General features: G+C 70.5%; 52 protein-coding genes and 1 pseudogene (1 of these 53 running past the window's edge). 28 read left to right on the top strand and 25 right to left on the bottom strand.

Going from position 1 to position 57671, the window contains the following annotated elements:
* The first annotated feature begins 194 nt into the window (after positions 1-194).
* The 4 genes from FHS29_RS33785 to FHS29_RS33800 all read left to right on the top strand — a co-directional run bounded on the left by FHS29_RS33785 (position 195) and on the right by FHS29_RS33800 (position 5896).
* Entirely contained in the window at positions 195-986 is a 792-nt protein-coding gene (locus tag FHS29_RS33785; protein ID WP_184698338.1) for an SGNH/GDSL hydrolase family protein, read from the top strand.
* Positions 987-1184: 198 nt separating this feature from the next.
* Positions 1185-2816: a carboxyl transferase domain-containing protein gene (locus FHS29_RS33790; protein WP_184698340.1), complete on the top strand. Its 1632-nt coding sequence runs from the start codon at positions 1185-1187 to the stop codon at positions 2814-2816.
* Positions 2817-2821: 5 nt separating this feature from the next.
* Positions 2822-4738 (top strand): acetyl/propionyl/methylcrotonyl-CoA carboxylase subunit alpha, encoded by a 1917-nt coding sequence (locus FHS29_RS33795; RefSeq protein WP_184698342.1) that lies wholly within the window; start codon positions 2822-2824, stop codon positions 4736-4738.
* Positions 4739-4741: 3 nt separating this feature from the next.
* On the top strand, positions 4742-5896 hold the full coding sequence (locus tag FHS29_RS33800; protein WP_184698344.1) for an acyl-CoA dehydrogenase family protein: 1155 nt from the start codon (positions 4742-4744) through the stop codon (positions 5894-5896).
* Between the two features lie 97 nt (positions 5897-5993).
* On the opposite strand, the gene FHS29_RS33805 is transcribed toward FHS29_RS33800, so the two are convergent.
* A complete protein-coding gene (locus FHS29_RS33805; protein ID WP_184698346.1) occupies positions 5994-7019 on the bottom strand; it encodes an NAD(P)H-dependent flavin oxidoreductase in 1026 nt (341 codons plus the stop codon).
* The gene (locus tag FHS29_RS33810; protein WP_184698348.1) at positions 7016-7183 is read right to left on the bottom strand and encodes a hypothetical protein; all 168 of its coding nucleotides are present in this window, start codon (positions 7181-7183) and stop codon (positions 7016-7018) included. Before FHS29_RS33810 ends, FHS29_RS33805 begins: the two co-directional genes overlap by 4 nt.
* 66 nt (positions 7184-7249) lie before the next feature.
* Here FHS29_RS33810 and FHS29_RS33815 point away from each other — a divergent pair, with 66 nt between their 5' ends.
* A complete protein-coding gene (locus FHS29_RS33815; protein ID WP_184698350.1) occupies positions 7250-7846 on the top strand; it encodes a TetR/AcrR family transcriptional regulator in 597 nt (198 codons plus the stop codon).
* A gap of 155 nt (positions 7847-8001) precedes the next feature.
* The gene (locus tag FHS29_RS33820) at positions 8002-8463 is read left to right on the top strand and encodes a hypothetical protein (RefSeq protein ID WP_184698352.1); all 462 of its coding nucleotides are present in this window, start codon (positions 8002-8004) and stop codon (positions 8461-8463) included.
* Between the two features lie 125 nt (positions 8464-8588).
* On the opposite strand, the gene FHS29_RS33825 is transcribed toward FHS29_RS33820, so the two are convergent.
* A complete protein-coding gene (locus tag FHS29_RS33825) occupies positions 8589-9347 on the bottom strand; it encodes a crotonase/enoyl-CoA hydratase family protein (RefSeq protein WP_184698354.1) in 759 nt (252 codons plus the stop codon).
* A 195-nt stretch (positions 9348-9542) separates the two neighbouring features.
* Here FHS29_RS33825 and FHS29_RS33830 point away from each other — a divergent pair, with 195 nt between their 5' ends.
* Positions 9543-10874, top strand: coding sequence for an FAD-binding oxidoreductase (locus FHS29_RS33830; protein ID WP_312865218.1), 1332 nt, complete (start codon positions 9543-9545; stop codon positions 10872-10874).
* A 160-nt stretch (positions 10875-11034) separates the two neighbouring features.
* Entirely contained in the window at positions 11035-12270 is a 1236-nt protein-coding gene (locus FHS29_RS33835; protein ID WP_184698356.1) for a class I SAM-dependent methyltransferase, read from the top strand.
* Here the strand turns inward: FHS29_RS33835 and FHS29_RS33840 are convergent.
* Complete coding sequence (locus FHS29_RS33840; protein ID WP_376774503.1) at positions 12263-12442, bottom strand: DUF397 domain-containing protein; 180 nt, start codon at positions 12440-12442, stop codon at positions 12263-12265. The genes FHS29_RS33835 and FHS29_RS33840 overlap by 8 nt on opposite strands.
* On the bottom strand, positions 12439-13290 hold the full coding sequence (locus tag FHS29_RS33845; protein WP_184698358.1) for a helix-turn-helix domain-containing protein: 852 nt from the start codon (positions 13288-13290) through the stop codon (positions 12439-12441). The genes FHS29_RS33840 and FHS29_RS33845 overlap by 4 nt, the downstream gene beginning before the upstream one ends.
* Before the next feature lie 115 nt (positions 13291-13405).
* Between FHS29_RS33845 and FHS29_RS33850 the strand changes: the two genes are divergently transcribed.
* Positions 13406-13618, top strand: coding sequence for a hypothetical protein (locus tag FHS29_RS33850; protein ID WP_184698360.1), 213 nt, complete (start codon positions 13406-13408; stop codon positions 13616-13618).
* Here FHS29_RS33850 and FHS29_RS33855 read toward each other — a convergent pair.
* Complete coding sequence (locus tag FHS29_RS33855) at positions 13611-14225, bottom strand: S1C family serine protease (RefSeq protein ID WP_312865219.1); 615 nt, start codon at positions 14223-14225, stop codon at positions 13611-13613. The two genes, FHS29_RS33850 and FHS29_RS33855, sit on opposite strands and share 8 nt — an antisense overlap.
* Positions 14226-14232: 7 nt before the next feature.
* Here FHS29_RS33855 and FHS29_RS38375 point away from each other — a divergent pair, with 7 nt between their 5' ends.
* Entirely contained in the window at positions 14233-14460 is a 228-nt protein-coding gene (locus FHS29_RS38375) for a hypothetical protein (protein WP_312865220.1), read from the top strand.
* Positions 14461-14595: 135 nt separating this feature from the next.
* Here the strand turns inward: FHS29_RS38375 and FHS29_RS33860 are convergent, their stop codons facing one another.
* From FHS29_RS33860 to FHS29_RS33870, 3 genes are all read right to left on the bottom strand, one after another.
* The gene (locus FHS29_RS33860; RefSeq protein ID WP_184698364.1) at positions 14596-16725 is read right to left on the bottom strand and encodes a putative bifunctional diguanylate cyclase/phosphodiesterase; all 2130 of its coding nucleotides are present in this window, start codon (positions 16723-16725) and stop codon (positions 14596-14598) included.
* A 252-nt stretch (positions 16726-16977) separates the two neighbouring features.
* Positions 16978-17997, bottom strand: a complete 1020-nt coding sequence (locus FHS29_RS33865; RefSeq protein WP_246441144.1) for an ABC transporter substrate-binding protein — start codon at positions 17995-17997, stop codon at positions 16978-16980.
* A complete protein-coding gene (locus tag FHS29_RS33870; protein WP_184698366.1) occupies positions 17994-19136 on the bottom strand; it encodes an LLM class flavin-dependent oxidoreductase in 1143 nt (380 codons plus the stop codon). The genes FHS29_RS33865 and FHS29_RS33870 overlap by 4 nt, the downstream gene beginning before the upstream one ends.
* Before the next feature lie 399 nt (positions 19137-19535).
* Between FHS29_RS33870 and FHS29_RS33875 the strand changes: the two genes are divergently transcribed.
* From FHS29_RS33875 to FHS29_RS33905, 7 genes are all read left to right on the top strand, one after another.
* The gene (locus FHS29_RS33875) at positions 19536-20369 is read left to right on the top strand and encodes an amino acid ABC transporter permease (RefSeq protein WP_184698368.1); all 834 of its coding nucleotides are present in this window, start codon (positions 19536-19538) and stop codon (positions 20367-20369) included.
* On the top strand, positions 20366-21127 hold the full coding sequence (locus FHS29_RS33880; RefSeq protein ID WP_184698370.1) for an amino acid ABC transporter ATP-binding protein: 762 nt from the start codon (positions 20366-20368) through the stop codon (positions 21125-21127). Before FHS29_RS33875 ends, FHS29_RS33880 begins: the two co-directional genes overlap by 4 nt.
* Positions 21124-23052, top strand: a complete 1929-nt coding sequence (locus tag FHS29_RS33885; RefSeq protein WP_184698372.1) for an FAD/NAD(P)-binding protein — start codon at positions 21124-21126, stop codon at positions 23050-23052. The genes FHS29_RS33880 and FHS29_RS33885 overlap by 4 nt, the downstream gene beginning before the upstream one ends.
* 13 nt (positions 23053-23065) lie before the next feature.
* The gene (locus tag FHS29_RS38555; protein ID WP_184698374.1) at positions 23066-23320 is read left to right on the top strand and encodes a hypothetical protein; all 255 of its coding nucleotides are present in this window, start codon (positions 23066-23068) and stop codon (positions 23318-23320) included.
* Positions 23321-23699: 379 nt separating this feature from the next.
* The gene (locus tag FHS29_RS33895) at positions 23700-24494 is read left to right on the top strand and encodes an SDR family NAD(P)-dependent oxidoreductase (protein ID WP_184698375.1); all 795 of its coding nucleotides are present in this window, start codon (positions 23700-23702) and stop codon (positions 24492-24494) included.
* Between the two features lie 149 nt (positions 24495-24643).
* Positions 24644-25240: a TetR/AcrR family transcriptional regulator gene (locus FHS29_RS33900; protein WP_184698377.1), complete on the top strand. Its 597-nt coding sequence runs from the start codon at positions 24644-24646 to the stop codon at positions 25238-25240.
* 187 nt (positions 25241-25427) lie between these two features.
* Positions 25428-27050 (top strand): tannase/feruloyl esterase family alpha/beta hydrolase, encoded by a 1623-nt coding sequence (locus FHS29_RS33905; protein WP_184698379.1) that lies wholly within the window; start codon positions 25428-25430, stop codon positions 27048-27050.
* 14 nt (positions 27051-27064) lie between these two features.
* Here FHS29_RS33905 and FHS29_RS33910 read toward each other — a convergent pair.
* From FHS29_RS33910 to FHS29_RS33935, 6 genes and pseudogenes are all read right to left on the bottom strand, one after another.
* A pseudogene (locus FHS29_RS33910) lies at positions 27065-27184 on the bottom strand (DNA glycosylase AlkZ-like family protein); the annotation flags it as partial.
* Positions 27185-27243: 59 nt separating this feature from the next.
* Positions 27244-27708: a flavin reductase family protein gene (locus FHS29_RS33915; RefSeq protein WP_184698381.1), complete on the bottom strand. Its 465-nt coding sequence runs from the start codon at positions 27706-27708 to the stop codon at positions 27244-27246.
* Entirely contained in the window at positions 27705-28250 is a 546-nt protein-coding gene (locus FHS29_RS33920; RefSeq protein ID WP_184698383.1) for an NADPH-dependent FMN reductase, read from the bottom strand. The genes FHS29_RS33915 and FHS29_RS33920 overlap by 4 nt, the downstream gene beginning before the upstream one ends.
* Before the next feature lie 110 nt (positions 28251-28360).
* Positions 28361-29128, bottom strand: a complete 768-nt coding sequence (locus FHS29_RS33925) for an ESX secretion-associated protein EspG (protein WP_184698385.1) — start codon at positions 29126-29128, stop codon at positions 28361-28363.
* Positions 29125-30642, bottom strand: a complete 1518-nt coding sequence (locus FHS29_RS37930) for a PPE domain-containing protein (protein ID WP_184698387.1) — start codon at positions 30640-30642, stop codon at positions 29125-29127. The genes FHS29_RS33925 and FHS29_RS37930 overlap by 4 nt, the downstream gene beginning before the upstream one ends.
* A gap of 1 nt (position 30643) precedes the next feature.
* Positions 30644-31084, bottom strand: a complete 441-nt coding sequence (locus tag FHS29_RS33935; protein ID WP_184698389.1) for a hypothetical protein — start codon at positions 31082-31084, stop codon at positions 30644-30646.
* 364 nt (positions 31085-31448) lie between these two features.
* On the opposite strand from FHS29_RS33935, the gene FHS29_RS33940 reads away from it, so the two are divergent.
* Complete coding sequence (locus FHS29_RS33940; RefSeq protein ID WP_312865221.1) at positions 31449-34163, top strand: AfsR/SARP family transcriptional regulator; 2715 nt, start codon at positions 31449-31451, stop codon at positions 34161-34163.
* Here FHS29_RS33940 and FHS29_RS33945 read toward each other — a convergent pair.
* The gene (locus FHS29_RS33945) at positions 34160-35815 is read right to left on the bottom strand and encodes an FAD-binding dehydrogenase (protein ID WP_184698393.1); all 1656 of its coding nucleotides are present in this window, start codon (positions 35813-35815) and stop codon (positions 34160-34162) included. The genes FHS29_RS33940 and FHS29_RS33945 overlap by 4 nt on opposite strands.
* Before the next feature lie 71 nt (positions 35816-35886).
* On the opposite strand from FHS29_RS33945, the gene FHS29_RS33950 reads away from it, so the two are divergent.
* Entirely contained in the window at positions 35887-36417 is a 531-nt protein-coding gene (locus FHS29_RS33950) for a cupin domain-containing protein (RefSeq protein ID WP_184698395.1), read from the top strand.
* Between the two features lie 187 nt (positions 36418-36604).
* On the opposite strand, the gene FHS29_RS33955 is transcribed toward FHS29_RS33950, so the two are convergent.
* Positions 36605-37444: a hypothetical protein gene (locus tag FHS29_RS33955; protein WP_184698396.1), complete on the bottom strand. Its 840-nt coding sequence runs from the start codon at positions 37442-37444 to the stop codon at positions 36605-36607.
* 256 nt (positions 37445-37700) lie between these two features.
* Here FHS29_RS33955 and FHS29_RS33960 point away from each other — a divergent pair, with 256 nt between their 5' ends.
* On the top strand, positions 37701-40943 hold the full coding sequence (locus FHS29_RS33960; RefSeq protein ID WP_184698398.1) for a S8 family serine peptidase: 3243 nt from the start codon (positions 37701-37703) through the stop codon (positions 40941-40943).
* A 192-nt stretch (positions 40944-41135) separates the two neighbouring features.
* Here FHS29_RS33960 and FHS29_RS33965 read toward each other — a convergent pair whose 3' ends face one another.
* From FHS29_RS33965 to FHS29_RS33975, 3 genes are all read right to left on the bottom strand, one after another.
* Positions 41136-41561: a hypothetical protein gene (locus tag FHS29_RS33965; RefSeq protein WP_184698400.1), complete on the bottom strand. Its 426-nt coding sequence runs from the start codon at positions 41559-41561 to the stop codon at positions 41136-41138.
* A 59-nt stretch (positions 41562-41620) separates the two neighbouring features.
* Positions 41621-42853 carry a mechanosensitive ion channel family protein gene (locus FHS29_RS33970; protein ID WP_184698402.1) on the bottom strand — a complete coding sequence of 411 codons (1233 nt, stop codon included), beginning with the start codon at positions 42851-42853 and terminating at the stop codon, positions 41621-41623.
* A 125-nt stretch (positions 42854-42978) separates the two neighbouring features.
* Positions 42979-43596 carry a TetR/AcrR family transcriptional regulator gene (locus FHS29_RS33975; RefSeq protein ID WP_184698404.1) on the bottom strand — a complete coding sequence of 206 codons (618 nt, stop codon included), beginning with the start codon at positions 43594-43596 and terminating at the stop codon, positions 42979-42981.
* Between the two features lie 220 nt (positions 43597-43816).
* Between FHS29_RS33975 and FHS29_RS33980 the strand changes: the two genes are divergently transcribed.
* Positions 43817-44719, top strand: coding sequence for an alpha/beta fold hydrolase (locus FHS29_RS33980; RefSeq protein WP_221457169.1), 903 nt, complete (start codon positions 43817-43819; stop codon positions 44717-44719).
* On the opposite strand, the gene FHS29_RS33985 is transcribed toward FHS29_RS33980, so the two are convergent.
* From FHS29_RS33985 to FHS29_RS33995, 3 genes are all read right to left on the bottom strand, one after another.
* Positions 44628-45959, bottom strand: a complete 1332-nt coding sequence (locus FHS29_RS33985) for a DUF4153 domain-containing protein (protein ID WP_246441147.1) — start codon at positions 45957-45959, stop codon at positions 44628-44630. The genes FHS29_RS33980 and FHS29_RS33985 overlap by 92 nt on opposite strands.
* A gap of 501 nt (positions 45960-46460) precedes the next feature.
* Complete coding sequence (locus tag FHS29_RS33990) at positions 46461-47546, bottom strand: HAMP domain-containing sensor histidine kinase (RefSeq protein WP_184698408.1); 1086 nt, start codon at positions 47544-47546, stop codon at positions 46461-46463.
* Positions 47543-48208: a response regulator transcription factor gene (locus FHS29_RS33995; RefSeq protein WP_184698410.1), complete on the bottom strand. Its 666-nt coding sequence runs from the start codon at positions 48206-48208 to the stop codon at positions 47543-47545. Before FHS29_RS33995 ends, FHS29_RS33990 begins: the two co-directional genes overlap by 4 nt.
* Before the next feature lie 91 nt (positions 48209-48299).
* On the opposite strand from FHS29_RS33995, the gene recD2 reads away from it, so the two are divergent.
* The gene (gene recD2 / locus FHS29_RS34000; protein ID WP_184698412.1) at positions 48300-50471 is read left to right on the top strand and encodes an SF1B family DNA helicase RecD2; all 2172 of its coding nucleotides are present in this window, start codon (positions 48300-48302) and stop codon (positions 50469-50471) included.
* Between the two features lies 1 nt (position 50472).
* Here the strand turns inward: recD2 and FHS29_RS34005 are convergent, their stop codons facing one another.
* Positions 50473-50727: a hypothetical protein gene (locus FHS29_RS34005; protein WP_184698414.1), complete on the bottom strand. Its 255-nt coding sequence runs from the start codon at positions 50725-50727 to the stop codon at positions 50473-50475.
* A 143-nt stretch (positions 50728-50870) separates the two neighbouring features.
* On the opposite strand from FHS29_RS34005, the gene FHS29_RS34010 reads away from it, so the two are divergent.
* Both FHS29_RS34010 and FHS29_RS34015 read left to right on the top strand, forming a co-directional pair.
* On the top strand, positions 50871-51710 hold the full coding sequence (locus tag FHS29_RS34010; protein WP_312865222.1) for a helix-turn-helix domain-containing protein: 840 nt from the start codon (positions 50871-50873) through the stop codon (positions 51708-51710).
* Between the two features lie 21 nt (positions 51711-51731).
* Positions 51732-51917, top strand: a complete 186-nt coding sequence (locus tag FHS29_RS34015; protein WP_184698418.1) for a DUF397 domain-containing protein — start codon at positions 51732-51734, stop codon at positions 51915-51917.
* 32 nt (positions 51918-51949) lie between these two features.
* Here the strand turns inward: FHS29_RS34015 and FHS29_RS34020 are convergent, their stop codons facing one another.
* On the bottom strand, positions 51950-52867 hold the full coding sequence (locus FHS29_RS34020; protein WP_184698419.1) for a MerR family transcriptional regulator: 918 nt from the start codon (positions 52865-52867) through the stop codon (positions 51950-51952).
* Positions 52868-53063: 196 nt separating this feature from the next.
* Between FHS29_RS34020 and FHS29_RS34025 the strand changes: the two genes are divergently transcribed.
* The 4 genes from FHS29_RS34025 to rfbB form a co-directional block, all read left to right on the top strand.
* Positions 53064-54824 (top strand): M14 family zinc carboxypeptidase, encoded by a 1761-nt coding sequence (locus FHS29_RS34025; protein WP_312865223.1) that lies wholly within the window; start codon positions 53064-53066, stop codon positions 54822-54824.
* A gap of 126 nt (positions 54825-54950) precedes the next feature.
* The gene (locus tag FHS29_RS34030) at positions 54951-56183 is read left to right on the top strand and encodes an AfsR/SARP family transcriptional regulator (RefSeq protein ID WP_184698421.1); all 1233 of its coding nucleotides are present in this window, start codon (positions 54951-54953) and stop codon (positions 56181-56183) included.
* Positions 56184-56245: 62 nt separating this feature from the next.
* Positions 56246-57259, top strand: a complete 1014-nt coding sequence (locus FHS29_RS37365) for a P-loop NTPase fold protein (RefSeq protein WP_512700872.1) — start codon at positions 56246-56248, stop codon at positions 57257-57259.
* 33 nt (positions 57260-57292) lie between these two features.
* A protein-coding gene (rfbB, locus tag FHS29_RS34035) for a dTDP-glucose 4,6-dehydratase (RefSeq protein ID WP_184698424.1) crosses the window boundary here: on the top strand, positions 57293-57671 show its start. Its footprint extends 629 nt past the window's final position; 379 of the gene's 1008 nt are visible here — the first part of the coding sequence; it begins with the start codon at positions 57293-57295; its stop codon lies off the right edge, out of view.

The following is a 57671-nucleotide window of genomic DNA, read 5'->3' on the forward strand; positions in this document are numbered from 1 at the left end:
ACGCCACGCCGACAACTACTGCGCCTTCGCCACCCTCGCCGCCACCCTCATCTGCTTCAAACAGCTCACCAAAACCACCACGTGAGACCAGCTCTTAACTGTTGACTCGGTCTTTTTATATAGGCCTACCAACTGGTAGCTCTTGTTGTGCTCCGCATCACAACCCTGCGCGTTTCCCTCCGGGAGGCTCCCCGATGCGCCCTGTCCGTCTCCTGCTCAGCGCCGCGCTCGCCGCAGCCGCGGCACTGCTCTCCGTGGTACCGGCCGAGGCCGAAGCCGGCGCGAACTACGTCGCGCTCGGCGACTCCTACTCCTCGGGCACGGGTACCGGCTCCTATTACAGCGACAGCGGCTCCTGCAAGCGCAGCCAGTACGCCTACCCGGCGCTCTGGGCCGCGTCCCACGCCCCGGCGAGCTTCAAGTTCGTCGCCTGCTCGGGCGCGAAGACCGGCGACGTCGTCAACAACCAGCTCAGCGCCCTGAGCGTGACCACCACCCTGGCCAGCATCTCGATCGGTGGGAACGACGCCGGCTTCACCGACGTCATCACCACCTGCACCTTCGGCTCGGACCAGACCTGCGTCAACCGGGTGAACCAGGCCAAGGCCTACGCCACCGGCACGCTGCCCGGCCTGCTGGACAACGTCTACGCGCAGATCCGCAACCGCGCCCCGTCCGCGCAGGTCGTGGTGCTGGGCTACCCGCGCCTGTACAAGGTGCCGGGCTCCTGCTCGGTGGGCATGAGCGACACCAAGCGGGCGGCGATCAACTCCGCCGCCGACACCCTGCACACCGTCATCTCCGGGCGTGCCGCGGCGAAGTCGTTCGCCTACCGCGACCTGCGCGGAGCGTTCACCGGGCACGAGATCTGCTCGTCGGACTGGTGGCTGAACAGCCTGTCCTTCCCGGTGGAGGAGTCCTACCACCCGAACCGGAACGGCCAGCGGCTCGGCTACCTTCCGCAGCTCACCGCCGTCACCGGCTGACAGCCCTGAGGGCCGGTCGCGGCGAAGCACCGTGACCGGTCGGCACCGGACGTCCGCCTGATACGCGCCGGCGGGCGCGCACACCCCCGGGGAGGGGGTCGCCGCGGCGACCCCCTCCCTTCTCGCCAAGCGGTGGACGGGTGGGTTAACAAGCGCTAACATCTCCTCAGGTTAACGACTGCTAACCGCGAGGAGCCCATGGACGCGCCCGTCCTGCGCAGCGCCGCCGACAAGTCGGGGGACGCCTTCCGGCGGTACACCGACGAGCACACCGCTCTCGTCCACGACCTGCGCGCCAAGCTCGCCGAGGCCGCGAAGGGCGGTCCGGAGAAGTCCCGCGCCCGGCACGTGGAACGCGGCAAGCTGCTGCCCCGCGACCGGGTGGACACGCTGCTCGACCCCGGCTCGCCGTTCCTGGAGCTGTCCCCGCTGGCCGCGGACGGCCTCTACGGCGGCGAGGCCCCGGCGGCGGGCGTCATCACGGGTGTCGGCCGGGTCTCCGGGCGTGAGTGCGTGATCGTCGCGAACGACGCCACCGTCAAGGGCGGCACCTACTACCCGATGACGGTGAAGAAGCACCTGCGCGCGCAGGAGGTGGCGCTGCAGAACCGCCTGCCGTGCCTCTACCTGGTGGACTCCGGCGGCGCGTTCCTGCCCCGCCAGGACGAGGTGTTCCCGGACCGCGAGCACTTCGGCCGGATCTTCTTCAACCAGGCCACCATGTCCCGCGAGGGCATCCCGCAGATCGCCGCCGTCCTCGGCTCCTGCACGGCGGGCGGCGCGTACGTCCCGGCGATGAGCGACGAGGCGGTGATCGTGCGCGGCCAGGGCACGATCTTCCTCGGCGGTCCGCCCCTGGTGAAGGCCGCCACCGGCGAGGTCGTGACGGCCGAGGAGCTGGGCGGCGGCGAGCTGCACTCGCGCACCTCCGGCGTGACCGACCACCTCGCGAACGACGACGCGCACGCGCTGCGGATCGTCCGCTCCATCGTCAGCACCCTGGGCCCGCGCGCCGAACGGCCGTGGCGGGTCGAGCCGAGCGTCGAGCCGGCCGTGAACCCGGACGAGCTGTACGGCGTCGTGCCGACGGACAGCCGCACGCCCTACGACGTGCGCGAGGTGATCGCGCGGGTCGTGGACGGCAGCCGGTTCCAGGAGTTCAAGGAGGAGTACGGCACGACCCTGGTCACCGGGTTCGCCCGGATCCACGGCCACCCGGTGGGGATCGTCGCCAACAACGGCATCCTGTTCGGCGAGTCGGCGCTGAAGGGCGCGCACTTCATCCAGCTGTGCGACCAGCGGTCGGTGCCGCTGGTGTTCCTCCAGAACATCAGCGGGTTCATGGTCGGCCGGGAGTACGAGGCGGGCGGCATCGCCAAGCACGGCGCGAAGATGGTCATGGCCGTGGCGTGCGCGCGGGTGCCGAAGTTCACCGTCGTGATCGGCGGTTCGTTCGGCGCGGGCAACTACTCGATGTGCGGCCGGGCGTACTCGCCGCGCTTCCTGTGGATGTGGCCGAACGCGCGGATCTCCGTGATGGGCGGGGAGCAGGCCGCGTCGGTGCTCGCGACCGTGCGGCGGGACCAGCTCGGCGACTCGTGGTCGGCGGAGGACGAGGAGGCGTTCAAGGCGCCGATCCGCCGGCAGTACGAGGACCAGGGCAACCCCTACTACTCGACGGCGCGGCTGTGGGACGACGGCGTGATCGACCCGAAGGACACCCGCACGGTGCTCGGGCTCGCGCTGTCCACGGCGGCCAACGCGCCGCTCGACGGCGGTACCGGCCCGGCCTCCGGCCGGGGTGTCGGCTACGGCGTTTTCCGGATGTGATGGGGATGTTCGACAGCGTTCTGGTGGCCAACCGCGGCGAGATCGCGGTCCGCGTGATCCGCGCCCTGCGGCGCTTCGGCATCAGGTCCGTCGCCGTGTACAGCGACGCCGACGCCGACGCGCTGCACGTGCGGCTGGCCGACGTCGCCGTCCGGATCGGTCCGGCCGCCGCACGGGAGAGCTACCTGTCGGCGGAGCGGATCATCGACGCGGCGAGGGAGACCGGCGCCCAGGCGGTCCACCCCGGCTACGGCTTCCTGGCCGAGAACACCGACTTCGCGCGGGCGTGCGAGAAGGCCGGGCTGGTGTTCATCGGCCCGCCCGCCGACGCGATCGACGCCATGGGCGACAAGATCCGCGCCAAGCTCACCGTCCGCGCGGCCGGCGTCCCCGTCGTGCCGGGCCGGACCGAAGCCGGGATGACCGACGACGACCTCGTCGACGCGGCCGGCGAGATCGGGTTCCCGGTGCTGCTCAAGCCGTCCGCCGGTGGTGGCGGCAAGGGGATGCGCCTGGTGCACGAGGCCGGCGCGTTGCGCGACGCGATCGAATCGGCCCGCCGGGAGGCCAGGGGCTCGTTCGGTGACGACACGCTGCTCATCGAGCGGTTCATCACCAACCCGAGGCACATCGAGATCCAGGTGCTGGCCGACGCGCACGGCAAGGTGGTGCACCTCGGCGAGCGGGAGTGCAGCCTCCAGCGGCGGCACCAGAAGATCATCGAGGAGGCGCCTTCGCCGTTGCTGACCCCGGAGGTCCGCGCGGCCATGGGCCGGGCCGCCGTGGACGCCGCGAAGTCGGTCGGCTACGTCGGCGCGGGCACCGTCGAGTTCATCGTCGACGGGTCGACCGGCGACTACTTCTTCATGGAGATGAACACCCGCCTCCAGGTCGAGCACCCGGTGACCGAGCTGGCGACCGGCGTCGACCTGGTGGAGTGGCAGCTCCGGGTGGCCTCCGGCGAGCACCTCCTGCTGGACGACGTGGAGCCGGCGAAGCACGCCGTGGAGGCACGGGTCTACGCCGAGGACCCGGCACGCGGGTTCCTGCCCACCGGTGGCACGGTGCTCAGGCTGCACGAGCCGGAGGACGTCCGCGTCGACTCGGCGTTGCAGGTCGGCCTCGTCGTCGGCAGCGACTACGACCCGATGCTGGCGAAGGTGATCGCGCGGGGCGACACCCGGGCGGAGGCCCTGCGCCGGCTCGACGCCGCGCTCGGCCGGATGGTCGTGCTCGGCGTGACGACGAACATCCCGTTCCTGCGGGCGTTGTTGCACGACGACGACGTCCGGGCCGGCAACCTGGACACCGGTCTGGTCGAACGCAAGCTGGACTCGTTGGTGCGCGACGAGGTTCCGGACGAGGTGTACGCCGCCGCCGCGCTGGAGCGGCAGGCGTCGCTGCGCGGGGAAGACCCGTGGGAGCGGCCCGGCGGCTGGCGGATCGGCGAGCACGCCTGGACGACGTGGCGCGTCGACGACGTGGACGTCCGCGTGCGCGGCGAGGAAGTCGTCGTCGGCCAGGGGGAACCGTTCAGGCTCACCGCCGAGGTGGTCGACGGGGACCTGGTGGTCGGCACCCGCCGGTACGCGATGGCCCGTTCCGGCAACGTGCTGTGGCTCGGCGCGGGCGGCCGGACGTGGGCGCTGACCGAGACCGGGCAGTCCGAGCTGTCCGCGCACCGGTCCGAGGGCAGCGCGGGCCCCGTCACCAGCCCGATGCCCGGCACCGTGCTCGTGGTGCGCGCGGCGCAGGGCGACCACGTCACGGCAGGCCAGGCGCTGTTCGTGGTCGAAGCCATGAAGATGGAGCACACCGTCACCGCGCCCACCGACGGCGTGCTCGCCGAAGTGAACGTCCAAGCCGGCCAACAGGTCGCGCTGGACCAGCCCCTAGCCGTCGTCGTGCCCCACCAGGAGTGAGCGATGTTGGACTTCCGCCTTGACGAGGAATACGAGGCCTTGCGCAAGACCGTCCAGGAGTTCGCGCGCGAGGAGGTCGCACCGGTCATCGGCGAGTTCTACGAACGGGAGGAGTTCCCGTACGAGATCGTCGCCAAGATGGGCCGGATGGGACTGTTCGGCCTGCCGTTCCCGGAGGAGTTCGGCGGCATGGGCGGCGACTACTTCGCGCTGTGCCTGGCGCTGGAGGAGTTGGCGCGCGTCGACTCGTCCGTGGCCATCACGCTGGAAGCGGGCGTGTCCCTCGGCGCCATGCCGGTCCACCGGTTCGGCACCGCCGAGCAGAAGGCCGAGTGGCTGCCTTCCCTCTGCGACGCGACGAAGCTCGGCGCGTTCGGGCTGACCGAGCCCGGCGGCGGCTCGGACGCGGGCGCCCTGCGCACCACCGCCGTGCTGGACGGCGACGAGTGGGTCCTCAACGGCACCAAGGCGTTCATCACCAACTCCGGCACCGACATCACCGGCCTGGTCACGGTCGCGGCGGTGACCGGCCGCAAGGAGAACGGCCGCGCCGAGATCTCCGCGATCATCGTGCCCGCCGGCACCCCCGGTTTCTCGGTGTCGCGCAAGTACTCCAAGGTCGGCTGGAACGCCTCGGACACCCGCGAGCTGTCCTTCCAGGACTGCCGGGTGCCCGCCGCCAACCTGCTCGGCGAGCGCGGACGCGGCTACGCGCAGTTCCTCCAGACGCTGGACGAGGGCCGGGTCGCCATCGCCGCGCTCGGCGTCGGCCTGGCCCAGGGCTGCGTCGACGAGTGCCTGAAGTACGTCCGCGAACGCGAGGCCTTCGGCCGGAAGATCGGCGAGTACCAGGCGATCCAGTTCAAGATCGCCGAGATGGAGGCCCGCACCCACACCGCGCGCCTGGCGTACTACCAGGCGGCGGCCAAGATGCTGCGCGGCGAACCGTTCAAGCGCGAGGCGGCCATCGCCAAGCTGGTGTCCTCCGAGGCCGCCATGGACAACGCCCGCGAAGCCACCCAGATCTTCGGCGGCTACGGCTTCATGAACGAGTACCCGGTCGGCCGGTTCTACCGCGACGCCAAGATCCTGGAGATCGGCGAAGGCACCAGCGAGGTGCAGAAGATGCTGATCGCCCGGGAGCTGGGCCTCGGCTGACCCGCCCGAACGATCCGACCGGCGGTGGGAACCGGCGGACCGGTGCGACGCGCGCGGCCCGGGTCCGTCCGGTGCCGCGCGCAGTCACAGTCGATCTTCACGTCCCCACCAGTTCCTTGAAGTAGTCCTTCGCGGAACGCGATGCGGTGAGCGGGGCCGCCTGGCCCGCCCAGAGGCTGACGTAGTCGGCGAGGCCCCGCTCGGCCGCCGCTCGGCGCAGTGGCTGCATCAACCCGCTCTGGACCGGGTACGGCGGCACTTCGTCCTCGTGCGCGGCGAGTTCACGGACGAGTCCGTTGTGGATCCCCCGTGCGGTGCGGCCGGAGAACAGCCGGGTGAGCACGGTGACCTTGGCGGCGTCGCTGTGCAGCATGGCCTTGTGGACGTCGCCGGCGTTGGACTCGCGGGTGGCCAGGAACCCGGTGCCGATCTGCACGCCGTCCGCACCGAGGGCGAGGGCGGCGCGCACACCCCTGCGGTCCGCGATGCCGCCTGCCGCCACGACGGGGCTGCCCACGGCGTCGACCACCTGCGGTACCAGGGAGAACGTGCCCACCAGGGACTGCTCCACGGGCCGCAGGAATGCGCCCCGGTGTCCGCCCGCGTCGCTGCCCGACGCCACCACGGCGTCCACTCCGGCCCGTTCGAGGGCGATCGCCTCGTCCACCGTGGTCGCCGTGCCGATGACCGTGATCCCCTTGTCGTGGGCGGAGTCCAGCACCCACCGCGGAGGGACGCCCATCACGAAGCTGATCACCGGCGGCGCGGCGGCGAGCAGGGCGTCGACCTGCTCGGTGAAGTCCGGGGCGACCGGCAGCGCGGGCGGTTCCACGCCCAGGCGTCGGTAGAGCGGTGCCAGCCGGGCGATGTGCGGGGTCGGGTCGATCGGGTCGCCCTCGCCGGCATGAGGTACCCAGAGGTTGACCGCGAACGGGCGAGTGGTCGCGGCGCGCAGGTCGCGCACCAGTCCGGTGATGGCGGTGGGGTGCAGGACGTGGGCGCCGAACGAACCGAGGCCGCCCGCGTTCGACACGGCGGAGGCCAGGGCCACCGACGACAGGCCGCCGCCGAACGGGCCCTGGATGATCGGGTGCTCGATGCCGAGCAGGCCGGTGAGCCTCACGCGACGGCGTCCCGGCGCGCGTCGTCCGGCACGGTCGCATTCAACGGCACGGTCGCGATCAACGGCACGGTCGCCGTGACCGGTGCGGTCGCGGTGGTCGGCACGGTCGCCGTGATTGGTGGGTTCGCGGTGGTCGGCACGTTGGCGGTGATCGGTGGGGCCATGACCGGAAGGTAGACGACCGGTCAACTATTACGCAATAGTTGACCGGTCGTCTACCTTCCAGGCCCATGGGACGGACCAGCGAGTCGCGGGAGAAGCTGATCGGCGCGGCGTGCGAGTTGATGCGCGGCCGGGGGTATGGGGCGATCGGCGTCGCCGAGATCTGCGAGCGCGCCGGGGTGCGCAAGGGCAGCTTCTACTACTTCTTCGAGTCCAAGCAGGCCCTGACCGTGGAGGCGCTGCGCGCGGCGTGGGCCGTCGAGGGCGCGGCCTGGCGCGCGATCCTGGGCACGGCCGAGGACCCGTTGCGCCGGCTGGAGCGGTTGTGCCGGTCCCAGGCCGAGGCGCAGCACCGCAGCAAGCGCGAGGCGGGATCGGTGCACGGGTGCCTGTTCGGCAACCTCGCGCTGGAGCTCGGCAACCAGGACGAGGTCGTCCGCGGGTGCCTCAAGGGGATCTTCGACGAGCAGGTCGACCTGGTGCACGAGGTGCTGCTCGACGCGCACCGCGCGGGGGACCTGCCGGCCGAGCGCGCCACCCGTGCCTACGCCCGCGCCGTGCTCGCCCAAGTCGAGGGCATGGTGCTGTTCGCCAAGCTGGACAACGAACCTGTTCTTTTGGAGGGGTTGTGGCCGCAGATCGCGGGATTGCTTCGGGGGGTTTAGGACAGTTGCGCCAATAAACTGTTGAAACCTGCATCCGAATGCATTCGTGTGTGAAACGGGATCGATCAGGGAGGCTGGTTGTACCGGCGCGAGCCGGGATTTTCGATTCGGGGAGGATCGTCTAGATGTCTCAACCGTCCACTGTCAGAAACCGGGTGCTCGCGGCTTTGGCCGCGATCGCACTGCTCGTGTTCGGCGCCGCCCAGATGGCGTCCGCCGGCCCCGTCGCTCCGCAGGGCAGCCCCACCATCGAGCAGCCGCCGCTGAGCCCGGCGGCGCAGGAGCAGGCCAAGCTGGCCGGCGCACCGACCGCCCAGCTCACTCCGCAACTGGTGTTCGCCGTGGTCGACAACGGCACGCTGACCGGCCAGAACTTCGGCGCATCCGGTGCGGCGAGGGTCGGCGTCGGCACGTACGAGGTGTTCTTCGGCGCCAGTGACATCACCGGCGGCGCGTACACCGCGTCGATCGGCATCCCCGGCAGCGTCGGCGCCTCGCCCTCGGGCGAGGTGACCGTCGTCGGCCGGGTCGGCACCACCAACGGTCTGTTCATCCAGACCTACGACTCCGCCGGCGCGCTGGCGGACCGGTCGTTCCACCTCCACGTGGCGTTCTGAATCCGCGTCGGACGTGATTGACGATTGATTTGCCGGGCGGACCTCGTGCGCAGTGACGCGCGCGAGGTCCGTCGCCTTCGCACCGGCTTATGGGTAATTGCCTCGGTAAGCCGAGTCAATTACCGTCAGCGAAATTTTCCGTGACGTCCGTCGCCCGCCAGAAAACGGGACAGGCCGGTTTCGACTTCGCGCAGCGACACCACGCCGCGGTCGCGTTCGTTGGCCAGGGCGTCCCGCTCGGACAGCCCGTCCTGCTCCAGCACCGACAGCCGGTCCTCGCGCAGGCACGTCTGCGGGAACGCCGCGATCTCCCGCGCCAACCCCTCGGCCGCCGCCCGCGCCGTCCCGGCCGGCACCACCCGGTTGGCCAACCCGATCGCCAGCGCCTCGTCCGCGAGCACCGGACGCCCGGTCAGGATCAGGTCCATCGCCCGGGACTGCCCGATCAGCCGGGGCAGCCGCACGGTCCCGCCGTCGATCAGCGGCACGCCCCACCGCCGGCAGAACACGCCGAACACCGCGTCCTCGTCCGCCACCCGCAGGTCGCACCACAGCGCCAGTTCCAGCCCGCCCGCCACCGCGTGCCCGGACACCGCCGCGATCACCGGCTTGGACAGCCGCAGCCGGGTCGGCCCCATCGGACCGGACGGCGACAGCGGGTCGTTGCCGCGGTCCGTGCCCAGCGCCTTGAGGTCCGCGCCCGAGCAGAACGTGCCGCCCTCGCCGTGCAGCACGGCCACCGACAGCGACTCGTCCTCGTCGAACTCGCGGAACACCTCGGTCAGCGTGTGCGCGGTCGGCCCGTCCACCGCGTTGCGCACGGCGGGCCGGTCCAGCAGCACCGTGCAGATCGGACCGGACCTCTGCACCCGCACCGAACTCACAGCTCCGGTCGCCCCCGTTCGGTGATCGCCGCGTCGACGGCTGCCGAACCCCGGTCCGCAACCCGTCGCCGGCCGCGGCCGGCCGCCGGTGGGAGGCACGAGGTCGTTCCCGGCCAGGGTACTACTGGACGGTAACTTCGCGGCCGGTGGAATTTGGGGGTGCTGATCATCGATCGGCGGCCTAACGTCGGACCCGTGAGCGATCACAGCCAGGCGGTGGCCGCGTTGCGCGGCCAATACTCGGCGATCCCGACGGGTGCTCCCGTCCGGCTCGCCAAGCCGACGTCGAACCTGTTCCGGTTCCGCGCCGACCAACCCGGCGGGCTCGACGTGGCCCGCTTCGACCGGGTCCTGTCCGTGGACCCGGCTGCCCGCACGGCCGAGGTGCAGGGCATGACCACCTACGAGCGCTTGGTGGACGCCACCCTGCCGCACGGCCTGATGCCGTTGGTGGTGCCGCAGCTCAAGACGATCACCGTGGGCGGCGCGGTGGCCGGGCTCGGCATCGAGTCCAGTTCGTTCCGCAATGGACTGCCGCACGAGTCGGTGCGCGAACTGGAGGTGATGACCGGCGACGGCGAGGTGGTGGTGGTGCACCCCGACGACGACCTGTTCCGCGGCTTCCCCAACTCGTACGGGACGCTGGGCTACGCGCTGCGGCTGGAGATCGAGCTGGAGCCGGTCAAGCCGTTCGTCCGGTTGCGGCACGTGCCGTTCGGGACGGCCGCCGAGTGCGCCGAGGTCATCGCGGCGGTCTGCGCGGAGCGGTCGTACCAGGGCGAGCCGGTGGACTTCATCGACGGCACGGTGTTCTCGGCGCACGAGCAGTACCTGACCCTGGCCGACTGGTCGGACACCGCGCCGCACGTGTCGGACTACACCGGCCGCGACATCTACTACCGGTCCATCCAGGCCCGCCGCACGGACTACCTGACCGTGCGGGACTACCTGTGGCGGTGGGACACCGACTGGTTCTGGTGCTCGCGGGCGTTCGGCGTGCAGCGCCCGCTGGTCCGCCGGCTGGTGCCCAAGCGCTACCTGCGTTCGGACGTGTACCGCAAGATCGTGGCGTGGGACCGGCGCCGGGGCTTCACCGCCAAGCTCAGCAAGACCGTGCAGGAGTCGGTGATGCAGGACGTCGAGATCCCGGTGTCGAAGCTCGCCGAGTTCATGGACTTCTTCCACCGCGAGATCGGCATCGAGCCGGTGTGGATGTGCCCGTTGCGGCTGCGCGACCGGAAGGGGTGGCCGCTGTACCCGATGGACCCGGAGGAGCTGTACGTCAACGTCGGCTTCTGGTCCATCGTGGACCTGGCGCCCGGCGAGGAGATGGGCAGCCGCAACAGGCTGATCGAGCGCACGGTGGCGGAGCTGGGCGGGCACAAGTCGTTGTACTCCGACTCGTACTACGAGGAGGAGGAGTTCTGGGCGAACTACAACGGCCCGACGTACCGGGACCTGAAGCGGCGCTACGACGCCGACTCCCGGCTGCCGGACCTGTACGCCAAGTGTGTTCTCCGCAGTTGATCCGGTGGCAGTTGATCCGGTGGCAGTCGAAACGGTGGCAGTCGATCCGGCGGCGGTCGATCCGGTGCGGTCGACCGGCTCCGGTTCCGGTCGAGCGTGGCAGTTGTTCCGTGGCAGGGCGATTCCGGGTAGTCGTTCTCGGTAGGTGAATGGAGGGTCCATGCGGTTGGCCGAGGTGTTCCAACGGGCGGTCGGAAGCGACTCGTCGGTGGAGTTCAGCGCGTACGACGGCAGCCACGCGGGGCCGGCCGGCGCAGGTGTGCGCATCGAGGTGCGGTCACCGCAAGCGCTGTCGTACCTGGCATCCGCCCCCGGCGAGCTGGGCTTGGCCCGCGCCTACGTCACCGGGCACCTGGAGATTATCGGGGACGTCTACGGCGCCCTGGCGCACCTGTCCGAGATGTCGCTGCGCGAAGTGCCGTGGGCGGAACGGATCGAGCTGTTGCGCACGTTGGGGCGGCAGCGGTTGAGTTCCCGGATCGAGATCCCGCCGCAGGAGCGCAGACTGCACGGCCTGCGGCACTCCAAGGCACGCGACCGGGAAGCCATCGCCCACCACTACGACGTGTCGAACACGTTCTACGAGTGGATCCTGGGGCCGTCCATGGCCTACACGTGCGCCGTCTACCCGACCGCGACGTCCACGTTGGAGGAAGCCCAGTTCGAGAAGCACGACCTGGTGGCGCGCAAGCTCGGGCTGAAGTCCGGTATGCGCCTGCTGGACGTGGGCTGCGGCTGGGGCGGCATGGTGATGCACGCGGCGCGTGAGTACGGCGTCAAGGCGCTGGGTGTCACGCTGTCGCGGAACCAGGCGGAGTGGGCGCAGAAGGCGATCGCCGAGGCCGGGTTGTCGGAGCTGGCGGAAGTCCGCTACCTGGACTACCGGGACGTGCGGGAGACCGGTTTCGACGCGGTCAGCTCCATCGGCCTGACCGAGCACATCGGCAAGGCCAAGCTGCCGGCGTACTTCCGCTTCCTGTACCGGAAGCTGAAGCCGGGCGGCCGGATGCTCAACCACTGCATCACGCGCCCCGACAACCGCCAGCGCGCCCGGACCGGCGGGTTCATCAACCGGTACGTGTTCCCCGACGGCGAGCTGGTCGGGCCGGGGCACATCGTGTCGCTGATGCACGACACCGGGTTCGAGGTGCGGCACGAGGAGAACATCCGGGAGCACTACGCCATGACGTTGGCGGCCTGGTGCGCGAACCTGGACAAGCACTGGGACGAGGCCGTGGCCGAGGTCGGGCTGGGGCGGGCGCGGGTGTGGAAGCTGTACCTGGCCGCTTCGCGGTTGGGGTTCGAGCGCAACAACATCCAGTTGCACCAGGTGTTGGGCGTGAAGCTGGACGGGACGTCGTCGCGGATGCCGTTGCGCCCGACCTGGGCTAGCTGAGGGACGACAGGAAGTCGGTCCACCGGGTGCGAGGAACCCGCAGGGCTTCGCCTTGCGGGTTCTTCGAGTCCCGGATACCGGCGTCGGTGGTGGTCAGCCGCACTTCGACGCAGTTGTCGTTGCCGCCCGTGCTGTAGCTGCTCTTGAACCATTCGGTGTCGTGCAGGGTCACGTCGCCTCCAGGGCCGCTTCGAGTCGCGAACGTGATTCTTCCTCACTGAGGGCGATTTTCCGTAGTCGCTGGAATCCCCGGTCGATGGAGTCGGTGTCCGTCGGATCGTCCAGGTACATCGATGGGCCGTATGCCACGGGCAGCAGACCGACCCTGCGCGCGCCCTCGAACTCGAGGAGGACCAACGCGCCTTGAGGGCATGGGTTCCATGGGTCGTTCGACTCGACCAGGCGAAGCGAGATGTTGGGTCGTCGCACGAGGCCGAGGAGGTGTTCGACCTGTCGGCGCATGACCTCTCGGCCGGCAACCGGTGTGGTCAGCGCGTCGTCGGTGAAGATGAACTCGAACTCCTTGTCGGGCAGCAGCTTCTGCCGTTCCAAGCGGAAGGCCACCCGCCTCGCTCGCTCCTCGTAAGAGGGCGTCGGCCACCAGACGCCATCGCAAGCCGCCACCAGACCCTCGGTGTACTCGGGGATCTGGAGTAGGCCGGGGACCACTCCCCGGTCGTAGTAGGAGATGGTGGTGGCGTCTGCTTCGAGGTCGGCGATGCGGCTGTGGGCACCGGGTAGCAGATCGACGTAGGCACGCTTGGGCTGTCGTTGCCGAGCCTCCACCCCCATGGCGAGCACCTTCTTGCGGTCCCGTGCGGTCGCGCCGTAGAAGGTGAGCAGCTGTTCCAAGTCGTTGGCCTTCAGGGTGGACCGGCCGTCTTCGACCTTGATCAGTCGGCTCCGGTCCTTGCCGATCAGCGCCCCGGACTCGTCCAACGACTTGCCCGCCGCCAGGCGCAGCCGCTTCAGCTCGCCGCCGAGCAGTCGCCTCGGCATGGTCTGCACGGCTTCACCCACGTCGGCCTCCACTGGAATACCACTCGTTCAGGGCAATGCGAAAGCTACACGTGGTCCCATAGCCTTGCTACACCAAGCAGCACTACCTGCGTTCAGCCTAGTGGAGGAGAAACCCGTGAAAACCGACTACCCGGCCGTCGCGGTGATGGCATCGGTGGCCGTCGCCAAGGAGGCCACCGTCAAGACCCGCACCGACATGGACGAGCACGACCTGTACGTGGTCTTCGACGGTGACCCGATGTCGTTCGAACTGACCCTGTCCCGCGAGGTCGCGGCCGTGTGCGTCGCCCAGTTCAGCGAAGCGCTGCGGGAACTGCCCGTCAGGTGAGCCCCTCGGCGATCTGCCGGGCCTGGTTGGACGGGATCGCGAAGCCGATGCCCACGCTGCCCGCCTGACCGCTGTCCGAAGCCGGCGAGTAGATCGCCGAGTTGATGCCGATGACCTGCCCGGCCGCGTTGATCAGCGGCCCACCCGAGTTGCCGGGGTTGATCGACGCGTCGGTCTGGATGGCCTGGTAGCTGACGGGGTTCGACCGACGGGTCGAGCCGGGTACGGTCACCTTCCGGTCCAGCGCGCTGACGATGCCGGACGTCACGGTGCCCTGCAGGCCTTCCGGCGAGCCGATCGCGACCACCTGGTCGCCGATGCGCACGTCGTCCGAGTTCGCGAACGTGGCCGCGGTCAGCCCGCCGATCCCGCTCGCCTGGAGCACCGCCAGGTCGCTCGACACGTCCGTGCCGACCACCTCGGCGTCGACCGTGCGACCGTCGTCCAGCGTCACGGTCACCTGCCGCGCGCCCGAGACGACGTGGTTGTTGGTCAGGATCCGGCCGTCCGACGAGAGGACCACCCCGGAACCGACGCCCTCACCCTGTGCCGAAGCGACGTTCACCTGGACGACGCTGGGCAGCACCTTCGCCGCGATCGCGCTCACGTCCGAAGTGGATGACGACTGCGCGGACGACGACTGCGACGAAGAGGACTGCGACGAAGAGGACTGCGACGAAGAGGACTGCGACGCCACGGGCGCGCTCGACGCGCCGACCGTGCTCCCCGGCGCGTTCAGGGCACCGACCACCCCGCCCGTGACCCCACCGAAGACGGCGGCGATCAGCGCCGCCGACGTCACCACCGTGCCGGTCCGCCGCCAGAACGGCTTCGGCTCCTGAACCTCGTGCGGAGACCCGCTCACTGCGGGGAAGTCCTGTGTCATGCACCGAGCTTCACGCGCGCGGCTGTGAACGAGCTGAGCGTCCGCACAGGACTTGCCAAGAACACAGACCCTGCCGAGAACCGCAGCGCGCTCAGGCCCTGCCCAGAACCCGGCGCACCTCGTCCGCGGTGAGCGGGCCCGCCCCGAACAGCGGCCCCTGCGCGCCGGTCACGCCGAGCTCGGCGAGCCGTCGCGCCTCGTACGCCGTGCCGACGCCCGCCGCGTACAGCGGGAGGCCCAACGTCCGCGCCCACCCCAGCAACGCGACGGCGGCGCTCTCGTCGAGCCGGTTCGAGCCCTCCGCCAGCCCGTGCACCGGGAAGCCCTGGAACGTCAGGCCGTGCAGGGGGATCCGGCGCAGCTTGTCCACCGGGATGTTGCCGCCGCCCACCTGGTCCAGCACGAACCGCACGCCGTGCCCGGCCAGGATGTCGAGCTCCTCCGCCTGGTCCTCGTTGATCAGCGCGGGCAGCTGCTCGGCGAGTTCGAACCGCAGCATCGACGCCGGCAGCGCGGCCTCCCGCAGGATCCGCCGCACCTCGGCGACCAGCTCCGGCTCCTGGCACTGCCGCGCGGTCAGGTCCATGGTCAGCACGGGCGCGCGCGGGCCGAACTCGGCGTACCACGCGCCGGCCTGCCGGCAGGCCTGCTCCATCGCCCACCGGCCCAGCCGCACCGCCATCCCGGTGCACGCGGACAGCGACGCCAGCGACTGCGGGTCCAGCAGGCCGTGCTCGGGGTGGTCCCAGCCCAGTCGGGCCTCCACCGCGATCAGCGACCGACCCGCCAGCGCGTACACCGGCTCGTAGTCGACCCGGAACTCACCCTGCTCCAGGCCGCCCGCGATGGACGCCGCCAGCACCAGCCGCTCCCGGTCGCGCTGGTCCCGTGACCGGTCGTACAGCGCCCACTGCGCCTTGCCGTCGTCCTTGGCCCACCGCAGCGTCACGTCCAGGCACCGCATCAGCTCCGCCGCGTCCCCGCCCCTGGCGGGTTGCAGGACGATGCCGACGCTGGCGGTCACCCCGATGCCGTGGTCGCCCACCCACACCGGTTCGGCGAGCAGGTCGACGGCCTCCTCGGCGAGCGCCACCACGGCCGGGATGTCCGCCGGGTCGCGGATCAGCACGCCGAACTCGTCCGGCCCGATCCGGGCGAGCTGCCCGACGCCGCCGAACACCGTCCGCAGGTGCCCGGCCACCACGGTGAGCAGCCGGTTGCCGACGTCGTGCCCGAACGCGTCGTTGACCACCCGGAACCCGTCGATGTCGAACGCCACCAGCGCCAGCGAGGCCGGACCCTTGGTGCCGACCGTGCTCTCCAGCCAGCCCAGGAACTGCGGCCGGTTCGCCAGCCCGGTGTGCACGTCGTTCAGGCTCTGCCGCACCAGCTGCGACTGGAGCGCCCGCACCTCGTCCAGGCTCTCGATCATGGTCACGTGGTACGCGGGCTCGCCCGCCTCGTCGCGCACCAGCGCCACCGCGATCAGCACGTCGAGGTAGTCGCCGTCCTTGCACAGCAGCCGCAGCTCGGCCCGCACGTGCTCACGCGCGCCGGACCGGAGCGCCTCGCGGAGCGTCGCGACCGTCGGCTGGTCGCCCGGGTGCACGATGTCCTGAGCGTTCAGGCTCGCCAGCTCCTCGGCCGAGTAGCCGAGCATGTTCAGCAGGGCGTCGTTGAAGTCCAGCAGCTCACTGGCCATCCCGGTCAGCGCGATGGCGACGGCGGACGTGCGGAACACGGCCCGGAACTTCGCCTCGCTGGCCCGCAGCGCCGACTCGGCGTCCCGGATGCTCCGGAAGGCGGCGGCCTGCGCCAGCTCCTGCTGTTCCAGGGTGCGGTCGCGCAGCGCCTCGCCGTAGCCGGCGGCGATCCCGCCGAGCAGGGACATCAGCCGGTGGGACCGGTCACCGGACAGCTCGAAGTGGTCCGGCAGGTGCTCGCCGAGGAACACCAGCGACTTCTCCAGCGTGGCGACGGAGACGAAGCCGTGCTCGACCAGCGACCGCCCGACCTGGTGCACGGCGCCTGCCGGGTACGGGTCGCGCACCATCGCCGCGTGCAGCTCGTCGGTGAATTCGGCGAGCGTCTCGCGCAGCTCGTGCTGTCCGACGGGCACGGTCGGACCGACGAACGCCGCCCAGCGTCGCGCGAACTCGTCACGGGCGAGTTCGAATGCGCCGAGTCCACCGTGCGACGCGGCGCCTGCCTGTCCGACCATCTTCATTCAGCTCTGGAAGGCCAATCGTCGAGGACCGACCGGTGCCGGGTTGTCGCGGACGAGTCCACCGCGATGGTCCGACGTGCGCATTCGCGTTCTATGTCACTCGAATGGGCGTATCGGTGATCCGCTGGTCGTCGCTGAGCTTACTGGCCGGCTCCCGAATCGGCACAAGATGATCCGTTACCAGTTGGTAGGCACGTCGGGGAGGTGGGCGGACCGGGGCCGGCGAAGTGCCCCGGTCCGCCCGGCTCAGGTGCGCTCCGGCGGGCTGATCAGGGACTCCGGGATGGCCGAGTCCCGAGTGCCCCACTTGTCCAGGATCCGCTGGTAGACGCCGTCCGCGATGAGCTTGTTCACCGCCGCCTGGAATGCCGGCGCGAGCGGCGAACCCTTCCGGAACGCGAATCCGACGTCGAGTCGCTTGAACTCGCCGAGGAAATTCACGTTCGGCTGGTTCGCGGCGGCGTAGCGCAAACCGTTGATGGTGCTCATCACGACGTCGATGTGACGTTGCTGGAGCCCCAGGAAAACCGCCGCGTTCTCGGAGAAGCTGAGCACCTCGTAAGGAGGTTTCCCGGCGTCCGGGCAGATGTGCTTCTCCTTCTCCAGAGTCGCCTCGAACGTGGTGCCGGAGCCAGTTCCGACCTTCAGGCCGCACAGTTCAAGCAGGCTCTGCACCTTCGGCAGCCGGTTGTCGTCCGCCCGCACGGCGAAACCCTGGCCGTCGTTGATGTAGGTGACGAAGTCGATGGTCTTCTTCCGCGCCTCGGTGACGCCGAAGTTGCCGGTGCCGACCTGGTACTTGCCGCTGCCCAGCGCGGGGAGGATGACCTCGAACGCGGCCACCTCGCGCTCGATCCGCACGCCCAGCAGCCTGCCGACCGCCTCGGCGACGTCGACGTCCTGGCCGAGGATGGTCTTGTTGTCCTCGGCGTAGTAGGACGACGGCGGCTGGCTGCCCACCGACGACCCGAACTTCACCACCCCGGCGTCGCGGACCTCCTGGGGCAGCAGCGCGGCCAGCGCCTCGTCCTTGGCCAGCGAGGACAGCACGTCCACGTCGGGCTGCACGCCGGCGGCGGGCGGGTTCGCGTCGGCCGCGCCGCAGCCGGCGACCACCAGCGCCAACAGGCTGGTCAGCATCAGCAGGCATTTCGCGCGCATCCAGGTCAGGTCCTTTTCGAACGGCAGCGGGTCGGTGGTGTGCGGGCGGGTGGTGTGCGGGCGGGTGGTGTGCGGGCGGGTGGTGTGCGGAGTGTGGACGCTCATCCGTCCACCGCGATGGACTCGCGCCTCGGCTCGACCGGCTTCGCCGACCGCTCGCGGTCGCGCTTGGCGACCTCCTCGCGGACGATGGGGATGACGTGCCTGCCGAAGTCGATGGTGTCGTCGATCATGTGGTAGCCGCGCGCGGAGATGATGTCCACGCCCAGGTCGTAGTAGTCGAGCAGGGCCTGTGCGACGGTCTCCGGCGTGCCGACCAGTGCGTTGGAGTTGCCCGCGCCGCCGGTCGCCACCGCCGTGGGTGTCCACAGTGCACGGTCGAACCGCTCGCCGCGCCCGGCGATCTCCAGCAGCCGCTGCGAGCCGGTGTTCTCCGGGCTGGTGAGGGAATGCCTGCGGGTCAACGCCTTCCCTCCCGCCGTGCGGGCCTTGATGGCGTCCACCGTGCGGTAGGCCTTCTCCCAGGCCAGTTCCTCGGTCGCGCCGAGGATCGGGCGGAACGCGACCTGGATGCGCGGCACGTCGGTGCGGCCGGCGTCCTTCGCCGCTTGTTTGACGGACTCGATCTGTGCCGCCGTGTCGGCGAGCGGTTCGCCCCACAGGCAGAAGATGTCCGCCTCCGCACCACCCGCCCGGTAGGCGGCGGGCGAGGAGCCGCCGAAGGAGACGCCGGGGCGGGGCTGCTGGACCGGGAAGACGTCGCTGACGAAGTCGGCGAACCTGTAGTGCTCGCCTTCGTGGTCGAAGGGTTCCCTGCTGGTCCAGGCCTTCTTGACGATGCCGATGTACTCCCGCGTCCGAGAGTACCGCTCGTCCTTGGTCAGGTAGTCGCCCTCCCGCTGCTGCTCGTGGTCGGTGCCGCCGGTGATGAAGTGCACGGTCAGCCGGCCGTCGCTGATCTGGTCCAGCGTGGCGAACGTCTTCGCGGCGAACGTCGGGTAGGAGACGTTCGGCCGGTGCGCCAGCAGGATTTGGAGCTTGTCCAGCTTGGTGGCGATGTACGCGGCGGCCTGCGCGGGCTCGGGCGAGCCGGAGCCGTACGCGAACAGCACCCGGTCCCAGCCGTGCTCCTCGTGCGCGCGGGCCAGCCGCAGCGTGTACTCCTTGTCGAACGCGGCGCCGCTGCGCGGGCTCGTCTCCGAGCCGTCGTTGGTGCCGCCGATCCCCAGGAACTCAACAGGCACGTCAGTACCTTCCACGTGATGGTCTCCCGGTCGTCCCGTAGCGGGCGAGGGAGAAGAACGCCCGGACGCGGGCAGGAGGAGAAAAGCCCGGATGCGGGCAGGAAGAGAGAAGCCGACACGCCGACGGCGTTGAGGGAGACGCGCGGGGGCCGGCGGGCGGGTCAGCCCGAACAGGAAGAGGACCACACCCGACCGAAGTCGATGTGGCCACGAATGACCAGCCGCAAGGAATCCACGACCCCAGTGCAGCAGCGACGGGCGTGGTCGTCAACGGCGGTCCGCTCCCCGTCCAGATGACGGAATGCCTTGACTTGCCTCGTGGCTGCGCGCCTACGATCGCGACGCGGCGTTGAGGGACGCGGCACTTCCCGTGTTCCCTCGTGCTCTGGAGCCGTCCTGATGAGCGCTTCGACCGTGGTGTCACCGGTCTCCGTGCGCAAGGCCGCCGAGATCGTCCCGTTGCGCCGTCCGGGGCGTTGGGTGTCGGCGTCGTTGGTCCTTCTCGCGCTGTTGGTCGTGCTGTGGTCCGTGGTGACCAACCCGCAGTTCCAGTGGGGCGTGGTGGTGCGGTACTTCACCACCGAAGCGGTGCTGCGCGGACTGGGGTTGACGCTGTGGCTCACCGCGTTGACGGTGGTGCTGGGGTTCGCCATCGGTGGCGTGCTGGCCGTGATGCGGCTGTCCGGCAACCCGGTACTGGTCGGCGTGAGCTGGGGCTACGTCTGGCTGTTCCGCTCGGTGCCGTTGCTGGTGCAGCTGCTGTTCTGGTTCAACATCGGGGCGCTGTACCCGGTGCTGTCCGGTGCCACGCCGGTCATCGGGCCGGTGACGGCGGTGATCATCGGCCTGGTGCTGCACGAAGCTGCCTACGCGGCGGAGATCGTGCGCGGCGGCATCCTGTCGGTGGACGCGGGGCAGGTGGAGGCCGCGCTGGCGCTGGGGATGCGGCGCGGGCGGGTGTTGCGGCGGATCGTGCTGCCACAGGCGATGCGCGCGATCATCCCGGCGGCGGGGAACATGCTCATCGGCACGTTGAAGGGCACGTCGATCGTGAGCGTGCTGGCGGTGCAGGACCTCCTGTACTCGGTGCAGCTGATCTACAACCGGAACTACCTGATCATCCCGCTGCTGTTGGTCGCGACGATCTGGTACGTGCTGGTGACCAGCCTGCTCAGCGTCGGCCAGTACTACGTGGAGCGGTACTACTCGCGTGGGGCCGGGAGGCTGTCGTGACCGTTGCCGTTGCCGTGACCGACCTGCACAAGAGCTTCGGCGGCACACCGGTGTTGCGCGGGGTGGACCTGTCGGTCGCGCGTGGATCCGTGACCTGCGTGATCGGGCCGTCGGGTTCGGGGAAGAGCACCCTGTTGCGGTGCCTAAACCACCTGGAGAAGCCCGACCACGGGGAGATCGAGGTGGACGGGGTGCTGGTCGGGTACCGGCGGCACCGCGGGAAGTTGTACGAGCTGAAGGAGAAGGTGATCGCGGGGCAGCGGGCCTCGATCGGGATGGTGTTCCAGGGCTTCCACCTGTTCGGGCACCTGACCGTGCTGGAGAACGTGATCGAGGCCCCGGTGGGGGTGCTGGGCGTGCCTCGGGGTGAGGCGGTGGAGTCGGCCGCGGCGTTGATCGCGCGGGTCGGGCTGGCGGGGCGGGAAGGCGCCTACCCCCGGCAGCTCTCCGGCGGTCAGCAGCAGCGGGTGGCGATCGCCCGGGCGTTGGCCATGCGGCCGAAGGTGATGCTGTTCGACGAGCCCACCTCGGCGTTGGACCCGGAATTGGTGGGCGAGGTGCTGGAAGTCATGAAAGACCTCGCGGCGGACGGGATGACGATGATCGTCGTCACCCACGAGATCGGTTTCGCGCGGTCCGTCGCGGACACCGTGGTGTTCCTGGACGAGGGTTCGGTGGTGGAGTCCGGACCGCCGGGTGTCGTGCTGGACGCCCCGCGGCACGTGCGGACCCGTGAGTTCCTGGCCCGCGTGCGATGAGTGTCATCGTGCTGGTGGGGGCCGGGCCGCGGGCTGCCGGGTTGGTGGAGCGGATCGGGGCCAACGCGCCCGAGTTGTTCGACGGGGCGGTGGAGATCCACCTGGTGGACCCGTTCGCGGCCGGGGCCGGGCGGGTGTGGCGGCACGAGCAGTCGCCGTTGTTGCGGATGAACTCGATGGCGGAGGACGTCACGATGTTCACGGACTCGTCGGTGGTGTGCGAAGGGCCGGTGCGGACTGGGCCGTCGTTGGCGGAGTGGGCTGGTGCGGGGTCGGGCGTGGCGGGGTTGGGTGGCGCGCGGTCGGGTGGCGCGGGGTTGGTTGGGGAGGCGGGTGGTGCGGCGGAGTGGGCGGTCGATTCTTCGGCGGTGGAGTTCGATGCCGGGGTTCGGGCCGAACTGGAGGAGATGGAGCCGACCTCGTTCCCGAGCCGACGGGTGCAGAGCGCTTACCTGAAGTGGTTCCACTGGCAGGCTGTCGACTCGTTGCCCGCGGGGAGCACGGTCCTCGTGCACCCGACCAAGGTGGTGCGGATCACCGGGTCCTCGCAGATGCGTCAACGGGTATGGCTGGCGGACCGGCCCGAGCCGTTGGTCGCTGACGTCGTGGTGCTCGCGTTGGGGCACTTGGATGTTGAGGTGTCGGCGGAGCAGACCGCGGTGGGTGCCTATGCCGCCGAGCACGGGCTGACGTATCTGGCGCCGGCCTACACGGCCGACGTGGACCTGTCCGTCGTGCCTGCCGGCGAGGACATCGTGGTGCGGGGTATGGGGTTGGCGTTCGTCGATCTCGCGGTGCTGTTGGGACAAGGGCGGGGCGGGACGTTCGTCCGGGTGGACGGGCGGTTGGAGTACGTGCCTTCCGGGCGGGAGCCGAGGTTGCACGTCGGGTCCAGGCGTGGAGTGCCGTACCACTCGAAGACGGGATATCGGTTGCGGGGTGCTGCGCCCGAACCGCCTCGGTTCTTCGTGGCATCGGAGTTGCTTGAGGGGACGGGGGAGGTCGACTTCCGTTCGCGTGCTTGGCCGTTGATGGCCAAGGAAGTCGCGTACGGGTACTACCGGGAGCTGTTCACCGGGCATCCGTCGCGGGTGCGGACGGGATGGGAGTCGTTCTCGTCGCGGTTCGCCTCGTTGGACTGGTACAGCGACGAGATGCGCGCGCTGGAGGCGTCAGCGGTGGCCCCGGCGGACCGGATCGACTTCGAGCGGTTGGACCGGCCGATCGCCGGGTTGAGCTTCGGTTCGGAGGAGGAGTTCCAGGAGTACTTGCGCGGTTACGTGGCCGACGACATCGCCCGGCGGTCCTCGGCCGAGTACAGCGCGGACCTCGGGGCTTTCCTGGCGTTGCTGGGGGTCTACGGGCAGTTGGCGGTGTTGGCCGCGTCCGGGCGGTTGAGCGGCGAGGACGGGTGGTGGCACGGGTTCTTCAGCTACTTCGCCAGTGGCCCGCCGCCGGACCGGCTGGAGGAGCTGCTGGCGTTGGCGCGGGCCGGGGTGGTCCGGTTCTTGGGCGCCGACATGTGGGTCGAGGCTGTGGACGGCGTTTTCCTGGCGGGGAGCGCGAGCGTGCCGGGGCACGTGGTGCGGGGACGCGGGTTGATCGAGGCACGGCTGCCGGTGCACACGCTGGAGCACACCGCTGATCCGTTGCTGCGGTCGTTGGTGGCTGCGGGGGATGTAGTGGGCGTTGACGGGTTGGTGCGCGTCTCGGCCTCGGACAGCCGGGTGGTGGATGCCGCCGGGGTGCCGCACGCTCGGCGGTTCGCGGTGGGGCCTTACACGACGAACAAGGCCTATGCGGCGTTTTCGCGGCCTCAGACGAATGCTCCGGCGTTTCGGCAGAACGATGAGGTGGCGCGGGCGGTGTTGCGGTTCCTGGCGGCTGAGGCGGCGGTTGGGGTGGTTGACGAGTCGGTGGCTTAGTGGTCCTGACAAGATGATCACCGTGGTGGCATCGGGCCTGCCCGGTCTGGATCATGTTCGGTTGTGCGGCTCCGGGATGACCTGCCGGCGACGGCTGCGTGACCGGAACGGGGCCGGCGTCTGGTTCCGGTTGCACGAGCTGCTGCCCGCCGAGCTGCACTCGGCGGGCAGACTGGACCGGGACCGCGCGGTGATCGACACCTCGCACGTCCGGGCCGCGCGTCGCGGCCCACAAGCGGGCCGAGCCCGGTCGACCACTGTCTACTAAGGACAGACCATCGTGCCGACCGTGTCGACCATCGGCCAGGCGGCGCCGGCCGGGCGGCTGTCCGGCGGTCACCGGTATCGCCTTCGCGCTGCACCAGTCGTTCGGCTACCCGGACACCATCGGCCGGCATCGGGTTCTACCTGGTGCTCTTCGGTAAGGAGTCCAGCCCTGGTGTCCGCCGATCGCGTCGCGTCCGTGGCACTGCTCGCCGACCCGGCCTGCGGCCTGGGCGACCACACCCCAGGCACCTCGTCCCCGCTGTCGGTGCAGCAGAGGCCCGTACCGGATGCGGTACGGGCGCCAGGCCTGCCACACACCGGCAAGGTGACATCACAAGACATCTTGGCAGTCACTGCCAAGTTGAGTTAGAGTGTCAAACATGGACTTCAACAGGCAGACAGTGCTGGTCACCGGCGCCAGTGCGGGCATCGGGTCCGAGTTCGCCCGGCAGCTTGCCCGTCGCGGAGCCAATCTGGTGCTGGTCGCCCGCCGCCAAGAACGCCTGGAGGAGTTGGCGTCACACCTGTGCGCTGCCCACGGCGTGCAGGTGCACGTGATCGCCGCGGACCTCAGCGGGCAAGGCGTCGGAACGCGACTGACAGAGGAGGTCGAACGCATCGGCGTGACGGTCACCAGCGTGATCAACAACGCGGGCTTCGCCACGTACGGCCCGTTCCATGAGGAGGACCCCGAACGCCTCCGCCAGGAGATCGCGGTGAACGTCACCGCGGTCGTGGACATCAGCCGCGCGTTCATCGGACAACTGCGCGCCCGAGGCGACGGATTCCTGGTCAACGTCGCGAGCATGGCCGCGTACACGCCCACTCCCGTGATGTCGGTCTACGGCGCGACCAAGGCGTTCGTGCTGAGCTTCACCGAAGCGCTGTGGGTGGAGTCACGCGGCACCGGACTGCGCGTCATGGTCCTGTCGCCAGGCGCCACCCGCACTGAGTTCTTCGACGTCGTCGGCAGCGAGAACGCCGCCGGTGGCTCCCGCATGCGGACCGCCGAGGAGGTCGTGGACACCGCACTGAAGGCACTCGACCGCAAGACCACCCCGGCGAGTGTCATCGTGGGCCGCGACAACAGGTTGACGGCGTTCGCGACTCGCCACTTCATGTCCCGCACCTTCGTCGCGAAGACGATCTCCCGCATGGTCGCGCCCGCGACCTGAACCGGAGTGCTCCCGTGGTGTCCGGATGGAACGCCCGCCGAGCGCACCCGCTTCGCGACCTGCGCGTTCGACTTCGATCGTTGATCAGGACATCATGTACCTGATCCCGGCGAGCCGGACGAGACTGCCGCCGACCGCGAGTGAGGACCATGGACGCATCGCGCCGGCCGGCCACGTTGTGGGACCGGTCGAGGCAGGCTGTCGTCGCGGAAATCGTCGACACCGCACTGGCGCTGTTCGCCGAACACGGCTACGAAAGCGTGACCGTCGGCCAGATCGCCGAACAGGCCGGTGTGTCGCAGCGTTCGCTCTTCCGCTACTTCGGCACCAAGGAGGATCTGGTCTGCGGCGACCAGGACGGCCTCGGACGCCTGCTGGTCAGCACCGTCGAGGCCCAGCCTGCCGACATGTCGCCGTGGGACGCGCTACTGGCCGGGTTCGCCGCCATCACGTCGGCGAACCACACACCTGAACAGGTCCTGGCGATCACCACGCTGATCTTCGCCAACCCGCCATTGCGGTCGCGCTACTACGAAAAGCGGCTGAAGTGGCAGGCTGCTCTGGTGCCCATCGTCGAGGCCCGGATGGGCATCGAGTCAGGTTCGGCGCCCGATCCGCGCGCGGTGGGTGTCATCGCGACGGTGTTCGCGTGTGTTGATGCCGCGTCGGAGCTGTGGGTGCGCCAGGGCGGCAAAGCAGACCCGTTCGCCCTGTACGAAGAAATGCTCGCCGCCATCCGCGGCTGACAGCAGGCACGGACCGACAGCGCTCTCCTGAGGGCGCTCTCTCGGCACAGTCCACTTACGTCACCACTTGTGCGATCAGTGGTCGACCAAGGCTGAACAGGATACACACATGCCCGCATCATTCACGCGTCACAGGTCGCGCATCGCCCTTACCGCAGCCCTCTCGACTACGGCGCTCGTAATTCCCGTGGCCGCCTTCGGGAGCTTCGGCAGCGAAGTGGATCCAGCCACCGGGAGAAAGTGCTCCGACCTGGCCGGCGTCAAGATCGCAGTCCGCGACATCGGCCTTCCCACCGGTGGTGCCACCGTCTCCTCGGCAGTCCCCGTCAGTGCCGGTGGCACCGGCGACCAAACCTACGGCAGCCATTGTCTGGTTTCCGGCGAAATCAGACCGGTTGACCCGGCCGCCCCGAATATCAAGTTCCAGCTCGCACTCCCGGAAAAATGGAACGGCAAGGCCGCGATGCTGGGTGGCGCCGGCCTGAACGGGTTCATCCCGCCACTGACGAATGCGTCGAACCTGTGGGGCTCCCAGAAGAAGCCGCTACCGCTCAGCAAGGGCTACGCGGTGTTCTCGAGCGACTCCGGACACCAGAACAAGGCGGGCGAACACCCTGCCGCTTTCGGTGCCAACCAGGAGGCTCTCAAGAACTACGCCGGCGATGCCCTGAAGAAGACCCGCGACGTCGCGGTGAAGTTGATCAACTCCCACTACGGTCGCGCGCCTGGTAGGTCGTACTTCATCGGCTACTCGAAGGGCGGTGGCGAGGCACTGGCTGTGACACAGCGCTGGCCGGCGGATTGGGACGGCGTGGTCGCCGGCGCGCCGGGGTGGAACGTCACCGCGGTAGCGCTCGACATGCTCAAAGCCGCCCAGGCCGTGGCCGTGCCAGGAGCCTGGCTGAACGAAGCAAAGCGCCACACCCTCTACACCGCGGTGTTGGAAGCGTGTGATGCGCTCGACGGCGTAGAGGACGGCGTGATCAGTAACGTCCGCGTCTGCGAGGCCCGGTTCGACCCTGCCGCCCTGCGGTGCCCGCTGGGCGAGGACACGAGCAACGCCTGCCTGTCCGACGTTCAGCTCGCCACCCTGAAGAAGATCCACGATCCCCGGTCCTTGTCCTACGTGATCGGCACGGGCGGGTCGACCATCCCCGGTTACCCGGTCTACCTCGCCGACCACGGCGGAGGAGTGCCCGGCACCGTGCACAAGGAACTGCTGACCCAGGTCGGCGTGTACGGCTCGACGCCGCCTGCTTTTCCGCCGACGCCGCAGATGCCCTTGGGCGTGTCGCTGGCCGATGGCGTGATACGCCACATGATCGTGGGGGATCCGGACTTCAACACACTCACGATGGACATAACGAGTGGAGGTGGAATGGCCTCGCGCATCGAAGCCCACTCGGCGCTCTTCTCCAACACCACCGATCTGTCACGCTTCATGAACCGTGGGGGCAAGCTTCTCCTCTGGACGGGCAGTGCCGAGCCGGCAGCCAGGACGAGTACGCACTACTACTCGCGCATGCAGGCGGCGATGGGTCCCGCGCAAGTGGATTCATTCGTCCGATTTTACGAGATTCCCGGGGCCCAGCACGGCCCCTCGTCGGCTTTTCAGCCGGAGTGGGACCAGTTGGCGACGATCGAGAACTGGGTCGAGAAAGGCACCGATCCGGCGAACACCATCGTCGCAATCGATGACGCCGGCGTTCCCGGCCGCACCAGGCCGCTGTGCATGTTCCCCGATTGGCCGAAGTACAACGGATCCGGCGATGTCAATGACGCAAAGTCCTTCACCTGCGCTTCGCGGTGACAGAGTACTGCGTTGTCGTGGCGGGCGCGCCACGCCCCGGCGTCCCGGGCGGTGACCAGGTGGACGGTGCGGCGCACGAGATGGGTCCGTACGACACGCCGCCCGGTCAGCAAATCGTCCAGTGCCACTGGGTCTTAGGTGGGTGTGGGCTGGCGCGTTGGCCGGGTGGGGGCGCCTTCGGTGGCCTTGTCGGTCAGGCTACGGAGGTGTAGCGGCCCTGGAAGCGGACCAAGGGTGGGGTGCCTGCGTTGTGCTGGATTTCCAGGGGTTCGCCGACCAGGGCCACGTGGTCGCCTACGGAGATCCGGCGGGCGGTTCGGCAGCGGAGTCTGACGGGGGCGTCCAGCAGGTGCGGTACACCGTCCACATCGGACTGCCAGTTGGTGTCGGGGCCGAAGCGGTCGGAGCCGGTTTTGGCGAAGAGGTCCGAGAGGGCTGTCTGGCCGGCGTGCAGCAGGTGCACGGCGAACAGCGGGGCCGTGCGCAGGACCGGCCAGGCTGAAGCGCCCTCGCCGATCCACACGACGATCAGGGGTGGGCGGAGGCTGGCCGACGTGAACGAGCTGACCGTGACGCCCACGGGACCGTCCGGGCCGGTGGCGGTGACGATGCCCACTGCCTGGGGGAAGTCGCGCAGTGCGGTACGCAGGTCTGTCATCGGAGTGCTCCCACGGGCTCGGTGAACCAGCCTGCTTCGGACAGTCGGGCGGCCAGGGCGTCGGTCAGGGCGGGGCGGTCGTCCAACAGCGCCTCGTTGAGGAAGAGGCCACGGCCCGGGGTGGACGCGCCGAGTTCGGCGAGGAGGGGTTTGAGGTGCAGCTCCACGGCCAGGGCGTGTTTGTCGGCCGCCGCCACGAGCAGCGGGACGGCGGTCTTGCCGCGCAGCCAGTTCGCCGGCGACTGGTCGAGGATCGCCTTGAGCAGGCCGGTGTAGGTGGCCTTGTAGGTCGGTGATGCCACCACCAGGACGTCAACCGCGGCCAGGGACTCCAGGGCTTCCCGGACGGCGGTCGAACCCGGCGCGAAGACCTCCGGGGCCAGGGTTGCCGCGTCCACGAGTGGCCCGTGCGGGGAGACGTCCCGGCCCTGGGCGGCCAGCGCGTGGCGGACCGCCTCGCCCAGCGCCTGTGCCGCGATCAGCGTTCGGGAGCCCGGCCGGGGATTCCCGACCAGGGTGCCGACGACGAGTGGCTGGCTCATGCGTTCGAGCATTCCAACGTCGTCGGCACCGCTCAAGGTCGTCCACCGTGCGGGATCGCTGCCGCGGCGGTGGTATCGGGCCCACCGCTGCGGGCGGTTCGTCGTGCGGGTCAGGCGACGGTGGACAGGACGGAGGCGATCCTGGTGGCGATGCGGTCGTTGTCGGTCGGGGCGAGGCTGAGCCAGCCGTTCTCGTGGACCATCAGGTAGCGGCCCTGGTGGGTGTCGAACCACGTGATGAGCACGCCGGCCCTGGTGCTGCGGTAGCCGCCACCCACGCTGACCCCGAACTGGCCGCCGGCTACCCGCGAGGAGGCCAGTTCGCCGACCACCGTGGCGTCTTCGCGGGACAGGCCGGCTTTTCGCAGTGCCTCGCGCTCGTCCAGGTCACCGCTGCCCCACGGGTCGTCGTCCTCGTCGTCGCCGTGCTGTTCCTGTTGCAGGGCAACGGCCGCGTTGAGGGTCTCCAGGCGCAGGGACAGGGCGGTGCCGGGACCGGCGGACCCATCGGGCAGTACTTCGACGATGGACCTGGCGAGGGCGGTGGGGCGGATCTCCAGCAGTCCCACCTTGCCGCTGTCGATGACCGCCAGGACGGCCCGGCGGCCGTCCGAGGCTGCCACGGCCCGCACGGGTCGGTCCAGGTGCGCCACCGCGTCCACGGACAGCCGGTGGTCGGCCAGCAGGCGCAGCAGGTCGACCAGGCGGGGGTCGGGGTCGCCGTAGTCGGCCAGGACCTCGGCCCGCAGGCGGGCGCGTTCCTCCCCGGTGGTGCCCAGGGTGGGCACGTCCAGCGGGTACGGAAGGCGGCCGAGGCCCAAGTCGTGCCACAGCACGTCAAGTTCCCTCGGGGTGAGCAGGAACTCGGGCTCGATCACTGCTCGCCCCTCGTCTTCGGCTTCGTGCCGCCGATCACGGACGGGGGAAGGTTCCCGCCGGGGACCTCGAAGATGTCCTCGCCCCGGATGTAGGCCGCCGAGCGGTGTTCCTTGTCCTCGTCGCCTTGACCGCCGTGGCCGCCGCCCATCGGGGCGCCGCCCATGGGGGCTCCCGCCGCGCCCGCGCCCGGGATGGACGGGGTGAAGCCGGGCATGGGGCCTCGGGCGCCGGGGGCACCGGGGCCGGTGACGCCGGATGCGCCGCCCGCGGCCGGCTGGCTGCCGGAACCGGTGGGGCCGAAGCCGCCGCCTCCTCCGCCACCGAAGCCGCCGCCTCCGCCTCCGCCGAAGCCGCCGCCGGGGAAGCCACCACCGCCGCCGGGCAAGCGGTTCGCGCCGCTGCCCGGAGTGCCGGGTGCATTCAGGCCGGGGACGGGTGGTGTGCCGGGGGAGCCTGCGGGGATGTAGGGCGGGAGTTTGCCGGGGCCGTAACCGCTCTGGGGCTTGGGCGCGACGGTGCCCGGAGGGGCGGGCTTGTAGGGCGGGGGCTGCTGTTTGCCGGAGCCGCCGCCCGGCGGCAGGTAGCCCGGCGGGAGGTAGCCGCTGCCGGGCGGGGTGTAGCCGCTGCCCGGCGGGGGCGTGTAGGAGGGCGGGGTGTACTTGTTCGCGACCGGGACCTGGGCCGCTGCCGCTGCGGCGGTCGTGCCCTCGGGGCGGTGGGCGGCGGGGATCACGGGGGTTCCGCTGCCGGATCCGTGGCCCCCGCCGCCGCTGCCGGGTGGGGTGTAGGCGGGAGTGGCCGGGGTGGCGGCGGTCTGGGCCTGGTGGCCGGACGTCACGGTGGTGCCGCCCGCGCCGCTGGGGACGGACGCCTGCTGGGCGTCGCCCAGGGTCGGCGCGCCTGCCGCGGCCGACATCATCGGCTGGAGTTCTTCGGCGCGGCCGGTCACCGGGTTGAACGGTGGGGTGAACCGCGGGGTGGTGCCGTCGACGGTGCGGGACTCGTTCTCCATCGTCGTCATCACGGCCACCGCCTGCTCGTGCGCGGCACGGGCCTGGTCGTTGGCCGCCTGCACGTCGGCCGCCGAACCGGCGAAGCCCTGGAGACCACCCGAGGTGAACGTGTCGGTGGCCTGGTCCCAGTCGAACTCGACCGGCTCGGGCATGCTCGCGCGGGCGTTCTCCATGATCTGGCTCTGGTCGGCGACGCGCTTGCCCACCTCGACGGCGGTGGCGGCGGTGTCGGTGACCCAGTCGGCCAGCAGCTTGATCGCGGTGCGGGCGCCGTCGGCGGCCTCGCCGGTCCAGCCGGTCTCGGTGGCGGCCACGCGTTCGCTGATCACCCGGGCCGACTCGGTCAGCTCGGTGCCGAACTGGCCCCACTCCGCGCCGATCTCGCCGGTCTGGCCGGGGTCGTTGTTGTCGTGGACCGCGTCGTAGAGCTCGCGGTGGGAACGGGACGCCCAGTTCTGGGTGTCCGTCAGGACCAGGTCGATCTCCAACCGGTCGGCCATCTCACTCGCCCCTCAGGCGCTTGAGCGCGGCGCCGTGTTCCTCGTCGACGGACCGGAAGTTGCGGATCGCGCTCTGCACCGAGTCGTGCGTCTGCTGGAGGACCTCGCGGTACGCGGTCATCACCGACACGAACGACATCGGCTCGCCCTCGGCGCGGGACTCGAACTTGGCGGCCATCCGGTCGCCGACGGGGTTCGCCCCCAGCGGAGCGGGTCGGGCCAGCCTGCCCGCGCGTTCCAGCCACGAGTCGACCTGGTCGATCTGTTCGAGCAGCATCTTGCGCAGTTCGTCGCCGGTCGCGGGGTCGAGCGTGACCCGGCCGGAGTTCACCGTCTCCCGCAACGCGAGGGCCTGACCGCCGACCGTCCGGGTCTGAGCGGCGACCCGCGCGGTTTGCCGAGGCGCGGCCTCTTGTTCATTCCCTGCTTCGGCGATGTACATCGGATTCCCTCGCGAAGGCAGCCTGCTGGACGAAAACCAGCGTCACCCTGACCACCAACGCCCGCCCAACGCCCCGCCAACGCCCCCACACACCCACCCGCCCCATACTTTCCCCGCCCAGCCCCCCACCTCACAGTCCAATGACCCACGTCCTCCCCTTCGTTCCTCCCGCTCCCCCTGTCCTCCCCTCTGTCCCCCCGCCCCCTGTCCTCCCCTCCACCTCTTCCCCAACCGACCCACCGCGAGGCCGCGACTTCCAGGCGGCCGAGCCCGCGGCGGCGAAGCCGACGCCATCCAACACAGCAGAGGTCTCTAGATGCGGGTGAACCTGCTCGGTCCGGTTGAGCTTGTTTCCGCTGACGGGGTGGCTGTCCGACTGGGTGCGGCGAAGCGCCGGGCGGTTCTCGCGGCGCTCGCGCTGGAGCTGAACCGGGTGGTGTCCGGCGACCGGTTGCTGTCGCTGGTGTGGGACGGCTCACCGCCGCCGCAGGCGAAAGCCGCCCTCCAGGGGCATATCGCCCAGTTGCGCAAGGTGCTGGCCGGAGGTGTCGCGCTGATCACCCGTGCGCCCGGCTACGTGCTGACCGGTGAACGGGGCGCGGTCGACGTGTTCCGGTTCGAGGACCTGGTCGCGGGTGCGCGGGAGGCCGCCGACGAGGCCGCTGTCGGGATGCTGACCAGCGCCTTGGCGCTGTGGCGCGGCCCGGTGCTGGCGGACGTGCCGGGTACGGAGGTCCGGGAGGTGGTCTCCGCGCGGCTGGAGGAGCTGCGGTTGGTCGCCGTGCAGGAGCTGGCGACCCGGCTGTTCCGGCTGGACCGGGCGGCCGACGCGGTGTCCGGGCTGCGGGACGCGGTGGCCGCGCACCCGTTGCGGGAAACGTTGGTGGCGCGGCTGGTGCTGGCGCTGCACTGGACGGGACGGCAGGCCGAGGCGCTGGAGCTGTTCCACCGCACGCGGGAGCGGTTGGTCGACGAACTGGGCGTGGACCCCGGTCCGGAGCTGCGCGACGCCTACCAGACCGTGCTGGCGGGCGACACCGCGCCGAAGCCGGTGGAACGGGGGCCGGTGCCCGCGCAGCTGCCCCGCGAGCACCGGGGGTTCGTCGGGCGTGAGCCGGAGCTGTCGGACCTGACCGAGAGCCTGCGCGGGGACTCGGCGACGGGGCTGCTGGTCGGGCCGGCCGGGGTGGGGAAGACGGCGCTGGCGCTGCACTGGGCGCACCGGGTGGCGGCGCAGTTCCCGGACGGCCAGCTGTTCGTGAACCTGCGGGGCTTCGACGAGACCGAGCCGCTGGACCCGCGCACCGCGCTGGTCGGGTTCCTGCGGGCGCTGGGGGCGACCGACTCGCGGATCGCCGCGGACCTGGAGACGCAGGCCGCGCAGTACCGTTCGGTGCTGGCCGGTCGACGGGTGCTGGTGTTCCTGGACAACGCGCGTTCCGCCGAGCAGGTCCGGCCGCTGCTGCCGGGTTCCGCCGGGTGCCTGGTGCTGGTCACCAGCCGGCACCGGCTGGACGACCTGGTGGTCACCGAGGGCGCGTCCGCGCTGCACGTGCAGAGGCTGCCGGAGGAGGGCGCGGAGAGCCTGCTCGCGGCGGTGCTGGGGCGGCACCGGATCGAGCAGGAGCCGGACGCCGTCGCCGAGTTGGTGGAGCTGTGCGACCGGCTGCCGCTGGCGTTGCGGATCGCGGGCGCCCGGCTGGCGTCCCGGCCGCGCTGGACGATCCAGTCGCTGGTGGACGAGCTGCGCGACGAGCGGCACCGGCTGTCGGCGTTGGAGCTGCCCGAGGCGGGGCGCGGGGTGCACGCGGCGCTCGCGGTGAGCTACCGGGAGCTGCCGGAGGGCGCCGCGCGGCTGCTGCGGCGACTCGGCCTGCACCCCGGCACCGACCTGGACAGCTACACCGCCGCCGCGCTGCTGGACATCAACGTGGCGAGCGCGCGCACCCACCTGCGGACCCTGGCGTACGCGAGCCTGCTGCACGAGTCGACGCCGGACCGGTACACCCGGCACGACCTGGTGCGGCTGTTCACCCACCACCTGGCGGCCGGGGAGTCCGAAGTGGACACCGTGCTGGCGACCGACCGCCTGCTCGACTACTACCTGTGGGTCGCCGACGCGGCGCGGGCGCACCTGTCGGACCACGTGCGGCCGTTCGACCCGCCCGAGCACCGGCCCGCGACCTTCCCGGAGCTGCCCTCGCACGCCGCCGCGCTGGACTGGCTGACCCTGGAGGAGGCGAACCTGCGGCTGGCGCTGGACATCGCGCTCAACAGCGGCCGGCGGGAACGGACCTGGCAGCTGGCGCTGTGCCTGGACGCGTTCCACTTCCGGCGCGGCAACCGGCTCGACCGGCTCGCGTTGTGCCGCATCGGCCTGGTGGCCGCGCGCGAGCTGGGCGACGAGCACGTCGAGGCGACCTTCCTGCTGCGGCTGGGTTCCACGCTGGCCGACCTCGGTCGGCTCGACGAGGCGATCGGGGCGTGCACGCGGGCGGGCGAGTTGGCGGGCGGCGACCGGCACCTGGAGCTGGCGGCGCTGGCGAACCTGGGCTACTGCCTGATGGCCGACGACCAGCTGGACCGGGCGCAGGCGACGATCCTGGAGGCGCTGGAGGTGGCCCGCGAGGTCGGCGACGCGCGTTCGCAGGCCGGCGTGCAGAACAACCTGGCGAACGTGTTGCTGCGCAAGCACTTGCCGGAGGACGCGTTGAGGCACGCCTCGGAGGCCCTGGGGCTGTTCACGTCCGTCGCGCCGTCGAAGGCGCACACCGCGACCCTGCACACCGTCGGCACGGCTTCGCAGCAGCTGGGACGGCTGGAGGACGCGCTGGAGTCGTACCGGGCGGGGCTGGCGCTGGCCGAACGGCTGGGCGACCGGTACCAGGAAGCCCTGTGCCGCCGGGCGATCGGGGACGTGCTGGAGCAGTCCGAGGGCGTGGAGGCGGCCGTGCCGCACTGGCTGGCCGCGCTCCACCTCTACCGCGACCTGCGCTTGGCGGACGCGGACGAACTGGCCCGCAAGCTCGACCCGCACGTCCTGGCCGGCCCGGACGTGTCGGTCGGCGCGACCCGCTAGCCGACCGCCTGGGCGGCGGCGCGTCCGGCGACCCGGCCGGAGAACAGGCAGCCGCCGAGGAAAGTCCCTTCCAGCGCACGGTATCCGTGCACGCCACCGCCGCCGAACCCGGCCGCCTCGCCCGCCGCGTACACGCCGTCGAGCACCGAGCCGTCCTCCTTCAGCACCCGTCCGGACAGGTCGGTGTGCAGGCCCCCCAACGTCTTGCGGGTCAGCACGGACAGCCGGACGGCGATCAACGGCCCCGCCTTGGGGTCCAGCAGCGGGTGCGGCTCGACCACCCGGATCAGCTTGTCGGTCAGGAACCGCCGCGCCTCGCGCATGGCGTTGACCTGCATGTCCTTGCCCAGCCCGGAGATCACCTGCCGGTCGCGCTCGACGATCAGCCGTTCCAGCGCGCCGGCGTCGACGAGGTCGTTGCCGGCCAGCTCGTTCATGCCGGCGGCCAGTTCGGGGACGCCGCGGGCGATGATGAACTCCTCCGACCGCTTGGCGAACTCCTCCACGGGTGCGACCGCGCCGGGCAGGGCGCGCTTGAGCACCTGCCGGACGTCCCGGCCGGTCAGGTCGGGGTTCTGCTCGGAGCCGGAGAGGGCGAACTCCTTGCCGATGATCCGCTGGTTGAGCACGAACCACGAGTAGCCGTGGCCGGTCTTCACGATGTGCTCCAGGGCGCCGAGCGCGTCGAAGCCGGGGAACAGCGGGATCGGCAGCCGGCGGCCGGTGGCGTCCAGCCAGAGCGACGACGGGCCGGGCAGGATGCGGATGCCGTGCCGGCTCCAGATCGGGGAGTGGTTGGCGATCCCCTCGGGGTAGTGCCACATGCGGTCTTCGTTGATGATCCCGCCGCCCGCGCCCTGGACGACCTGGAGCATCCCGCCGTCCACGTGGTCGGGGACGCCGGAGAGCATGTGCTCGGGCGGGGTGCCCATCCGCGCGGGCCAGTTGCGGCGCACCATCTCGTGGTTGCCGCCGATGCCGCCGGAGGTGACGATGACGGCTTGGGCGCGCAGTTCGAAGTCGTCGACCTTGGTGCGGGAACTCGGTTCACCGCGCCGGACGCCGCTGGGCTCCAGGACCTCGCCGCGCACGCCGTCGACCTTGCCGCCGGTCGTGGTCAGGCCGGTGACCCGGTGCCGGAACCGCAGCTGCACCAGGCCGGCCGCCACGGCGGCGCGCACCCGGCGTTCGAACGGCTCGACCAGGCCGGGACCGGTGCCCCAGGTGACGTGGAAGCGCGGCACGGAGTTGCCGTGGCCGTTCGCGAGGTACCCGCCGCGCTCGGCCCACTGCACGAACGGGAACCAGCGCACACCCATGGCGTGCAGCCAGCTCCGCTTCTCGCCGGCGGCGAAGTGCACGTACGCCTCGGCCCACCGGCGCGGCCAGTGGTCGCTGTCCCGGTCGAACGCGGCCGAGCCGAGCCAGTCCTGGAGCGCCAGGTCGGCGTTGTCCCTGACCTTCAGCCGGCGCTGCTCGGGGGTGTCGACCAGGAACAGGCCGCCGAACGACCAGAACGCCTGACCGCCCAGCCCGGCCTCCGGCTCCTGGTCGAGCAGGATGACCTTGCGACCCGCGTCGGCGAGTTCGGCGGTGGCGACGAGCCCGGCCAGACCCCCGCCGACGACGATGACATCCGCGTCCTGTGCCATCGGGCGAGTCTAGATCGCCGTCCTGGTCGCGGGCAGGAATTGAAGAAACTTCACTTTAGGGGGTCCGGGGGATGAGCTACACCGCCTACAACGGCTCGACGGGCGAGGTCAGCGCGGTCTGGCGGCCGGTCGCGGACGTGCCGACCGTCGACCGGCCGCTCACGCAGGCCCGGCTGGTGGCGCCCGGCGACGTGACCCGGGGCCAGTACGGGATGTTCGAGTGGAACATGGCCCCGCGGGCGGGCGGTCCGGGCGCGCACTTCCACAAGACGTTCTCCGAGTCGTTCTACGTGATCTCCGGAACCGTCCGGCTGTTCGACGGCGACGGCTGGGTGAACGCGTCCGCCGGTGATTTCCTGTACGTGCCGGAGGGCGGAATCCACGCTTTCCGCAACGACTCCGACGACCCGGCCTCGATGTTGATCCTGTTCGCGCCCGGCGCGCCCCGCGAGGAGTTCTTCCGGGAACTCGCGGAGATCGGGGAAACGGGCCGGCAGTTGTCCGCCGAGGAGTGGACCGAGCTGTACGCGCGCCACGACCAGCACATGGTCCGACCGGGGCGCGCGCACGACCCTTCGAGTGGGCCGCCGGCCGTTCGGTGAGGGGGGTCCGTCCGGCCGACGGCGGCCGACCTGCCGCGGGCGCCCAGCGACGTCTCGGGGAGAGGGCCTGCCTTGCGCCCAGGGGGGAGTGAGCGCTTGGTGGTCCTGACGTCCGGGCGGCGTCCACGAGCCGACCAGCAGTAGAACGAGCGGCATACCACAGGTGTTCCCGGCGTGTCCAGGGTCACTACACAGAGTCGCCGCGCAGCTCGGTCATCCGGGATTCCGCCCCGGCGAGCTTGGTCCGCGCGGTGTCCGCCCGGCGCTTGGCCCGTTCGACCCGGGTCGCCGCCTCCTGCTCGGCCTGCTGCGCCCGCCGCAGCTCGGCCCGCAGCGTGGCCGAGTGGTCCTCCCGCTCGACCAGGGTCGCCTCGGCCTCGGTCACCGCCGTGTCGGCCGCCTTCACCTCGGCCCGCGCCGCGGTGATGTCGTCCCGCGCCTGCGCCAGCTTCCGCTCCCGCCGCTGCTCGCGGCGGGGCGCGAGGTCGTCGCGGACGCGGACCGGCGTGGCGGTCTCGCTCAACGGCCCGAAACCGGACTGCTCGACCGGCCGCACCAGTCGGCCCGCGCGGATCCGGGCGGCCAGCACGGCGTCCGCCAGCGCCGAGGTCAACGTGCTGCGCACCTGCTGCACGGCGTCCGGCCCCAACGGGGTGCCGCAGTCCGCGGCCAGCTCCTCGGTCAGCCGCACCAGGGCGGCCACCACCACCCGCCGCCGAGTGCCCAGCTCGCGCAGCACGCTGCCCCGCAGCTCCTCCTGCGCGGCCCGGAGCTGCTCACCCAGCGCCACCGCCTCGGCCAGCTCCGCCGCGTGGTACCGGGCGAGCTGGTTCAGCGCCCACGCGGCCTGCGTCGGCTTGCGCAGCGCGGAGACCTCCTTCGCCAGCGCCTTGTCGCCCCGGTCCAGGGCGGCCCGCGCGTGGGCGTCCCTGGCCGCGGTGAACCGCGCCGGCGGCAGTGCGTACAGCTCGTCGGCTACCCGGTCGATCGGTGCGGCGTCCACGATGTGCACCAGTGTGCTCGCCATCGTGTTGATGTGCGATTTGTTACCGGTTCAAGACGGCGTCCAGGGGTTCACCGTTGACAGTGTTTGACATTCCGGCCGGTCGGCTCTTGACTGGAAAGGTCGCGCCGGTACCGGACCGGGGCGGCACTTGTCGCGCGTGTGCGCAATACCCCGTTCAGTCCAATGTGGACCCTCCTATTGGGCTGTTCGCATGATTGTCCGGGAGAACCCGGGGAGATGTGCTTGCGCCAATCTTTCCCCACGAAGGGTTTGCGCCGTGATCAACTCAGGAAGCCGGTGGAGACACCGCACCAGTGCGGCCTTGCTGGCCGCCGTACTGGGCACGACTGGGTTCGGCTTCGCCGCCGCTCCGGCCGTCGCACAAGAGGCGCCGAACACGCCCGCGTCCGCCGACAAGGGCCTCGACAAGCAGGACCGGGCACGCCTGGCCGAGGCCGAGAAGGCCGGCCAGGACAACGTGACGCTGCTGGTCGCCGCCGAAGAGGGCAAGCTGGACTCCGCGACCGACGACCTCGAAGCCCTCGGCGGTGTCGTCCAGTCCACCGAGCGGGACGTCGAGTACCTCAAGGTCTCCGTGCCGCGCGGCAACGCCGAGAAGGCCGCCAAGCTGGCTTCGGTGAACGCGGTGGACGTCGACGGCCTGGTGGCCCTGGACAACCCGCGCCCGGAAGGCGCGACGTCCCCGCTGCCGCAGCCGGCACCGGGGGCGAACACGCCCAAGAAGAACCCGTACATGCCGATCCAGGACACCAAAGCGGCGCAGTTCACCGACGAGCACCGCAAGTGGGACGGTCGCGGCACCACGATCGCCATCCTGGACAGCGGCATCGACCTGGACCACCCGGCGCTGGCCACCACGTCCACCGGTGAGCGCAAGATCGTCGACTGGTACAACGCGAACGCCACCAACTCCGGTGACGGCACGTGGGTGCAGGTCGCCGGCCGGTACAACGGCACGTTCACCAACGGCGGCGCGACCTACAAGGCCCCGGCGACCGGCGGCCCGTTCAGCTTCGGCCTGTTCCGCGAGACCGCGGGCGACCTGGGCCTGGCCAACAGCGAGACCGGCGGCGACATCAACCGCGACGGCGACAAGGTCGACGCGTTCGGTGTCCTCCAGGACATCACCACCAAGGAAGTCCGCGTGGACGTGGACGGTGACGGCGACTTCACCGACCAGACCGCGATGATCGACTACAAGTACAAGAAGGACGTCGGCCACTTCGGCGCCGACAACCCGGCCACCCCGGTGCTGGACACCGTGGCGTTCGTGGTGCAGACCGACCGCTCGATCTACGACAACGCGGGCACCGCGTACGTCAACATCGGCATCTCGGCCGCCGCGCACGGCACGCACGTCGCAGGCATCACCGCCGCCAACAAGCTGTTCAACGGCAAGATGACCGGCGCGGCCCCCGGCGCGAAGCTGATGGCGGTCAAGGTCTGCCTGTCGACCCCGTCCTGCACCTCGTCCGGTCTGATCGACGGTGTGCTGTACGCGGCCCGCAACGGCGCGGACGTCGTCAACATCTCCATCGGCGGCCTGCCGGCGCTCAACGACGGCAACAACGCCCGTGCGGAGCTCTACAACCGCACCATCGCCGAGTACAACATGCAGATCTTCATCTCGGCGGGCAACAGCGGCGCGGGCGCGAACACCGTCGGCGACCCGTCGGTGGCGACGGACGCGGTCAGCGTCGGCTCGTACATCACCAAGGAAACCTGGCTGTCCAACTACGGCTCGGTCACCGCGCAGCGCGAGGGTCTGCACGGTTTCTCCTCCCGCGGCCCGCGTGAGGACGGCGGCTTCAAGCCGAACATCGTCGCGCCCGGCTCGGCGATCTCCACCGTGCCGCAGTGGCAGGTGCCCGGCCCGGTCGCCGGCACGTACGACCTGCCCGCCGGCTACGCCATGTTCAACGGCACGTCGATGGCCGCCCCGCAGGCGACCGGTGCCGCCGCGCTGCTGGTGAGCGCGTTCAAGGCGGAGCACAACGGCGAGCGCCCGACCGTGCAGGAGCTGCGCAACGCCATCCAGTCCGGCGCCAAGTGGGTCTCCTCGCTCCAGGCCTACGAGCAGGGCGCGGGCCTGTTCGACGTCAAGCGGTCGTGGGAGCAGCTCAACGCCCACCCGAACACGCAGGCCGTCGGCACGTCGGTCACCGTGAACACCGCGCTGTCGCCGCTGCTGGCCACCCCGAACACCGGCGTGGGCATCCACGACCGCGAGGGCGTGACCATCGGCAAGGAGTACACGCGGACCTACACCCTGACCCGCACCACGGGTCCGGCCCGCAACCAGCAGTTCATGGTCGACTGGCAGGGCAACGACGGCACGTTCTCGTCCAAGTCCCTGGTCAGCCTGCCGCTGAACACGCCGGTGAAGTTCGACGTCAAGGTCAAGCCGACCAAGGCGGGCGCGCACTCGGCGGTGCTGAAGCTGGACAACCCGGCCACCCGCGGCATCGACGTGTTCACCCTGAACACGGTGTTCGCGGCCGAGGAGTTCACCGCGGCGAACAAGCACGCGGTGACCAAGACCGGCGCCATCCCGCGCAACCAGTCGCACAACTACTTCGTGCGGGTGCCGGCCGGCACCAGCGCGCTGAAGGTCGACCTGGCGGGCGGCGGCGACGCCGGCAAGGGCCAGGTGCGGTTCCTGCGCTACGACCCGTACGGCGTGCCGGCGGACACCACGTCGTCCACCAACTGCTACAACCCCGACGCGGGCGCGGGCTGCGCCGGCGGCTCCCCGACGAGCCGCACGGTCAGCAACCCCGTTCCGGGCGTGTGGGAGATCGTGGTCGAGGCGCGTCGCACCTCGGACGTGGACGCCGCTCCGTACACCGTGACGGCCTCCGTGCTCGGCACGTCGGTCAGCCCGGACCCCGACACCATCGCGTCCGCGCAGGCCGGTGTCGGCCAGAACCGCACGTACACGGTGAAGAACAGCCTGGCGGCGTTCAACGGCCGACTCGTCGGCGGTGCGCTGTCCAGCGCGAAGGTCGCCCGCCCGGCGATCACCGAGGGCGTGTCGCAGACCTACGACGTGACCGTCCCGGCGGGCACCACGTCGCTGCGGGCGACCATCGGCCGGCCGAGCGACATCTCCGCCGACCTGGACCTGCTCGTCTACAACTGCACCTCGGGCACCTGCGTGCTGTTCGGCCAGACCGCAGACGGCGACTCCGAGGAGTCGTTCACGGTGAACAACCCGGCTGCGGGTGCGTGGCGCGTGCAGGTCGACGGCTACGCGGTGCCTTCCGGCTCCACGGAGTACGACTACATCGACGTGTACGCGGTGGCCGGTCTGGGCACGGTTGCCGTGACCGACACCGACGCGGACCGCGTCGCCGGTGCCACGTGGACCGTTCCGGGCGTCGTGACCGCCACCGGTCAGGCCGGTGCCGGTCGGGTGCTGCGCGGTGAGCTCACCGTGCAGACCTCGGAGGGTGCTGTCGTGGGTCGCAGCGCTGTGGTCGTGCAGAACGTCGTCTGACAGATCGTCGGTCGTCTGACGGTTCTCGGATCGTTCGACGGTTCTCGGATTGCCTGACGGCGCTTAGTAGCCTGACGGTGCTTGGATTGCGTGACAGGGCCATCCCCGGTTCGCCGGGGGTGGCCCTGTTCCTTTCCTTGCCGAAGTCCGCGGTCATCCCTGAGTCGCGGGGTGTTGCGTCCTGCGGGTGTTCTACGGGGTGGGCTCGATCCGGTCGATCGGCTCGTCCACGTCCACCTGCCGCACGCCTTCGACCGCGGCCACGCGCGGGACGTCGTCCAGCGGGACGGAAGCCCGGATGTAACCGATGGAGCTGTCGGTGGCCTCCACGGTCGCGCCGAGGTCCCGCAGCGCCGACGCGGCGCGGTCCGTGGCCGCGGCTTCGGTGGAGAGCACCAGCACCACGCTGGTCGCGCCGTTCTGCCGTGCCCTGGACAGCACTTCCTTGCCGTGCGGGCTGAGCTTGGCGGGCATCGGCACCTCCGAGATCGTCGGTGGGAGGGACAGGGTCGTCGACAGCACCGGCGGCTCCGGCGTGCCGGGCGCACCGCTGCTGTCCACCCGTGCCGCGCAGCCGGTCGCCAGCACGCACAGGCACGCCACCACGAACCGCTTCATCCGCGTCCTTTCCGAACCACTCTGCCACCAGGACGGAACCAACCGGTCGGACGGTTGCGTCAACCCCGGTCGGCGCCGTCCGGGCCACGCGCGAACCCGTCGACCCGCTGCTCGCCCCCGCCCGAACCCCGGTCGGAGGCGCTGACGCGCTGGTCCGGCCCGCTGAACGCCTGCACCCGCTCCTCGCCGTCCGCGCTCTCCCCGAATACCCGGTTGTCCGACCCGGACGCCGTGATCTCGGCACCGCCCGAACCGTTCGAACCGCTCGGTCGAACCCGCGCCTTGGGCATGTCCTGCACCCGCACCTGCGGCAGCGCACCCGGATGACGCGACCGCAGCCACCCGACGAGGTGCTCGCGCGCCACGCACCGCAGGTCCCACAGCCGCCCGGCGTCGGTGGCGCTCACCAGCGCACGCACCCGCACGAAGGCCCCGACAGCGCCGGTCACCTGCACCACGCACACCCGCCCGTCCCACAGGTCGTTGGACTCCAGCGCGTGCCGCAGCTCCTGCCGCAGGTCCTCCACCGGCACCGTCCAGTCCAGGTCCAGCTCGACGGTCCCCAGCAGCGCGGACTGCGTGCGCGTCCAGTTCTCGAACGGGGTCTTCAGGAAGTACGCGGTGGGCAGGATCAACCGCCGGTCGTCCCACAGGTGCACGACCACGTAGGTCAGCGTGATGTCCTCGACCCGACCCCACTGCTCCTCCACGACCACCACGTCGTCCAACCGCAAGGCGTCGCTGAACGCGATCTGGACGCCCGCGAACACGTTGCCCAGCAATGATTGGGCCGCCAGCGCCGCGATCGCACCGATCACACCGGCGGACGCGAGCAGACTGGTGCCGGCGGCCCGTGCGCCGGGGAACGTCATCAACACCGCCGCAGCCGCCAGCACGCTGACGACCACGACGGTCACCCGCCGCACCAGCGTGATCTGCGTGTGCACCCGCCGTGCGTGCCGGTTGTCGGACACGTCGACCCGGATGCGCGCGAGCGTGGCGTCCTCCGCCACCACCAGCAACGCGGCGAGCAGCCACGCGCCGGCGAGGATCAGCGCTATCCCGACCGCGTGCAACGCGGCCGGCCGCCACTCGCCCTGGGCCGCGACGCTCAGCGAGAACTGCACCGCCACCAGCACCGCGACGACCAGCGCCGGCTTGTGCGCGTGACGGGCGAGGCCGGCGAACAACGCCGACCGCCTGCCGATCCGACGGACCACCCGGTGCACCAGCGTCACGACCACCAGTGCGACCAGCACAGACCCGGTGAACGTGAGAGCTGTGACGAGCACGGACAGGCACCTCCTCCGACTCGGGACACGTCCTCCACGCGTACCCCTGCGGGCAGTAGCCCATTCGTGTGGCGACCTTCGTCACGAATCGCGGCGCCGACCGGCGTCGTCGCGTAGCCGCGCCGCTAGCCGTTGGGCAGGAAGTGCGCGATCTTGCCGACGAACGCCACCAGGCGGTCCGGTGGGAAGCGCTCCGGGTCGGTGATGGCCAGCCGGCCGGACATCTCGGCCAGCGCGAGCATGGTGTGGCCGAGCAGCTCGGCGTCGAGCTCCGGTCCGCCCATGGCCTTGAGCCCCAGGTCCGCCAGGGCGTTGACCTGCTCGGTGACCTGCGCGCGCACCAGTTCCACCTGCCGGCGGAACTCGACCGGGGTGCCCTCGGGCGGGAGCAGCACCAGCCGCCAGCGGTCCGGGCTTTCCACGACCGCGTGCACGAACGCCCGGACACCGTCTGTGTACAGATCCTTCGGCGACCGATCGTCCAGGCCCGACGGGATCGCCTCCAGGACCTGCGCGGTCGCCCGTTCCGCCTCGCGGGCGAGCAGGCCGGAGATGACCTCGGCGCGGTTGGCGAACAGCTCGTAGACGACGGGCTTCGTCACGCCGGACCGCCGGGCCACCGCCTCCATGGTCAGCGCGTCGAAGCCGCCCTCGGCGAGCAGTGCCAGTGCGCCGTCGAGCAGTTGGTCGCGGCGCTGTGCGGGTGGCAGGCGCGGTGCGTACTTGCGACGCGTTGTGCTCACCCGGCCATATTGCTACGGTGGCGTAGCTTTCACAAAGCTACGCTGGCGTAGTAATCGGCGGAGGTCGTGGTGGCACCCGACAACCTCGTGCGCGGGTGCGCACCGTGCCGATCGTCGTCCCGGTTCTGCCGCACGGGTGAGGTGGGTGGCGACCGGATCTGCGTCTCCCGCCCGGCCGGTGGGCGGCTGGTACTCGACCTGTAGCGGAGGAATCGTGTTCGTGGAATCCGAAGGTGTGCGGCTGTCCGTGTACGAGCGGGGAGACCGGTCCGCGCCCACCGTCGTCCTGGTGCACGGCTACCCGGACACGCACCGGGTGTGGGACGGGATCGCGGAGATCCTCGCGGAGGAGTTCCACGTGGTGACCTACGACGTGCGGGGCGCGGGTGCGTCGGACAGGCCGCGCGGGCTCGCCGCGTACCGGTTGCCCGTGCTGGCCAGGGACCTCTTCGCGGTGGCCGACGCGGTGAGCCCCGGCGAGCCGGTGCACGTCGTGGCGCACGACTGGGGCTCCATCCAGTCGTGGGAGGCGGTGACCACGCCGGGCGCGCGGATCGCCTCGTACACCTCGATCTCCGGTCCGTGCCTGGACCACGTCGGCTACCTGATGCGGCGGCGTCCGACCATCGGCCAGGTGAAGCAGTTGCTGCACTCGTGGTACATCGTGGCGTTCCACCTGCCGTTCGTCGCGCCGTTCGTCTGGCGTCGGTTCATCGGTCCGCGCTGGGAACAGCTGATGCGCGGGGTGGGAGGTGCGAAGGCCCACGTCGGACCGACCATTGTGGACGACGGCGTGCACGGGATGTCCCTGTACCGGGCCAACTTCATCCCCCGCATCCGCTCACCGCGCGAACGCCGCACCGACGTCCCGGTCCAGTTGGTCCAGCTGCTGAAGGACAAGTTCGTCACCGCCGCCGTGCTGGAGGACCTGGAGCACTGGGCGCCGAACCTGCGTCGCCGGGTGCTCGACGCGAGTCACTGGGCCCCGATCACCCACGCCCGGCCACTGGCGCGGTTGGTGGCCGACCACGTCACCGCACACACTGCCCCCGGTCCCCGGACCGGAGAGCTTCCCGCGCCTGATCCCGCGCCAGGTTCCACGAGCGCCAATCGTCGTCCTTGATCTCGCGGTTCCGCAACGCGCACCGACGCATCCCGTCCGGGAGGGTCGCGATGGCGGGCACGGCGTCGTCGGAGAGCCGGGCGAGATACGCCAGGTCGATCCGCCCGCTCTCCTGCCACCGCGCGATGTTCCGCTCGGCGATGAACCGCTCCGGGTTGAGCAGCGCGAGGCCGACCAGAGCGGCGAACCCGGTGCCCAGCACGGCCTGCGCGAGCCACCGGGCGCGCAGCCTGACGCCGGCGGCGAGCACCAGCAGGTAGACCACGCCGAGCCAGAGTTCGCAGGTGGCGACGAGGACGCGGAGCACCGTGAAGCCGTATGCCTGCTGGTAGAACCACATCCGGGCGAGCGCGGAGGCGACGATGACCAGCGTGAGGACGCTCAACGCGCCGAGCAGCCCGCGCAGCCACTTCCGGTCGACGTCCGTCTCGACCCGCGCGAACCGCGCCGTCACCGCGACCACGCCCAGCGTCAGCACCGTGACGGCGAGCAGTTGCCAGAAGCCGCGACGGGCGTACTCGGCGTAGGTGAGGCCGGCGGTGCGCAGGACGTAGTCGTCACCGCCGAAGAGGGCCGTCACCTGGAACCCGACGAAAGCCGCGAACAACACCACCAGCGCACCCACCGGCAGTCCCCAATCGCGGCGGGCGAACCTGCGGGGGAGGGTCGACGACGAGTCGAGTGACGGCGGCGAGGCGATGAGGAAACACGCGCCGACCGTTGCGAGGCCGACCGTCAGGAACAAGACGATAGGTCCCCCAACCGCTTCGTCGGGAACGGCGGATTCGAGCATCTCGGCGAACGTCGCGTCCGCACCGGCCAGCAATGGCACGAAGATCACCAACAACACCACCGTGACCAACACCGGCCGTGTCATCGGGGGCGCGCCGTTCGCGCGAAGGGCTCTGAACAGCCACGGCACGCCGCGCAGGGTGCCCGTCGAGACGGCGATCGAGCCGAGCAGCACCCCGTGGGCCGTCGTGCCACCCGCGACGGCGAGCGACGCGGCAGCGCACCCGGCGAACACGCAGAGCACGAACAACCAGCCCGAGGTGATCAAGGTGCCGGTCGCGAAGAGTGCGACCGACATCGCCGCCCAGCCGGGTCTGACTTTTCTGACCAGCGCGAACACCACCACTGCGGTCAACGCCCACCCCGCACCGGGCCGGTCGGGCGGCAACAGCACGGCGGCCGCGGATCCGGCACCGACGGCGGTGAGCAGCACGCGGTTGGGTGACATCGGGCAGGCCTCCAGGACAGGTGTCATCGCACCGATTTCCCCCGGCCCGCGCTCGCGTTCGTGTTCGTGGCTCGCGCTCGCGGTCCGTTCGCGATGGTGTTCGCGGGTCCGTTCGCGGGGCCCCGTTCGGGATCCGTTCGTGCTCGCGTTCGCGGGTCCGATCGTGCTCGCGTTCGCGGGTTCGTTCGCGATGGCGACCCGTTCACGATGGTGTTCGCGATCGCGAAGACGAGTGCGTTGTGCGGGGGATGTCGGTGGTTTGCGGAAGAATGAGCCCCTGGGGGCGGATTTTCGGGAATGTCGGTGCTACGTGGGACAATGAGCCCCAGGGGTTCTTCGTGCGGGATTGTCGGTGGTGCGTGGGACAATGGAACCGGGGGGTGCTTTTCCCGGGACTGTCGGTGGTGTGTGGTTGGATTGAATTGGGGGCTGCTCAGAACCGGCCGCATAGGTCCCGACCGCACAGATCCGGCTCGGCCGTGCGACCGTGCAGTCGAGTGGCTAGGCGGCCCCGATGGGGCGGGAGAGGGAGTGCGGGTCGGGCGTGCCGGACCCAGACCCGTGAAGCACCTCGGTCCTGGCGGGCAGCGTGGCGCGAATCCGGCAGCCCGGCCCGTCGACCACCGCGATGGTGCCTCCGTGCAGATCGATGATCCAACGGGCGATGTTCAGGCCCAGGCCGGTGCCGCCGCCGCCCGCCCGCTCGCCCCTGGTGAACCGCTCGAAAACGCGTTCGCGGTCCTCCGGCGCGATGCCCGGCCCGTCGTCGGCCACCTCCAGCACCAACTCCGCACCGGCCCGCGCGGTCACCCGGACCTCGCCGCCGGCCGGACCGTGCCGCGCCGCGTTGTCGATCAGGTTGACCACGACCTGGTGCAGGCGTTCGCGGTCGGCGACGGTGGTGGCGTTCGGTGGCTGCACGTCGACGGTGAACCGCGCCCCTCGAGCGGCTACCGAAGCTTCGGCCACGACCTCGTCCAGCAGCGGCGCGACGGGGAACTCGGCCAGCGTCAGGCGGTGCGCGCCGGCGTCGATCCGGGACAGGTCCAGCAGTTCGGTGACCAGCCGGCCCAGCCGTTCGGTCTGCGCCAGCGCGGTGCGCATGGTCTGCGCGTCGGCGTCCGCCACCCCGTCCACCACGTTCTCCAGCACGTTCTGCAACGCCGTGATGGGCGTGCGCAACTCGTGTGACACGTTGGCGATCAGCTCCCGCCGCTGACGATCCGCCGCCGCCAGGTCGGCCGCCATCTGGTTGAAGGCCCCGGCCAGCTCGCCCACCTCGTCACGGGCCGTCGCACGCACCCGCCGGCTGTAGTCACCGCGACGCATCGCCCGCGCCGCCGCCGTCATCTCGCGCAACGGCTTGGTCATCCCGTGCGCCAGCACCTGCGACGTCACCAGCCCGCACAGCAGCGCCCCGATCGTGGTGCCGACCGGCAGCCACCCGATCTGCGACCAGAAGTACGCGAAGCCGACCGCGCCCGACGCCACCAGGAGGATGCCGAGCTTCAACTTGATGGAGCGCACCGAATCCAACGGGCGCGGCAGGAACTCCATCGCCGTGTCGAACGCCGACCGCACGGTCATCGCGGCGCCTCCAGCGCGTAGCCGATGCCGTGCACGGTCCGGATCAGGTCCGTGCCCAGTTTCCGGCGCAACGCCTTGATGTGGCTGTCCACTGTCCGCGTCCCCGTCCCCTCGTGCCAGTCCCACACCTCGTTGAGCAGCCGTTCCCGCGACTGCACGGCGCGCGGTCGTTCGGCGAGGTGCACCAGCAGGTCGAACTCCGTCGGCGTGAGGTGGGCCTCCTCGCCGCCGCGCAGGACCCGTCGCTCCGCCAGGTCGATCTCCAGGTCGGCGACGGTGATCCGGGCCGACGGCACCGCCGCGCGTTCGACCCGGCGCATCAGCGCGTGCACCCGGGCGGCCAGCTCGCGGATGGAGAACGGCTTGGTCAGGTAGTCGTCCGCGCCGACCGCGAGGCCCACCAGCAGGTCCGTCTCGTCACCCCGCGCGGTCAGCATGAGGACGGGCACCGGCCGGTCCGACTGGATCCGCCGGCACACCTCCAGACCGTCGAACCCCGGCAGCATCACGTCCAGCACCACGAGGTCGGCGTCCGCGGCCTTCACCACCGCAGACGGGCCGTCGTGCGCCAAATCGACCTCGAAGCCCTCGGCGCGCAAGCGTGCGGCCACGGACGAGGCGATGGTCAGGTCGTCCTCGACCACCAGAACCCGGCGTGTCATGGATCCGACTCTAGGTGGGGGCGGTGGAGAGGCCTGGCGCGAGTTGTGAACGTCCTGTGGAGGCTCCGGTGGCCCCCGTTACGGTGTCCCCGTGGCGGACGCGGTCCTGGAAGCGGTGTTGGAGCGGATCACGTTCGCCAACGAGGAGACCGGCTACACGGTCGCCCGGGTCGACACCGGCCGGGGCGGGGACCTGGTGACGGTGGTCGGCGCGCTGCTCGGCGCGCAGCCCGGCGAGTCGATCCGGATGCGCGGGCGGTGGGGGTCGCACCCGCAGTACGGCAAGCAGTTCCACGTGGACGACTACACGACCGTCCTGCCCGCGACGATCCAGGGCATCCGGCGCTACCTCGGGTCCGGGTTGATCAAGGGCATCGGGCCGGTGCTGGCGGACCGGATCGTCACGCACTTCGGGGTGGACGCGCTGGACGTCATCGAGCACCGGCCGGAACGCCTCATCGAGGTGCCCAAGCTCGGACCGAAGCGGACGAAGCTGATCGCCGCCGCGTGGGAGGAGCAGAAGGCCATCAAGGAAGTGATGGTCTTCCTCCAGGGCGTCGGCGTGTCCACGTCGCTGGCCGTGCGGATCTACAAGCAGTACGGCGAGAAGTCGATCGACGTCGTTCGTCTGGAGCCATACCGTCTGGCCACGGACGTTTGGGGGATCGGCTTCCGCACGGCGGACACCATCGCCAAGGCGGTGGGCATCCCGCACGACAGCCCGCAGCGGATCAAGGCCGGGTTGCAGTTCACGCTGTCCGAGGCGACCGGCAACGGCGACTGCTTCCTGCCGGAGAACCAGCTGATCGGCGAGGCCATCAAGATCCTCCAGGTCGACGCCGGGCTGGTCATCGAGTGCCTGGCCGAGCTGGTGGCGGAGGAGGGCGTGGTGCGGGAGGTGCTGCCGGACGGCGAGGCGGCGATCTACCTCATCCCGTTCCACCGGGCGGAGATATCGTTGGCCGGCCAACTGTCGAAGCTCCTGCACACCGGTGTGGAGCGGATGCCGGCGTTCGGGAACGTCGACTGGGAACGCGCGTTCGGCTGGCTCGGCGCGTCGTTGGAGGAGAAGCAGCGGGAGGCGGTCAAGCTCGCGCTGACCAGGAAGGTCGCCGTGCTGACCGGCGGACCGGGGTGCGGCAAGAGCTTCACGGTGCGGTCGATCGTGAAGCTGGCGGTGGCCAAGCGGGCCAAGGTGGTGCTCGCCGCGCCGACCGGGCGGGCCGCCAAGCGGCTCACCGAGCTGACCGGGCACGAGGCGCGGACCGTGCACCGGCTGCTGGAACTCAAGCCCGGCGGAGACGCGGCGTACGACAAGGACCGGCCGCTGGACGCCGACCTCGTCGTGGTGGACGAGGCGTCGATGCTGGACCTGTTGCTGGCCAACAAGTTGGTGAAGGCGGTCGCGCCCGGCGCGCACCTGTTGCTGGTGGGCGACGTCGACCAGCTGCCGTCGGTGGGCGCGGGCGAGGTGCTGCGGGACGTGCTGGCGGAAGGCAGCCCCGTGCCGAACGTCCGGTTGACGCACATCTTCCGGCAGGCGCAGCAATCAGGCGTGGTGACGAACGCACACCGGATCAACTCCGGCGACTACCCGCTGGTGCAGGGGCTGCCGGACTTCTTCCTGTTCCCGGCGGAAGAGGCGGACGAGGCAGCGACCCTGACGGTGGACGTCGTCGCCCGGCGGATCCCGCGCAAGTTCGGCCTGAACCCGCGCACGGACGTGCAGGTGCTCGCCCCGATGCACCGCGGTCCGGCCGGGGCGGGCGCGCTGAACGTGGTGCTGCAGGAGGCTTTGACGCCGTCCGCGAAGGACCTGCCCGAGCGCAGGTTCGGTGGACGCGTGTTCCGGATCGGTGACAAGGTGACGCAGATCCGGAACAACTACGACAAAGGGGCGAACGGCGTCTTCAACGGCACGCTCGGGGTCGTCACCGGGATCGACGAGGTGGACCAGAAGCTGACCGTCCGGACGGACGAGGATGAGGAAGTGGACTACGAGTTCGGCGAACTCGACGAGCTGACCCACGCTTACGCCATGACGATTCATCGCTCACAGGGCAGTGAGTACCCGTGCGTGGTCATTCCAATCACCACGAGCGCGTGGATGATGTTGCAGCGGAACCTGCTGTACACGGCGGTGACGCGGGCGAAGAAGTTGGTGGTGCTGGTGGGGTCGCGGAAGGCGATCGGGCAGGCGGTCCGCACCGTGAGCGCCGGGCGGCGCCACACGGCGCTGGACCACCGGTTGCGTCAGGCCTGAGTCAGGCCTGAGTCAGGGGCCGGGCGCGGTCCGCGGTGGCGAGGGTCGCCGCGTCGGCGAAGGCGGCTTGGAACTGGACGATCTCGCCGCCGTCGAGGCTGATCATGGATTCTTCGGCGAGCCAGATCTCGAGGTGGCCGTCGGTGACGGCGATCGAGCAGACGGCCGGCCGGTGCGCGTCGTCGGAGCAGCGCAGCAGCCATTCACGCGGCGGGTGGCACAGGTCGTGGGTCGTGTTGGGGGCGGGTGCGGACATGGTTGTCCCCCTTCGAGTGGTCCGGAGTCCGACCGAGTCGGTTTCGAATGATCAGTTGCTAGCCCGGACCTACACGGCGTTACTTTGCAACTGCTGTACAGCAAATGACACGATCGGATGACCCTCATGCCCTTGACCCCACGGTGCGCCTGAAGTTCCTGTCGATCTACATGAGGGAGGCGCGGCTCAAGGCAGGAGTGGACCCCAAGGAGGTCGCCAAGCTCCTCGGCCGGGACACCACCCGGGTCACGAAGATGGAGAGAGGCAGAGAAGGGCTGACCCCCGGTGACGCGAAGATGCTGCTGGACCGCTACGACGTGCACACCGAGGAGCAGAAGGCGGACATCGTCGAGCTGGCCCGGACGCGCAGTCAGCGCGGGCGCTGGTTGGGCCACCGGGCGACGGTGCCGATGGAGCAGCGGCCCTATTACGACTTCGAGGTCGACTCGAACCTGATCCAGCACTACGGGGTCGAGATGGTGCCCGGCCTGTTGCAGACCGAGGCGTACATGCGCGCCATGCTCGAACGCAGCGCGCGGGTCGATCCGGCGAGCATCGATGACGTCGTGGCGACCCGGTTGGAGCGGCAGGAGGTGATCTTCCGCCAGCGGCCGGCCGAAGTGGGGTTCGTGCTGAGCGAGAGCTGCCTGCGTCGGATCTTCGGTGGCAACGCGGTGATGCACGCGCAGATGGTCCACCTGGACGCGGTCGCCAAGCGGTCCAACGTCAGGCTCCAGATCCTGCCGTTCGACTCCATGGGCGGCGGGAACACCTTCGGGTTCACCATGTTGCGGATCCCGGCACCGACCTCCGCGCCGCCGCTGGAGATGGTCTACGTGGAGAACCTGCACGACGCGGACTACCTGGACGGACTGCCCGAGGTGGCCGACTACGGGAGGCTGTGGAGCCGTCTCACCGCCGACGCCCTGGGTCTGGAACAATCGAGGAGGTTCATCAAGGGCGTAGCCCGGCAGTACGCCTGATCGTGGAAGGTGGTCCCCGCCATGACTCCGGACTTCTCCGCTGCCATCTTCAAGACTTCGGGTTACACGCAGGACAACGGGACTTGTGTCGAGGTGGCCGTGGTGCCGGGGTTCTACGCGGTGCGGGACACCAAGAACAGGGCCGGTGGGCAGCTGAGCGTTCCGGCTCGGGCGTTCAAGACCTTCCTGGAGTCCTTGCGGGGGTGACCCGCCGGGGTCGCCGGCGGGTCACCGACCGGCTACTTGACCGGGAAGGCGATGTCGCAGACCTCGTCGTCCGGGCCGGCCTTGCCCCAGTCCGCGAAGTACACCTCGCGCGGTGCGCCCGCCTCGGTCAGTCCGTTCTCCTTCACCCACGCGGCCACCGCGTCGTACGCCGACAAGATCTGCGGGAACTCCACCTCGCGCTTCCGCAACCTGACGTACGCCTCCCGGTGCGCCGGCTCGACCCGCCCGGCCGCCCCGGCGGGCGGGGCGTCCGCCGCGATCGGCAGAGCCACCTCCACCGGGCCGTCGCTGTCCTCGCTCACCTCGCCGTAGTAGATCACCAGGGCCTCACCGGCGATGCCGCCGTAGCTCTCGGTCGCCTTGGCGACGCGACCCATCCCCTCCGCGATCCAGTCGGTCAGCCCCGGCTGCGACACGTGCCGCTGCTCGGTGAGCACCACCTGCTCCGGCACGTCCCGCTGCTTCACCTCGAACACCTTCACCAACCCCTTCCCTCCGGTCAACGCCGCGTGGAGGTGGGCGAACAGGTCCCGCTGCACGGCCACCCGCTGCTCGACCGCGTCCCAGTAGGACGCGAGCAGCGCCGCCCGGTCTGCCGCCGGCGCGTCGGTGATCCGACTGACGACGGTCAACGGCATGTCGAGCCTGCGCAGCGAGTGCACCAGCCGCGCTTCCGACAACTGGTCCTCGCGGTACCGGCGGTAGCCGTTCGCGGGGTCCACCGTCGCCGGCTTCAGCACGCCCTGGCGCTCGTACAAGCGCAGCGCCTTGAGCGAAAGCCTGCTCCGGCGGGCGAACTCGCCGGTGCCGAGCAGGCGCTCACCGCTCCGCTCACGGCTCTGGTCACGGCTCTGGTCACCGTTCCGGTCACCGCTGCGCCCACCGTTGCGTTCACCGTCGTGGCCGCCGCTGCGCTCCGGGACCGCCATCCGCACCTCCTCCACGACGTCGACCCTGGGGCGTGCCCCAGGGGCAGGGTCAAGCGTTGCGCCGGATGTCCGTTCCCGCCTGGTGCACCCGGCACAACCATCACCCATAAGAGTCAGGTATGGCCGGTCGGAGGGTGTGCACCGACCCGGTTTTGCCTCATCCTCCTGCTCAACCCTGCCTAGGAGGAGAACAACCGTGAAGTCGACAAGACGTTCACTGGTGACGCTGGCGATAGCCGGTGTCACAGTCGCCGCCGTGATCAACGGCGGCGTTCCCGGCACCGCGGGCCCCGCACCCGAGGTGGCCGTGGCCCAAGCCGGTCCGACCTACGTCTACAAGGTGCACGCACCGCTCGGCAAAGCCGCCCAGGACCTCCTCAAGCGCGGTTTCGACGTCCTCGAACAGCGCGAAGGGGAGTACCTGTTCGTCCTCGGCGACCAGGCCACCGGTCAGAAGCTGAAGACCGACGGCTTCACCTCCGTCATCGACGAGGTGCTGCCCGCGCCGCAGTGGGAGCCGCCGGCGCGCAAGTCGCAGTCGCTCGACGCGGCGGCCCTGGAAGAGACCTATTACGGCGGTTACCGCACGATCAACGCGCAGTGGGCGCACCTGGACGCGGTGGCGTCCCAGTACTCGAACCTGACCACGGTCGTGGACTACGGCGACTCGTGGAAGAAGAGCCAGGGCGCGGGCGGCTACGACCTGCGGGCCATCTGCATCACCAAGAAGAACGCCGGCGACTGCGCGCTCAGCACGTCCGCGCCCAAGCCGCGCTTCTTCGTGATGGGCCAGCTGCACGCCCGCGAGATCACCACCGGTGACGTCGCGTACCGGTGGATCGACCACCTCACCCAGGGCTACGGCACCGACGCCGAGGTGACCGCGCTGCTCGACACCACCGAGGTGTGGGTGGTGCCGATCGCCAACCCGGACGGCGTGAACATCGTGCAGCAGGGCGGCAACTCGCCGCGCTACCAGCGCAAGAACGCCAACACCACGCACGGGGCGAGCTGCTCGGGCACGTCGGCGTCGCACATCGGCGTCGACCTGAACCGCAACACCAACTCGCACTGGGGCGGCGAGGGCACGTCGTCCAACCCGTGCGACCAGACCTTCAAGGGCCCGTCGGCCAACTCCGAGGTCGAAAGCCGCGCGCTCCAGGCGTTGTGGCGCAACCTCTACAAGGACCGCCGCGGCACCGGCAACACCGACGCCGCCCCGGCCGACACGACCGGCCTCGTGGTCTCCATGCACAGCTACTCGAACCTGGTGCTGTTCCCGTGGGGCTGGACGACCCAGTACAAGACCGGCAACGACGCCGCGCTGCGCGGCATGGCGCGGGACATGGCGCAGCTCGCGGGCGGCTGGCAGTACGGGCAGCCCGGTGAGGTGCTCTACAACGCGGCCGGCGCGACCGACGACTGGGTGTACGACGACCTGGGCGTCGCCTCGTACGTGTGGGAGATCGGGCCGGGCTCGGGCACGTGCAGCGGCTTCCTGCCGGCGTACTCGTGCCAGGCGTCCACGTTCTGGCCGAAGGTCAAGTCCATGCTGCTGTACTCGGCCAAGAAGGCCTCCAACCCGTACGGCGGCGCGGGCAACCCCGGCCAGTGCGCGAAGGCCACCAACGACGGCGACGTGAACATCCCGGACGCCGGCGCGGCCGTGAGCAGCACCATCACCGTCTCCGGGTGCACGGGCAACGCGTCCGCCACCGCGCAGGTGGAGGTGCACATCAAGCACACCTACCGCGGTGACCTGGTGCTGGACCTGGTCGCCCCGGACGGCACCTCGTACCGGTTGAAGCCGTCGGACAACGACTCGGCCGACAACATCGACACCACCTACACGGTGAACGTGGCGAGCGAGCTGCGCAGCGGCGCCTGGAAGTTGCAGGCGCAGGACGTGTACTCGGCCGACACCGGGTACATCGACTCCTGGAGCCTCACGCTGTAACCCAGGCTCCGCACGTCGACGAAGACCGGCCCCGCAGGCGCTTGCCGCCTGCGGGGCCGCTCCACGTTGCCCCTACCGGGGGACGGGGCTTGCCTCGCGAGCCGATGGCCGGTCTGATCCCCGGAAGTGGAGCGGAGGGCGGTAGTCGAGTTCGGGTTGCTGGGTCCGGTCACGGTCTGGCGCGACGGCCGGACCGTGGCGATCTCCGATGCGGAGCAGCGGAGCGTGCTGGCGTCGCTGCTGTTGAACCTCGGCCATCCGGTGTCCTCGGACCGGCTGATCTACCAGCTCTGGGGCGCCGAGGTACCCCTCGCTGCGCGGAAGGCGTTGCAGGTGCACGTGGCGCGCCTGCGGCAACTGTTGGGTCCGGACCCGAGCGTCAGCCTGTCGCACCGGGCTTCGTCCGGCTACGTGCTGGAGGCGGAGCCGGAACGGGTGGACCTGTACCGGTTCCGATCACTGGTCGCCGAAGCCCGGGACAAGGCGGGTGACGAGCGGTCCGAACTGTTGCGGCAGGCGTCGGAGCTGTCGCGGGGTGCGCCGTTGGCCGACGTCCGCGGTCTGGACGAGATCAGGTCGTTGTTGGCCGAGGAGCAGTTGGCGGCGCGGGAGCTGTTCCTGGAAGTGGAGGTCGGGGCCGGGCGACACGTCCAGGTCCTGCCCCAATTGGAGGACCTGGCCCTCCGGCACCCCCGCCGGGAGCGGCTGGTCGGGCTGCTGATGGAGGTGCTGTACCGGGTCGGCCGGCGGGCCGACGCCGTGAAGTGCTTCCAACGCACCCGTGAGCTGCTCGTCTCGGAGGTGGGCCTCGACCCGGGCCACGCGCTGCGGCACCTGCACGAGCGCATCCTCACCGGCGACCCGACACTGATCACCGACCCGGTACCCGGTGGACAGCCCGAGGCGGCGCCGACCGAGGACGAATCGCCCGAGCCGCGGGTCACCGAGGACGAGCCGGTGGCGCCCGATGCGGACGTCGTCTGGGCGACCGACGCGCCGGCGCGTCGGGACCACCTCAACCGGGCGGCGTTGGCCGACGTGATGGCGGCGCGGCTGCGCGAGGTGCGGCGGGACGAGCCGGGGACGTCTTTCCTGATCCACCTCGACGGGCCGTGGGGCACCGGGAAATCCAGCCTGCTCACTTTCTGGGCGAGCGGCTCGCCGACGAGTTCACCGTGGTGCGGTTCGACGCGTGGCGGCAGGCCCGGATCGCGCCGCCGTGGTGGACGCTGCTCGGTGCCACCCGCAAGGAGATCACGCGCCAGCGCAAGCCGTGGACCGCTTGGTGGCTGCGGGTGGAGGAGACGTTCTTCCGCGCCCGGCGGACCGGTGCGCCGTACCTGCTCGCGCTGGTGCTGACGGCACTGGCGGTCACGGCTGCGGTGCTGTGGTGGCCGCGCGGCACGGGAGACCCGGTCGCCGTGGCGAAGGGCGTCACGGCCGCACTCGTCGCGTTCGGGGCGCTGTGGGCGGTGTCGCGGGTGGTCAGCCGGTTCCTGCTGTGGGACTCGGCGCGGGGCGCGCGGCTGTTCGAGCAGTCCACCGCCAACCCGATGGACGAGGTCGCGGCGCACTTCGGGTGGATGCTCGGGAAGTCGCGCGAGCCCGTGCTGTTCTTCATCGACGACCTGGACCGCTGCCAGGACACCTACGTCGTGGAGCTGCTCGACTCCGTGCAGACGCTCGTCCGGGATTCCGGCACGGCCGCGTACTTCGTGGTCGCGGCGGACGGGGTGTGGCTGCGCACCAGCTACGAGATCGCCTACCGGACGTTCGGCGACGCGGTGGCGTCCCCCGGCTACCCGCTCGGCCACCTGTTCCTCGACAAGCTGTTCCAGCTCACCGTCCCGGTGCCCGCGCCCACCGTGCGGGTGCGGGCCACGTTCCTCGACCGCCTGCTCAAGGTCGGGTCGCCGACGGGACGCGACCTGGAGGCCGAGGTGAGCGCGGCGCGGGAGCGGATCGCGGCCGGCGACGAGGCGGGCATCCTCCAGGTGCTGGACGAGGCGAGCGACGCGGCCCGCGAGGACCTCGTGGGCGACGCGGCGGTGGCGCTGGCCGCGACCCGGACACGTGCCCGGACCGAGCACGCCCTGCGGCGGTTCGTGCCGTTGCTGGACCCGAATCCGCGCAACGTGAAGAAGTTCCTCAACACCTACAGCGTGCTGCGGTCCGTGCGGGTGCTGGAGAACAACACGGTTCCGTGCGAGGCGTTGGCGCTGTGGTCGATCCTGCGCGTCCGCTGGCCCGCGATGGCCGACCACCTGGAAACGCACCCGGAGGCGCTGCGGGGCGTCGTGGACCCGCTGTGGGTGTCCGAGTGCTTTCCCGAGCACCTGCGCGAACTGGCCGGGGAAGACGAGTTCCGGGCCGTCGTGCGGCACGGTCCGTTGACCGCCGACCTGATCCGGCGGTGCTGCGGAGCCGATGACTGAACCTGCCACGAGCGCGCGTCGGTAACGTGCGGTATGGCTTCGATTCTGGTTACCGGTGCCGCCGGGTTCATCGGGTCGCACTTCGTCCGCTACTGGGTGGACGCTCATCCGGGCGATCGTGTGGTGGCGTTGGACGCCCTGACCTACGCGGGGACGGAGACGAACCTCGTCGACGTCCGCGACCGGATCACGTTCGTGCACGCGGACATCGCCGACGGACCGGTGGTGGAACGGGTGCTGCGGGAGCACTCGGTGGACGTGGTGGTGAACTTCGCCGCCGAGTCGCACAACAGCCTCGCCGTGCTGGACCCGGGCCGCTTCTTCCGCACCAACGTGCTCGGCACGCAGTCGCTGTTGGAATCGTGCCGGCGGGTGGGCGTCGAGCGGTTCCACCACATCTCCACGTGCGAGG

Origin of the sequence: Saccharothrix tamanrassetensis (assembly GCF_014203665.1) — a bacterium.
GTDB classification, from domain to species: domain Bacteria; phylum Actinomycetota; class Actinomycetes; order Mycobacteriales; family Pseudonocardiaceae; genus Actinosynnema; species Actinosynnema tamanrassetense.

Excerpts from the sequence above, each read along its gene's own strand:
- FHS29_RS33920 (WP_184698383.1), bottom strand. The coding sequence starts at position 28,250 with ATGAGCCAGCCACTCGTCGTCGGCACCCTGGTCGGGAATCCCCGGCCG.
- FHS29_RS33995 (WP_184698410.1), bottom strand. The coding sequence starts at position 48,208 with ATGACACGCCGGGTTCTGGTGGTCGAGGACGACCTGACCATCGCCTCG.
- FHS29_RS34020 (WP_184698419.1), bottom strand. The coding sequence starts at position 52,867 with ATGGCGGTCCCGGAGCGCAGCGGCGGCCACGACGGTGAACGCAACGGT.
- FHS29_RS33835 (WP_184698356.1), top strand. The coding sequence starts at position 11,035 with ATGCGGTTGGCCGAGGTGTTCCAACGGGCGGTCGGAAGCGACTCGTCG.
- FHS29_RS33965 (WP_184698400.1), bottom strand. The coding sequence starts at position 41,561 with ATGAAGCGGTTCGTGGTGGCGTGCCTGTGCGTGCTGGCGACCGGCTGC.
- FHS29_RS33815 (WP_184698350.1), top strand. The coding sequence starts at position 7,250 with ATGGGACGGACCAGCGAGTCGCGGGAGAAGCTGATCGGCGCGGCGTGC.
- FHS29_RS34015 (WP_184698418.1), top strand. The coding sequence starts at position 51,732 with ATGACTCCGGACTTCTCCGCTGCCATCTTCAAGACTTCGGGTTACACG.
- FHS29_RS33860 (WP_184698364.1), bottom strand. The coding sequence starts at position 16,725 with ATGGTCGGACAGGCAGGCGCCGCGTCGCACGGTGGACTCGGCGCATTC.
- FHS29_RS38555 (WP_184698374.1), top strand. The coding sequence starts at position 23,066 with ATGATCACCGTGGTGGCATCGGGCCTGCCCGGTCTGGATCATGTTCGG.
- FHS29_RS33885 (WP_184698372.1), top strand. The coding sequence starts at position 21,124 with ATGAGTGTCATCGTGCTGGTGGGGGCCGGGCCGCGGGCTGCCGGGTTG.
- FHS29_RS34005 (WP_184698414.1), bottom strand. The coding sequence starts at position 50,727 with ATGTCCGCACCCGCCCCCAACACGACCCACGACCTGTGCCACCCGCCG.
- FHS29_RS33800 (WP_184698344.1), top strand. The coding sequence starts at position 4,742 with ATGTTGGACTTCCGCCTTGACGAGGAATACGAGGCCTTGCGCAAGACC.
- FHS29_RS33950 (WP_184698395.1), top strand. The coding sequence starts at position 35,887 with ATGAGCTACACCGCCTACAACGGCTCGACGGGCGAGGTCAGCGCGGTC.
- FHS29_RS33945 (WP_184698393.1), bottom strand. The coding sequence starts at position 35,815 with ATGGCACAGGACGCGGATGTCATCGTCGTCGGCGGGGGTCTGGCCGGG.
- FHS29_RS33985 (WP_246441147.1), bottom strand. The coding sequence starts at position 45,959 with ATGTCACCCAACCGCGTGCTGCTCACCGCCGTCGGTGCCGGATCCGCG.
- FHS29_RS33875 (WP_184698368.1), top strand. The coding sequence starts at position 19,536 with ATGAGCGCTTCGACCGTGGTGTCACCGGTCTCCGTGCGCAAGGCCGCC.
- FHS29_RS33955 (WP_184698396.1), bottom strand. The coding sequence starts at position 37,444 with ATGGCGAGCACACTGGTGCACATCGTGGACGCCGCACCGATCGACCGG.
- FHS29_RS33900 (WP_184698377.1), top strand. The coding sequence starts at position 24,644 with ATGGACGCATCGCGCCGGCCGGCCACGTTGTGGGACCGGTCGAGGCAG.
- FHS29_RS33935 (WP_184698389.1), bottom strand. The coding sequence starts at position 31,084 with ATGTACATCGCCGAAGCAGGGAATGAACAAGAGGCCGCGCCTCGGCAA.
- FHS29_RS33865 (WP_246441144.1), bottom strand. The coding sequence starts at position 17,997 with ATGAGCGTCCACACTCCGCACACCACCCGCCCGCACACCACCCGCCCG.
- FHS29_RS33810 (WP_184698348.1), bottom strand. The coding sequence starts at position 7,183 with ATGGCCCCACCGATCACCGCCAACGTGCCGACCACCGCGAACCCACCA.
- FHS29_RS33990 (WP_184698408.1), bottom strand. The coding sequence starts at position 47,546 with ATGACCGTGCGGTCGGCGTTCGACACGGCGATGGAGTTCCTGCCGCGC.
- FHS29_RS37930 (WP_184698387.1), bottom strand. The coding sequence starts at position 30,642 with ATGGCCGACCGGTTGGAGATCGACCTGGTCCTGACGGACACCCAGAAC.
- FHS29_RS33785 (WP_184698338.1), top strand. The coding sequence starts at position 195 with ATGCGCCCTGTCCGTCTCCTGCTCAGCGCCGCGCTCGCCGCAGCCGCG.
- FHS29_RS33790 (WP_184698340.1), top strand. The coding sequence starts at position 1,185 with ATGGACGCGCCCGTCCTGCGCAGCGCCGCCGACAAGTCGGGGGACGCC.
- FHS29_RS33895 (WP_184698375.1), top strand. The coding sequence starts at position 23,700 with ATGGACTTCAACAGGCAGACAGTGCTGGTCACCGGCGCCAGTGCGGGC.
- FHS29_RS33915 (WP_184698381.1), bottom strand. The coding sequence starts at position 27,708 with ATGACAGACCTGCGTACCGCACTGCGCGACTTCCCCCAGGCAGTGGGC.
- FHS29_RS33795 (WP_184698342.1), top strand. The coding sequence starts at position 2,822 with ATGTTCGACAGCGTTCTGGTGGCCAACCGCGGCGAGATCGCGGTCCGC.